Source organism: Roseburia sp. AF20-18LB, from assembly GCF_003461185.1.
Lineage (GTDB): Bacteria > Bacillota > Clostridia > Lachnospirales > Lachnospiraceae > Roseburia_C > Roseburia_C amylophila.
Map to the genome: position 1 here is coordinate 230,686 of NZ_QTWP01000002.1, position 57,671 is coordinate 288,356.

49 protein-coding genes and 1 pseudogene (2 of these 50 only partly in view) are annotated in these 57,671 nt (G+C 37.4%); 7 read left to right on the forward strand and 43 right to left on the reverse strand.

Going from position 1 to position 57,671, the window contains the following annotated elements:
- On the forward strand, positions 1-1,905 hold the 3' portion of the coding sequence (locus tag DWX65_RS05780; RefSeq protein ID WP_118173028.1) for a helicase-related protein. It extends 48 nt beyond the left edge of the window; the window shows 1,905 of its 1,953 coding nt (coding positions 49-1,953); its start codon lies off the left edge, out of view; the stop codon is at positions 1,903-1,905.
- A gap of 18 nt (positions 1,906-1,923) precedes the next feature.
- A complete protein-coding gene (locus tag DWX65_RS05785; protein ID WP_117698457.1) occupies positions 1,924-2,802 on the forward strand; it encodes a YitT family protein in 879 nt (292 codons plus the stop codon).
- Positions 2,803-2,823: 21 nt separating this feature from the next.
- Here the strand turns inward: DWX65_RS05785 and thiM are convergent, their stop codons facing one another.
- From thiM to thiE, 5 genes are all read right to left on the reverse strand, one after another.
- A complete protein-coding gene (gene thiM, locus DWX65_RS05790; RefSeq protein WP_118173029.1) occupies positions 2,824-3,624 on the reverse strand; it encodes a hydroxyethylthiazole kinase in 801 nt (266 codons plus the stop codon).
- Between the two features lie 3 nt (positions 3,625-3,627).
- Entirely contained in the window at positions 3,628-4,143 is a 516-nt protein-coding gene (thiW, locus tag DWX65_RS05795) for an energy coupling factor transporter S component ThiW (RefSeq protein ID WP_022243897.1), read from the reverse strand.
- A gap of 42 nt (positions 4,144-4,185) precedes the next feature.
- Complete coding sequence (gene cytX, locus DWX65_RS05800) at positions 4,186-5,370, reverse strand: putative hydroxymethylpyrimidine transporter CytX (protein ID WP_117698459.1); 1,185 nt, start codon at positions 5,368-5,370, stop codon at positions 4,186-4,188.
- Positions 5,363-6,166, reverse strand: coding sequence for a bifunctional hydroxymethylpyrimidine kinase/phosphomethylpyrimidine kinase (gene thiD, locus DWX65_RS05805; protein ID WP_117841259.1), 804 nt, complete (start codon positions 6,164-6,166; stop codon positions 5,363-5,365). Before thiD ends, cytX begins: the two co-directional genes overlap by 8 nt.
- A gap of 400 nt (positions 6,167-6,566) precedes the next feature.
- Positions 6,567-7,214, reverse strand: a complete 648-nt coding sequence (thiE, locus tag DWX65_RS05815; RefSeq protein ID WP_117841261.1) for a thiamine phosphate synthase — start codon at positions 7,212-7,214, stop codon at positions 6,567-6,569.
- A gap of 290 nt (positions 7,215-7,504) precedes the next feature.
- Here thiE and DWX65_RS05820 point away from each other — a divergent pair, with 290 nt between their 5' ends.
- The gene (locus tag DWX65_RS05820) at positions 7,505-9,619 is read left to right on the forward strand and encodes a methyl-accepting chemotaxis protein (RefSeq protein ID WP_242997820.1); all 2,115 of its coding nucleotides are present in this window, start codon (positions 7,505-7,507) and stop codon (positions 9,617-9,619) included.
- 117 nt (positions 9,620-9,736) lie between these two features.
- Here DWX65_RS05820 and DWX65_RS05825 read toward each other — a convergent pair whose 3' ends face one another.
- From DWX65_RS05825 to DWX65_RS05900, 15 genes are all read right to left on the reverse strand, one after another.
- The gene (locus DWX65_RS05825; protein WP_118088172.1) at positions 9,737-10,273 is read right to left on the reverse strand and encodes a TIGR00730 family Rossman fold protein; all 537 of its coding nucleotides are present in this window, start codon (positions 10,271-10,273) and stop codon (positions 9,737-9,739) included.
- 13 nt (positions 10,274-10,286) lie between these two features.
- Positions 10,287-11,618 (reverse strand): uracil-xanthine permease family protein, encoded by a 1,332-nt coding sequence (locus DWX65_RS05830; protein WP_118173148.1) that lies wholly within the window; start codon positions 11,616-11,618, stop codon positions 10,287-10,289.
- 506 nt (positions 11,619-12,124) lie between these two features.
- Positions 12,125-13,552: a glycoside hydrolase family 1 protein gene (locus tag DWX65_RS05840; RefSeq protein WP_118173031.1), complete on the reverse strand. Its 1,428-nt coding sequence runs from the start codon at positions 13,550-13,552 to the stop codon at positions 12,125-12,127.
- Between the two features lie 70 nt (positions 13,553-13,622).
- Positions 13,623-15,509 (reverse strand): beta-glucoside-specific PTS transporter subunit IIABC, encoded by a 1,887-nt coding sequence (locus DWX65_RS05845; RefSeq protein WP_117841277.1) that lies wholly within the window; start codon positions 15,507-15,509, stop codon positions 13,623-13,625.
- A 123-nt stretch (positions 15,510-15,632) separates the two neighbouring features.
- Positions 15,633-16,484 (reverse strand): BglG family transcription antiterminator LicT, encoded by an 852-nt coding sequence (licT, locus tag DWX65_RS05850; RefSeq protein ID WP_117946301.1) that lies wholly within the window; start codon positions 16,482-16,484, stop codon positions 15,633-15,635.
- Between the two features lie 310 nt (positions 16,485-16,794).
- On the reverse strand, positions 16,795-17,109 hold the full coding sequence (locus tag DWX65_RS05855; protein ID WP_118173032.1) for a hypothetical protein: 315 nt from the start codon (positions 17,107-17,109) through the stop codon (positions 16,795-16,797).
- Positions 17,099-20,809: a hypothetical protein gene (locus DWX65_RS05860; protein ID WP_118173033.1), complete on the reverse strand. Its 3,711-nt coding sequence runs from the start codon at positions 20,807-20,809 to the stop codon at positions 17,099-17,101. Before DWX65_RS05860 ends, DWX65_RS05855 begins: the two co-directional genes overlap by 11 nt.
- 156 nt (positions 20,810-20,965) lie before the next feature.
- On the reverse strand, positions 20,966-22,510 hold the full coding sequence (locus DWX65_RS05865; protein ID WP_118173034.1) for an ATP-binding protein: 1,545 nt from the start codon (positions 22,508-22,510) through the stop codon (positions 20,966-20,968).
- Between the two features lie 35 nt (positions 22,511-22,545).
- Positions 22,546-25,575 (reverse strand): SIR2 family protein, encoded by a 3,030-nt coding sequence (locus DWX65_RS05870; protein WP_118173035.1) that lies wholly within the window; start codon positions 25,573-25,575, stop codon positions 22,546-22,548.
- A gap of 84 nt (positions 25,576-25,659) precedes the next feature.
- Positions 25,660-27,618: an LlaJI family restriction endonuclease gene (locus DWX65_RS05875; RefSeq protein ID WP_118173036.1), complete on the reverse strand. Its 1,959-nt coding sequence runs from the start codon at positions 27,616-27,618 to the stop codon at positions 25,660-25,662.
- Between the two features lie 14 nt (positions 27,619-27,632).
- Complete coding sequence (locus tag DWX65_RS15490) at positions 27,633-29,495, reverse strand: hypothetical protein (RefSeq protein WP_118173037.1); 1,863 nt, start codon at positions 29,493-29,495, stop codon at positions 27,633-27,635.
- 19 nt (positions 29,496-29,514) lie between these two features.
- Positions 29,515-30,366 (reverse strand): DNA adenine methylase, encoded by an 852-nt coding sequence (locus DWX65_RS05885; RefSeq protein ID WP_118173038.1) that lies wholly within the window; start codon positions 30,364-30,366, stop codon positions 29,515-29,517.
- Positions 30,367-30,385: 19 nt separating this feature from the next.
- Positions 30,386-30,571, reverse strand: coding sequence for a helix-turn-helix domain-containing protein (locus tag DWX65_RS05890; RefSeq protein WP_199535036.1), 186 nt, complete (start codon positions 30,569-30,571; stop codon positions 30,386-30,388).
- Between the two features lie 195 nt (positions 30,572-30,766).
- Entirely contained in the window at positions 30,767-31,360 is a 594-nt protein-coding gene (locus tag DWX65_RS05895; protein ID WP_118173039.1) for a hypothetical protein, read from the reverse strand.
- Between the two features lie 44 nt (positions 31,361-31,404).
- Complete coding sequence (locus DWX65_RS05900) at positions 31,405-32,535, reverse strand: relaxase/mobilization nuclease domain-containing protein (RefSeq protein WP_118173040.1); 1,131 nt, start codon at positions 32,533-32,535, stop codon at positions 31,405-31,407.
- Positions 32,536-32,657: 122 nt separating this feature from the next.
- Between DWX65_RS05900 and DWX65_RS05905 the strand changes: the two genes are divergently transcribed.
- From DWX65_RS05905 to DWX65_RS05915, 3 genes are all read left to right on the forward strand, one after another.
- A complete protein-coding gene (locus DWX65_RS05905; RefSeq protein WP_118173041.1) occupies positions 32,658-33,206 on the forward strand; it encodes a helix-turn-helix domain-containing protein in 549 nt (182 codons plus the stop codon).
- Between the two features lie 490 nt (positions 33,207-33,696).
- Positions 33,697-34,095, forward strand: coding sequence for a plasmid mobilization protein (locus tag DWX65_RS05910; RefSeq protein WP_118173042.1), 399 nt, complete (start codon positions 33,697-33,699; stop codon positions 34,093-34,095).
- Complete coding sequence (locus DWX65_RS05915) at positions 34,079-34,330, forward strand: hypothetical protein (protein ID WP_118173043.1); 252 nt, start codon at positions 34,079-34,081, stop codon at positions 34,328-34,330. The genes DWX65_RS05910 and DWX65_RS05915 overlap by 17 nt, the downstream gene beginning before the upstream one ends.
- 56 nt (positions 34,331-34,386) lie before the next feature.
- On the opposite strand, the gene DWX65_RS05920 is transcribed toward DWX65_RS05915, so the two are convergent.
- From DWX65_RS05920 to DWX65_RS06005, 17 genes and pseudogenes are all read right to left on the reverse strand, one after another.
- Complete coding sequence (locus DWX65_RS05920; RefSeq protein ID WP_118173044.1) at positions 34,387-35,112, reverse strand: hypothetical protein; 726 nt, start codon at positions 35,110-35,112, stop codon at positions 34,387-34,389.
- Positions 35,113-35,131: 19 nt separating this feature from the next.
- Complete coding sequence (locus DWX65_RS05925; protein WP_242997823.1) at positions 35,132-36,184, reverse strand: toll/interleukin-1 receptor domain-containing protein; 1,053 nt, start codon at positions 36,182-36,184, stop codon at positions 35,132-35,134.
- A complete protein-coding gene (locus DWX65_RS05930) occupies positions 36,181-36,633 on the reverse strand; it encodes a hypothetical protein (RefSeq protein ID WP_118173046.1) in 453 nt (150 codons plus the stop codon). The genes DWX65_RS05925 and DWX65_RS05930 overlap by 4 nt, the downstream gene beginning before the upstream one ends.
- A gap of 258 nt (positions 36,634-36,891) precedes the next feature.
- Positions 36,892-38,277: an RNA-binding domain-containing protein gene (locus DWX65_RS05935; protein ID WP_118173047.1), complete on the reverse strand. Its 1,386-nt coding sequence runs from the start codon at positions 38,275-38,277 to the stop codon at positions 36,892-36,894.
- 24 nt (positions 38,278-38,301) lie between these two features.
- Positions 38,302-39,225 carry a hypothetical protein gene (locus tag DWX65_RS05940; protein ID WP_118173048.1) on the reverse strand — a complete coding sequence of 308 codons (924 nt, stop codon included), beginning with the start codon at positions 39,223-39,225 and terminating at the stop codon, positions 38,302-38,304.
- Positions 39,213-39,338 (reverse strand): hypothetical protein, encoded by a 126-nt coding sequence (locus DWX65_RS15495; RefSeq protein WP_278336297.1) that lies wholly within the window; start codon positions 39,336-39,338, stop codon positions 39,213-39,215. Before DWX65_RS15495 ends, DWX65_RS05940 begins: the two co-directional genes overlap by 13 nt.
- Before the next feature lie 31 nt (positions 39,339-39,369).
- Entirely contained in the window at positions 39,370-40,077 is a 708-nt protein-coding gene (locus DWX65_RS05945; protein WP_118173151.1) for a helix-turn-helix domain-containing protein, read from the reverse strand.
- Between the two features lie 32 nt (positions 40,078-40,109).
- Entirely contained in the window at positions 40,110-42,839 is a 2,730-nt protein-coding gene (locus DWX65_RS05950) for an AAA domain-containing protein (protein ID WP_158564706.1), read from the reverse strand.
- A 10-nt stretch (positions 42,840-42,849) separates the two neighbouring features.
- Positions 42,850-43,428: a histidine phosphatase family protein gene (locus DWX65_RS05955; protein ID WP_118173049.1), complete on the reverse strand. Its 579-nt coding sequence runs from the start codon at positions 43,426-43,428 to the stop codon at positions 42,850-42,852.
- Between the two features lie 15 nt (positions 43,429-43,443).
- Complete coding sequence (locus DWX65_RS05960; RefSeq protein ID WP_118173050.1) at positions 43,444-43,914, reverse strand: GNAT family N-acetyltransferase; 471 nt, start codon at positions 43,912-43,914, stop codon at positions 43,444-43,446.
- Positions 43,915-45,197: 1,283 nt separating this feature from the next.
- A complete protein-coding gene (locus DWX65_RS14825) occupies positions 45,198-45,494 on the reverse strand; it encodes a hypothetical protein (protein ID WP_199535037.1) in 297 nt (98 codons plus the stop codon).
- Positions 45,495-45,534: 40 nt separating this feature from the next.
- Complete coding sequence (locus DWX65_RS05980; protein ID WP_118173053.1) at positions 45,535-46,326, reverse strand: hypothetical protein; 792 nt, start codon at positions 46,324-46,326, stop codon at positions 45,535-45,537.
- Between the two features lie 314 nt (positions 46,327-46,640).
- Positions 46,641-48,260 (reverse strand): plasmid recombination protein, encoded by a 1,620-nt coding sequence (locus DWX65_RS05985; RefSeq protein ID WP_118173054.1) that lies wholly within the window; start codon positions 48,258-48,260, stop codon positions 46,641-46,643.
- A gap of 871 nt (positions 48,261-49,131) precedes the next feature.
- Positions 49,132-50,100 (reverse strand): AAA family ATPase, encoded by a 969-nt coding sequence (locus DWX65_RS05990; protein ID WP_118173055.1) that lies wholly within the window; start codon positions 50,098-50,100, stop codon positions 49,132-49,134.
- Positions 50,101-50,141: 41 nt separating this feature from the next.
- Entirely contained in the window at positions 50,142-50,585 is a 444-nt protein-coding gene (locus DWX65_RS05995) for a plasmid mobilization protein (RefSeq protein ID WP_242997824.1), read from the reverse strand.
- Positions 50,582-51,643: pseudogene (locus DWX65_RS06000) on the reverse strand (tyrosine-type recombinase/integrase). The gene DWX65_RS05995 and the pseudogene DWX65_RS06000 overlap by 4 nt, the downstream one beginning before the upstream one ends.
- Positions 51,644-51,661: 18 nt before the next feature.
- A complete protein-coding gene (locus tag DWX65_RS06005; protein ID WP_118173056.1) occupies positions 51,662-51,853 on the reverse strand; it encodes an ICEBs1 excisionase in 192 nt (63 codons plus the stop codon).
- A 165-nt stretch (positions 51,854-52,018) separates the two neighbouring features.
- On the opposite strand from DWX65_RS06005, the gene DWX65_RS06010 reads away from it, so the two are divergent.
- A complete protein-coding gene (locus DWX65_RS06010) occupies positions 52,019-52,558 on the forward strand; it encodes a helix-turn-helix domain-containing protein (RefSeq protein ID WP_118173057.1) in 540 nt (179 codons plus the stop codon).
- A gap of 538 nt (positions 52,559-53,096) precedes the next feature.
- On the opposite strand, the gene DWX65_RS06020 is transcribed toward DWX65_RS06010, so the two are convergent.
- From DWX65_RS06020 to DWX65_RS06045, 6 genes are all read right to left on the reverse strand, one after another.
- Complete coding sequence (locus DWX65_RS06020) at positions 53,097-53,579, reverse strand: GNAT family N-acetyltransferase (RefSeq protein ID WP_118173059.1); 483 nt, start codon at positions 53,577-53,579, stop codon at positions 53,097-53,099.
- A 2-nt stretch (positions 53,580-53,581) separates the two neighbouring features.
- Positions 53,582-54,646, reverse strand: a complete 1,065-nt coding sequence (locus tag DWX65_RS06025) for a S66 family peptidase (RefSeq protein WP_118173060.1) — start codon at positions 54,644-54,646, stop codon at positions 53,582-53,584.
- 10 nt (positions 54,647-54,656) lie between these two features.
- Entirely contained in the window at positions 54,657-55,703 is a 1,047-nt protein-coding gene (locus DWX65_RS06030) for an HAD-IA family hydrolase (protein WP_118173061.1), read from the reverse strand.
- Positions 55,704-55,724: 21 nt separating this feature from the next.
- Positions 55,725-56,501, reverse strand: coding sequence for a Cof-type HAD-IIB family hydrolase (locus tag DWX65_RS06035; protein ID WP_117946275.1), 777 nt, complete (start codon positions 56,499-56,501; stop codon positions 55,725-55,727).
- A gap of 306 nt (positions 56,502-56,807) precedes the next feature.
- Complete coding sequence (locus DWX65_RS06040; RefSeq protein ID WP_118173062.1) at positions 56,808-57,413, reverse strand: hypothetical protein; 606 nt, start codon at positions 57,411-57,413, stop codon at positions 56,808-56,810.
- An 80-nt stretch (positions 57,414-57,493) separates the two neighbouring features.
- Positions 57,494-57,671, reverse strand: the final stretch of a protein-coding gene (locus DWX65_RS06045) for a TIR domain-containing protein (protein WP_109216372.1). The gene runs 206 nt beyond the window's last position; the window shows 178 of its 384 coding nt (coding positions 207-384); its start codon lies off the right edge, out of view; it ends in the stop codon at positions 57,494-57,496.

Genomic DNA, 57,671 nt, shown 5'->3' on the forward strand with positions numbered 1-57,671 from the left:
ACCTTTGCGAAAAAGAAGCATAAAAAAACGATACCGGAAACAGGTCCTTATCCGAAGCGGATGCAGCGGCTTTCCAAGGAACTGCTGGCTATCCATTCTCCGAAGATAAAGCAGCCGCAGCTGGAGAATTATCACCGTCAGCTCCGTAATCTTTCCTATTTTGTTTATCGGGATGCCAATCCCATTTATATTATGCAGTTTGAGACTTATCTTGTTGCTGAGCTGGTCCGTCTTGATATCAGTTCCCTGCGGGACGAGGAACCGGAATTAATTACAGAGCGTTTCTTAAACTTTTTATATCAGGAAATGCCCCTTGCAATCTGCCGGCGCACCTTAAAGGATTTGTGCCATCAGTATGGACAATTTGGAATGCGTCATCAGATTGTCGGGATGGTTCCGTTGAAACCGGAAACAGAATTTCCACAGACCAGAGGCATGCAGCGGCATTTTATCCTGCATGTTGGTCCTACCAACTGTGGCAAAACTTATCACGCATTAGAGCGTTTAAAAGAGGCTTCGTGCGGAGTCTATCTTGGTCCTTTGCGTCTTCTGGCGCTGGAAATCTATGAGAAAATGAAAGATGCCGGCATTGCCTGTACGATGCTTACCGGAGAGGAATGCATTCCGGAGGAAAACAGCCGGATTACTTCTTCTACCATTGAAATGTTGGACATGGAACAGCACTATGATATTGCCGTTATTGATGAAGCACAGATGATTGCAGACCGTGACCGTGGGCACTCCTGGACCCGCGCTATTCTGGGGGTAAAAGCAGATGAAATCCATATCTGCATGAGTCCTGCTGCCGAGGAAGTTGTTACCCACCTCATAGCCCTTTGCGATGACACCTTTGAGGTTCGCCACTATGAACGGAAAACTGCACTGGTCTGTGAGCAAGAGGCATTTGTTTTTCCGGATGATGTCACAGAAGGTGATGCACTAATCACTTTTACCAAGCGTGCTGTCTTAGACATTGCCGGACGATTAGAACGTGAGGGAATTCGTGCCAGTGTCATCTACGGCAGTCTTCCACCGGAAATCCGCAGAAGACAGATTCGTCTTTTCTTAAGCCACGAAACAAAAGTAGTGGTTTCCACCGATGCCATCGGTATGGGACTGAATCTTCCGGTACGAAGAATTGTTTTTATCCAGACAGAAAAGTATGACGGCATTTCCACCCGCCCGCTTAATATTCCGGAGATACGGCAGATTGCCGGACGTGCCGGACGGTTTGGCATGTATGACACCGGTTATGTCAATGCCATGGGCGAGGATGCCAGAAATTATATTGCCAAACGTTTTGACCAGCCGGAACCGGTTATTAAGAAGGTAAGCCTTGGTTTCCCACATGTCCTTTTAGATATGGACGAGCCATTAAATGCCATTTTAAAAATATGGAAATCCGTAGAGCCCTCTGCTCCTTTTGAGAAAATCAGCATTGACGAAATTCTCTTTCTATATGATAAGGCATATAAAGCCCGTAAAGAAATCGATGGGTTTGAGGATAAACATACACTCTACCGGATGCTGACCTGCTCCATTGATATCAAAAACCGGGATATCGTTGATTTGTGGCTCTATTACTGTAAAACCTATACTGCTGATGTCTCCCTTCATTTTCCATCACTGATTATGTGTAATGACAAGGGACTGATGCGTTACGAAACTTTTTATAAAATGTTGGACTTGTACCATCAGTTTTCCACCAGAATGGGAAAAATTTCTGATAGCGAGCGATTAAACCGGGAACGGGAAAAGACAGAAGATACAATTATGAAGCTTCTTGCCAAAGATAAGAAGGATTATATCCGCACCTGTAAATACTGCGGCGTAACGCTGCCGGTAGGTTATCCGTTCCGGGTCTGTGAGAAGTGTTATGGACACAGTCCCTATAAAAAAATCTGATAACAGGAGGTAATCATTATGTTTCTTTCCATTGAGTCCAAACATCCAAAATTTTATCAGGTCTTCCGGATTTTCATCGTATTTTTTGCATCGATTCTGTATGCATGGAACCTGCGTTGTTTTGCGAAAACTGCCGGATTATTTCCGGGTGGCTTTTCCGGAGTATCCCTGCTCTTGCAGGAAATCGGACTGACCTTTTTCCATATTGATATTCCATATACCTTTTTCAACGTGGCTTTAAATATTTTCCCAATCTATATCGGTTTCCGGTTCCTTGGGAAAAAATTTACCTGGTACTCGATTCTTACGATTTTCTTATCCAGTATTTTCGTAGACCTGCTGCCGGCTTATGTATTTACACAGGATGTTCTTTTAATCAGTGTGTTCGGTGGTCTTTTAAACGGATTTGCCATCTGCCTGTGCTTAAACGTTGGAACTACTACCGGTGGAACCGATTTTATCAGTATTTATCTTTCTTCCCAGAAGGGAATTGATGCATGGAATTATATTCTCCTTGGCAATGTCATTATCCTTGCCATTGCAGGTGCTCTCTTTGGCTGGTCTATTGCACTTTATTCCATTATTTACCAGTTCTGCAGCACACAGGTAATTCAGATGCTTTATAAGCGTTACAAGAAAGAGACTCTGTTTATTATTTCTGATAAATCCAATGAAATTTATCATGCGATCCGGGAAACCACCAACCACGATGCCACCCTCTTTCAGGGCATTGGCTGTTATGAAGAAAAAGAAAAGACGCTTATCTACTCCGTCATTAATACGGAGGCTAAGCGCCAGTTAATTCCTATGATACGTTCCATCGACCCACACGCATTTATCAATATTGTAAAGACGGAGGAATTGGAAGGCCGGTTTCACAATACTCCAAATGATTAATGCATCATCTGGTATACAAAACTACTTTTCCTGATACCGGTCATAAATTTTCTCCGGTGTCATCAACGAAACTTCATCGATGAAAACATTTCGGAATGTCATGGTACCGCCCTGACATTCCTTTGTTTTTTCTGCGGCTGCCTCGCCGCACAATCCAATAAAACTGCAGCAGGCTGCTGCCGCTTCTATGGTTGCTTCTGTTCCAAGAAATGCACCCAGCATAACCGATGACATACAACCGCTTCCGGTAATATGTGCCATCATTTCATGACCTCTTCTGCATTCAAAGACTTCTACGCCATCCGTAATCACATCCACTGCACCGGATGCAATCAGTATGGTCTTCTGTACTTTCGCATACTGTTTCATGCTTTCCACATCAATAGACTTATCCGATGCATCCACACCGGTTACGGTATTGCAGTCCTTTAACAGTGCACGAATCTCAGAATAATTTCCCCGAATGCAGGTCGGGTGAATTTCTTTTATCAAAGTCTGGCATTGCATCCGCCGGTAAGTAGAACCTGAAATTCCTACCGGGTCTAATACAATGGCATGTCCCATTTCATCCGCTTTCTTTCCGGCTTTTTCCATAGCTTCAAAATCCGCAATAGCTCCAAGATTGCAGACTAAGGCTGCTGCCCCTTCTGTTATCTCTTCCACTTCCAGCGGATGATGTGCCATGGTCGGAGATGCGCCTGCTGCCAGCAGAATATTGGCACAGTCATTGACGGTCACCGCATTGGTTATACAGTGAATGACCGGACGTTTCTTTTTTATCTCATGATGCAGTTCTGCAATTTTTCCGGCTTCTAATTCCATACTCTAGTTCTCCAGACTGTCTTTCATTTTTGCTAACATTCCTGATTTCTTTAAAGGAATGGTAATAATCATTGCAATAATAGTTCCGCCACAGGTACTGATTAAGAATGGTACTACAAAAGTAAATAATGCAGCTGCTGTATTTCCCATTACCAGATAAGCAACCGGATAAGAAAGCATTCCACCGATAATTCCGGTTCCTACTACCTCACCGATATATGCAAATGGGAGTTTCTTTCCATATTTATAAAGGAGTCCGCCAAGAAGTGCTCCACACATACTTCCCGGAAATGCCAGTGGACTTCCCAATGCTAAAAGGTTACGGATTAAGGATGCAATAAATGCCTGGGCAAGTCCCCACCAAGGTCCTACTAGAACAGCACACAGTACGTTTACAAGATGCTGTACCGGGGCACATTTTGAGCCGAATACCGGAAATGAAAACAGGCTTCCTACGACTGCGATTGCTGCAAAAATTGCGGTTACGGTTAATTTCTTTAAGTTTGATTTGTGATTCATTTTGTCCTCTCTTCTGTTCCCATCCGAGAGGACGGGAACCTCTTAGTTTTTCTTTACTGCTTCTGCAACTTTTTCCACAATCACGCAGAGAATGACGGTAACCACCATATCCGGAAGTGTATTTCCAACCGGAGTATCAATGTGCATCAGCACACGGTAAAGCACAAATCCGATAAGCCAGACACCAAGATTACGCCACTGAAATGCCATGTCTTTTGCATTGGCTTTCTTTAAAATAAAGTAATCTGCAATCTGTACGGCAATCATCGGAGCAAAGACAGAACCGATAAGATATAAGAAATTTGTAATGTTATCCATTGGATATACAATTGCTGCAACAGTTCCGATTACCGTTACAATAATTGCTGCCCATTTCTCATTGATTTTCTCAGAAATGGATACACTGGAAACACCTGCAGAATAAGCATCCAAGAAAGTCGTTGTTACTGTTGAGAAAATGATAATCACAAGTCCTACGATACCAAATCCGGTCTTTAACATAATCTGTGCAATATCATATTCACCGGTAATAAGTGCTGCACCCATACCAATGACATACATGAAAATACTGACCAGACTGTATACAACAACGCTGACTGCGGTTGCTGCAAATGGTTTTTCTGCTTCTCTTGTATAATCACTGATTAATGGCAGCCAGGAAAGTGGCATTGCTACCGCAAGCTCTACGGCTGCGCCAAAGGTAAGGCTTCCATCATCCACAATTGCCGGAATGGCTCCATTTCCAATAAAAATCACTTTAAACAATACCAGTGACAGGATAAATAATGCGGTCATTGCAACGGTATTGAGCTTCCCAAGATTCGTAAGTCCAATCAGGATCCAAAGGATAATGAGAACTCCGATAATGGCTGCCCAGAACCAGTTTGCTACCGGAATGACACCGTTGGCTGCCAGTGCGCCATCATAAATCATTATGGCAGTCCAGCCTACCAGCTGCAATACATTCAACGCTGCAAAAAGAAGACTTCCCTTCTCTCCAAAGCTCATTTTTACGGTTTCCATGGCACTTCTTCGTTCTCTTGCACCAATCATTCCTGCTGCAAACATCATCAGTCCACCGATTAAGTGTCCTAATAAGATAGCTGCCATGGCTTTTCCAAATCCAAGTGGTGCAAAATATGTTCCGGTTAAAATTTCAGCAATGGATACACCGGCTCCAAACCAGATTAATCCGTTACTGAATACAGATGTCTTCTTCTCATTCATTGGTATATTCTCCTTCTATTGCAAATGCGTGATTCATCGGGCCGCTTCCCTTTCCCAGATCCAACATGGCTGCCAGTGCGCCGGATATGTAATTCTTTGCGTACTGCACGGATGTTTCCAGGCTGCGTCCCTTGGCAAGATTAGATGCTATGGCAGATGATAAGGTACAACCGGTTCCGTGGGTGTTTGGATTGTCAATTCTCTTTCCGTGGAACCATACCGGCTCTTTGTCCTTCTGCCAGAGCAAATCATTGGCATCATTTAACTGATGTCCGCCTTTTAACAGCACGGCACAACCGAAGGTTTTACAAATGATTTCTGCTGCTTTTTCCATATCTGCTTCTGTCTTTATCTCCATACCGGAAAGCACTTCCGCTTCCGGGATATTTGGGGTTATAACAGTTGCCAGAGGCAATAATTTAGTTTTCAATGTACCGATAGCGTCATCGCTGATGAGCTTTGCTCCGCTGGTCGCTACCATAACAGGATCCACGACTATATTTTTTGCGTGGTACGCTGTCAGTTTGTCCGCAATTGTCTCTATCAGAGCACTTGAAGAGACCATTCCGGTCTTCACTGCATCCGGATATATATCCGTAAAAATACGATCCAGCTCCTCTGCCAAAAATTCTGGAGTTACCTCCATAATGTCTGTTACGCCGGTTGTATTCTGGGCAGTAAGTGCCGTGATCGCACTCATGGCGTATACGCCATTGGCGGTCATCGTCTTAATATCTGCCTGGATGCCGGCGCCTCCACTGGAATCACTTCCAGCGATTGTTAATGCTGTGTTCATACATTTGTCTCCTTTGCATTAATTTTGTATAGCGACCTAAGGTGGTGCCCCCAATCTGCCGCTGTGGTTTGTTATTACATTGCAGGCGATGATATATCTTACTATATTTCCAATGAGCAATCCCGCTGCCCTTGCATACCTTCTTTGTCTTTCAGGGTCACTAGAATTTCCCATAAGTATATCTTTTTTCCGGCAAACGGCGAAAAGTTGCATCCATGCTCCATTCCGCCTCGCCGGCACATCCATGATGCCGGCGTTGCCTGTTGAATAGGGGAAATCCAAGTGTCCCAGGAAAGACAAAGAAATGGTATTCCAAGGACAGCGTGTTTCCTCATTCAAAATAAGACTCATCTTATCATCATCTGCACTTTATATAAGTAAGACTTTTTTATGTCCTATCTTATTCATGATTTTTTACTACCATATTTACTTTTTGCAACAGTTCTTTCGTTCCCTCTTCGATGTCTTCACATGCGAAGATTCCACTTACAACTGCTGCTCCTGCAATTTCGCATCCTTTTAATTTCAGGATGTTATCGTGGTTGATGCCGCCAATTGCGACTACGGGGATGGTGACGCTCTGACAGATTTCCTGCAGCAGGGTTAGTTCCATCGGCTTTGCATCAGTCTTGGTGCTGCTGCCAAATACAGCTCCGCTTCCCAAGTAATCTGCACCGGCTCTTTCTGCTGCCTGTGCCTGTTCTATTGTTTTCGCAGTCACTCCGATGATTTTATCTGTTCCAAGAATTTCTCTTGCACGGGTCAGCTCCATATCGGACTGTCCCACATGCACGCCATCGGCTCCTATCCTTTCTGCCAGTTCCACATTATCATTGATGATCAATGGTACCCTATAACGGTGGCAGAGTTCCAAAAGGCTTCTGCCTTCTGCTTCAAATTCCGGCTCAGATAATTCTTTTTCCCGAAGCTGCACTAAAGTAACTCCGCCCTTCAATGCTTTTTCTACCTGCTCATATAAGGTCTCTCCCTTAAGCCAGCTACGGTCGGTAACGGCATAAAGAAGAAGCTGTTCTCTTGTAATATTCATATGTGATTTCTCCTCACTACCTGCAAAAACAAAAGTGCAGGACCTCTGTAAAAAAGATTCCTGCACACTAAGTAATCGCACCTGCGTTTCGTTATCTCCCTACGTTGGCATTATCCAAATCAGGTTCTGGGTTAAAGCTTCTGCTTACTCTCAGCCCGCCTGTGCGAGCACCCCGTTTTTCAACGATTTTCATTATACACATTCCCCACAAAAAAGCAAGCTATGTTTTCCATAAAATACCTTGAAAACCACAAAAAAATGGCTTAGAATTAGTTTAGCTTATTATATCATTGTACGAAAGAGAAGGATTAAGAATATCTATGAATTATGATGAAAATGTTTTTAAAGCCAAGGCCAATATCAAAGCCCGCAGAATCTGGCTTGTATTTTCCCTGCTGCTGACCGCTAACTATGGTGCCGATATGTCCAACGGTCTCTATCCATCGAAGCAGTATCTCTATTTTGTTCTGCTCTGCTGGATTCCATTTTTTATTGGAGAATTATTTCTAAAAATCAAAGGCAAAACTACTGACATCTATCGCTATATACTGGTGCTTGGTTACGGTATCTTTTATACTTATCTTTTATGTACCACAGCATCCCCAATTGCATTTACCTACATTCTGCCGGTAACCAGTCTTTTAATTATTTTTAAAGACCGGAAATTCATGCTGCAGTGCGGTATTGCAAATACTATCAGCGTAGTAATCAGTATTATTTACCGCTATATGGTATTAAGCTGCACCACTGCTACTGACGTAAAGAATTATCAGCTGCAGATATCCTGCCTGATTCTGTGCTATATCTGTTATATCATGTCCATCCGCCACTTAAATGAAGCTGACGGTGCATTAACAGACAGCATTAAGAATGATTTACACCGTGTGGTAAATACCGTAGAAAAGGTGAAAACTGCCAGCAATAACGTTATGGATGGCATTACCGTTGTCCGGGAACTGGCTAATGAAAATAAACACGGTTCTGACGTTGTCTTAAAAGGAATGAATAATCTGACCAACAACAATCAGGAATTACAGAACCGTACGACTTCTTCCCTTGATATGACAACTGACATCAATTCCCAGGTTGAGCATGTTGTATCCATGATTCACGAAATGGTATCTTTGACGGATGAATCCATTCACCATGCACAGATTAGTTCTACCGACTTAGAGGGTCTGGTTACAACTGCCGGCACTATGTCAAAGCTTTCCAGCGAAGTAGAACAGGTTCTTACGGAATTTACTTCTGAATTTGAAAAAGTAAAATCTGAAACCGGAACCATTGATAATATTTCCGGTCAGACAAACCTTTTGGCATTAAATGCTTCCATCGAAGCTGCAAGAGCCGGAGAAGCAGGAAAAGGATTTGCTGTTGTTGCTGAAGAAATCCGTACCTTGAGCACTGAAACCAAGGCTTCATCCAAACAGATCCAGGATGCGCTGATGCGTTTGGATGAAATCTCCGGCAAGATGACAAAATCCATTGAAGAGACCTTAAAACTTATTCAGCTTACTCTTGAGAAAGTCACACTGACCGGCGAAAACGTAAATAAAATTACCGCTGACTCATCTCAGATGGGTGAGCATATACAGGTCATTGACAATGCAATCAAAGAAGTGGAAACATCAAACCGACAGTTAGTAGAAAACATGAAGTATATTTCTGAAATTGTCGATACCATGACACTCTGCATTCATGATTCCGATGATATCAGTCAGCGTATGGTAAGTAAATATGATGAAAGTGCTAACAATATTAACAGCATAGAAAATGAAATCCAGGCGTTAATGTGCAAGCTTGGAATCGGCGGCTTCATGGGTATTGAAGATATCAATCCTGGTATGAAAGCAACTATCCGCCTGACGAAAAACCCCGACCATGATTTCCATGGTGAAGTTCTGAAACAGTATTCCAACCAGATTATACTTTCCCTGGAAGAAAAGCTTTCTCTTCGTAACAGTGAATCCTGTTCCATCCAGATTACTGTTGGAAATGTACTATACTGCTGGGATAATGCTTCCATCCATGTAGATAAAATAACCTCTGATTTCGTCGTAGAAATCACCGGCAGTCCAAATATTTTAAACAGACGGAAATATCCTCGTGCCGACCTTTCCAATTTCTGTAATATTACAGTTAAGAACACCGGAGAAACCTTCCATGGACGTATGGAAAATATCAGTGCCAACGGATTTGCTTTCCTTTGCGATGCACCGTTCTTTGCAGATAGCAAAGGGACTGATATTCTCTTAAATATCCTTTCCTTTGATTTACCAGATCAGGCTGCTTTGGAAGGTCATATTATCCGAAGTTCCGACGACGAAGGCATGTATATCGTCGGCTGCCAGATGCCGGAAGATAATCTGGCAATCAAAGATTATGTAGAACAGTTGTTAGGATAAAAGAAAACTCATAGCAGATTCCCAGTCGGAATTTACTATGAGTTTTTTTCTATAAGTTTTCTTTTCTGTCTGTATTTTATATTGCTGACCTCTGCCCTGACTTTCCAGAATCTTCTTTCAACGACTCAGAATAAATGTCTCAATTTCCGATAAGTCCTTTGAAATCAGTACCCGGTTAAAATCTTCTTTTGCTGCAAAGCCTGAGGTCTGCATTTCTTCGAAAAATGCTTTCAGTGGCTGATAGAAGCCATCAATATCATAAAGAATGCATGGATTCTCATTGATGTGAAGACGCTGCAGGGATATGATATCCGATAACTCGTCTAAGGTTCCCGGACCACCCGGCAGTGCGATGTAAGCATCTGCTAATTCTATCATTTTCGCTTTCCGCTCTGCCATGTCTTTCGTATCTATGTACTCTGTTAAAAACTGGTGTCTGCGGTTTTGAATGGATTCCACCTGCGGCAGTACACCGATTACTTTCCCACCATTGGATAAGACGGAATTGGCTATGGTTCCCATCAATCCGCCACGAGCTCCACCATATACCAGCGTGTGTCCGTTCTCTGCAATCCACATACCAAGGGCTACTGCACCGATGGTATATGCTTCTTTACTTCCTGCGGATGAACCGCAATATACTGCTATATTCATATGCTCTCCTCTGCTACTTTTCCTGACGTTCTACTTCCATATTTTTAGGCAATACAAGATTTAAAATAATGGCAGTAAGGAATACAACTGCTACACAGTTTTCCGCAAAAATAGAACGGATAATGTCTGGGAAGATTGCAAATAAATCCGGCAGCTGGGTAAAGCCTAATCCGATACTTAAGGACAGTGCCGATATGGTGATATTTCTCTGGGAAAATCCACATTTTCCAATCATCTGCAGTCCACTGATTACGATAGTTCCGAACATCATAATCGTACATCCACCCAGAACGGCACTTGGCAGTGTGGCAAGTACTGCGCCCACTACCGGAAAAATTCCTGCCAGAATCATAATTATAGCTCCTGTTGCAATGACAAAACGGTTTACAACCTTGGTCATGGCAACCAGACCTACGTTCTGGCTGAAGGATGTAATCGGCATACAGCCAAATACCGAAGATAATGCACTGACAAATCCGTCACAGGCAAGCGAGCCCGCAGTTTCTTTTGTAGTAACGTCACGGTTTAAGCCGGATGATGCCAGTGCCGAAGTATCTCCGATTGTCTCGGTTGCCGATACTAAAAATATCAGAACAAATGCGATAATGGCATCTGCATGAAATTCCATTTTAAAAGGCATCAGATGTGGCAGTGCCAGAAGACTTGTATCGGAAAGTGCAGAAAAATCAACTACCCCCATACACAGTGCCACGATATATCCTACAATCAGTCCGAACAGTACGGATAACTGTTTGAAATAGGATTTTGCTACAATATTAAATACGATACAGCATACCAGTGTCACAGTTCCAAGTATCCAGTTGGTTGCAGATCCAAAATCTGCACTGCTGCTGCCACCACCAAAGGAATCTGCACCTACTTCAAGCAGAGAAAATCCAATTGCTGTTACAACGGTTGCTGCAACAATCGGCGTTACCAGCTTCATCCAGTATTTGGACAAAAGTCCAAGGACACCTTCTACGATACCTCCAACAAGAACCGCTCCCATGATTGCTCCATAGCCATACTGTCCGCCAATGACACAGGCAATGGATACAAAGGTAAAGGAAATTCCCATGACAATCGGAAGTCTCGAACCGATTCTCCAGATTGGGAATAACTGAATCAATGTTCCGATTCCAGCAATCATCATTGCACTCTGAATAATCATCGCCGTATTCTTTGCATCCATTCCGCAGGCCCCTGCCACAATCAGAATCGGTGCAATATTGGCTACAAACATAGCTAAAATATGCTGCAAGCCAAATGGAATTGCATTTAAAACCGGCACTTTGCCATCCAGCGCATAAATATTATCTACGCTGGCTTTCTGACCTGCTGCCATACCATCTTTTGTGTTTTTTCTTTCTGAAAAACTCATTTTCTTTTTTCCTCCGTTATCTATTTCCGTAATAGCATACTCGCTATCTTTTTTATCTTATGACGGAATAAAGGGGAGGTCAACTGCTTTTTACAATTTCCAGCCTGCTGCCTGAAGCTGTGTCTTTGCCATATGCCGGTAAACGCCATCCTTTGCTGTAAGTTCTTCCGGTGCACCCTCTAAAAATGCTCTTGCAATAGACGGAATCGTATTAGGCTCTCCAGTCTATTATGCGGGGGCAAGTGGACAGTTACATCATTTCTTGACCGAGCATTTTTGCAGGAAGTGGTAAGTTTGAAGGAAAACTTGGTGTTGCTGTTGTTAGCTGTAGACGTAGTGGTGCATCAGCAACCTTTCCAAAAAATCCCGGAGTACATTGTCATACTCCAGGATTTTGTCATCAACCGGATAAAAGCAACCGCATTCGCCACATAATTCTACACCAGATAACTGCTTCGCAGTTGATTCAGTTAAAGCTCTTCCCCGCAGGATTCAATCACTTTTTTGTACCAGTAAAAAGAATCTTTGCGGATTCTGGAAAAGTCTCCGGTCCCGTCATCATTTTTATTTACATAGATAAGACCATAACGCTTCTTGAATTCTCCGGTGGAGGCACTGACAAGATCTGTACAGCCCCAGCAGGTGTAGCCGATCAGATCTACTCCGTCATGGATTGCTTCCTTCATCTGCTCTATATGGCGGCGCATATATTCAATACGGTAATCATCGTGAATCTTTCCATCCTCTGTCAGCTGATCCACCGCCCCAAGACCATTTTCCACGATCATGATTGGAATCTGATAGCGGTCATAGATCTGGTTCAGAACATAGCGAAGACCAGTTGCATCGATCTGCCAGCCCCAGTCGGAAGCTTTCAGATATGGATTTTTCAGATTGTCACTTCCATTTCCGGCCGTTTTCTCTCCGTCCTTTGTCACGCTGACACAGCTACTGGAATAATAGCTGATGGTGAAAAAGTCCACCGTACCCTTCTTGAGGATCTCTTTATCCTCCTGAAGAACCTCCAGCTGGATTCCGTGCTCCTCAAAGTATCTCGCTGCAAATCCCGGATAATATCCTCTTACATGAACATCACCGGCAATGGAATTGTGGATCTGCCCAAACTGCTGTGCATATAAGATATCATCCGGATGGCAGGTATATGGATAACCATTGTGATAAGCAAGCATACAGCCAAGCATAAACTCCGGATTGATCTCATGAGCCATGGAAACTGCAAGTGCACTTGCTACCAGCTGGTGATGCATTGCCTGATAACGGCTCTGCTCACATACATCCTTCGGGTCCAGCATTCCTGCACAGAATACCGCACCAAAGTCCTGCGTCAGCATATTGATCTCATTAAAAGTCAGCCAATATTTTACCTTACCTTTATATCTCTCAAATAAAACCTTTGCAAATCGAAGATAGAAATCGATCATCTTACGGTTTTTCCATCCGCCATACTCCAGAGAAAGATGAAGGGGATTCTCATAATGAGAGATCGTTATCAGCGGCTCAATGTTATATTTTCTCAACTCATCGATCACATTGTCGTAGAACTTAAGACCTTCCTCATTTGGAGTTTCCTCATCCCCGTTTGGGAACACTCTGGACCAAGAAATAGAAAAACGATATACCTTAAATCCCATCTCTGCAAAAAGAGCAATATCCTCTTTCCAGTGATGATAAAAATCAGTTGCCTGGTGATTGGGATAAAATTCTTCCGGTAACGGTGCCGGCGGTGTAAGACGACGTTCCTTATCCACACTTCCTCCTGTCAGGACATCTGCAATGGACGGGCCTCTGCCATCCTCATCCCAACCGCCTTCATACTGGTTTGCAGCAGTTGCTCCGCCCCAGAGAAATTTTTCCGGCATACGGTTATAATTTTTCATTTTTTAATTTTCTCCTTTTTACAAACATCAGGCGGATCTGTTATCTCCGCCTGATGTTTCGTTGTTATTCTTATACAATAGTCAGAAATTTATCTCCTGCATTTACAGCTGCATCTTCTTTTTCCATGCATACTGCTTTGATATAATCAGAAATATTGGTCACAACAACCGGTGTGATCAGATCATATCCTTCTTTCTTAATGGCATCCATATCGAATTCCACAAGAAGCTTTCCTTTTTTTACCTTATCTCCCTCAGAAACATGGGATTTAAAATATTTACCATTTAAATTTACAGTATCAAGTCCGATGTGAATCAGAATTTCTACTCCACTTTCTGTCACAAACATGATTCCATGTTTGCTCTCCATGATATTTGCCACCGTACCATCTGCCGGTGCATAAACCTTTCCTTCTGATGGAACGATCGCTGCTCCGTCACCTAAAACCTTATCAGCAAAAGTTTTATCCGGAACATCGGAAAGTGCTTTTACAGTTCCTGCTACCGGTGCACAAAGCTCGATCTTATCTACAAGCGGAGCGTTCTGTTGTACTGGCTGTTTTTCTGTATCTGTGTTCTGTACTTCATCCTCTGTCTCAGCCTTTACATCCTCAAATCCGAAGATAAGTGTAAGAACAAAAGCAGCTACAAAAGATACCACGATCATAATGATTCCATAAATCAGATTGCTTAATCCCTTCTCGCCGATAAACGCCGGGATCGCCATGATACAATTCTGTGCAATGTAAAGAGAAACCTGAAGAAGTCCTCCTACGATACCACCGATTCCGGCTGCGATGGAAGCTGCTACAACCGGTCTTTTCAGTTTCAGTGTAACACCATACAGAGCAGGCTCTGTGATACCCATAAGAGCGGAAACACCGGCTGCACTTGCCAGCTGTTTCATGTTGCTGTCCTTGGATCTTACAGCTACTGCAAGAGAAGCTCCGGACTGTGCAAGGTTAGAGCATACCTGAGATACAAAGATCAGTGTATCGCTACCACCGGTTGCAATGGCATTCAGTCCGATCGGTGTCAGCGCATGGTGCATACCGGTCATAACGATGAACGGGAAGGTTGCTGCAAGGATACCTACAATAATGAAACCAAGTTTTACGGACAGGAAGTTGATGGCTACCGCAAGTCCGTTACCAATAATTGTTCCGATCGGTCCAACTACGATCAGGGCGATCGGTGCACTGATCAGAATTACCAGTGTCGGGTTCAGGATCAGTTTTACCATTTTCGGTGTGATCTTATCAACCAGAATCTCAATATAATGTGTGATCCATACCATCAGGATAACCGGAATAACGGAATAAGAATAAGTTGCTTTTGTGATCGGCAGACCAAACAGTGTGATGGCCGCATCACCAGCTACCATAGTTACAAAGGTAGGGCTTAAGTAAACACCGGCAATAAACAGCGCCAGTGACTGGTTCACGCGGAAAACCTTGGCAGCATTTGCTGCGATCAGGAACGGCATGAAGTAGAAAGTAACATCTCCGATAAAACTGATCACCTGGTAGGTACTGCTTGTTTCTGATACCAGATGAAAAGTTGTCAGCAGGGTAAGTACAACTTTGATCATACCGGCTGCAGTCAGGGCAGGGATCATCGGGGTCATACATCCGGTGATGGCATCGATAACTTTTGAAACAACACTCTTTGAGCTGTCAGAGTTCGCTGCCGGTGCATCATCGGTAGGAACGCCTTTGTCTTCCAATGCCTTGTAAACAGCGTTTACTTCGTTTCCTGCGATAACCTGGAACTGATCTTCATGCCAGTTAACGCCGGAGATCTCAGAAAGCTTTAAAATCTCTTTCTCGTTGATCTTCGATCTGTCTTTCACATAGAAACGAAGCCTTGTCATGCAGTGGAACAGACGGGTGATATTATCTTTTCCGCCCAGCGCTGCAATCAGTGTGTCTGCAGTTTTTGCATAGTCCTTTTTCATTTGGGGACCTCCTTTAATAATAAATATTGAAATTTATATTAAAGGTCTTGCCTGAAAAGATACGCACATGGCACGTATTTCAGTAACAATCCATTAACACCTAATTTATAAAACAATCTCTTTTCACAGATTTTTCAGACGTTTATGGTCTTCTGTGATCTTCTGGATATGAATCGTCAGATACAGCATTTCGTCCTCAGTCATAGCGTATTTATATTCCTCTTCCATCATAAGATAGATCATTTTTACACAGCCGTAAGCTTCTCTGTACTGCTCCTTGATGATCTTGAAAAGCTCCTGATTCTCATCATAGTGAAGCTCTTTATGAAGGAATCTCTGGGCAAAATATTTCAGATGCGTGAGAAACCGCTGATAATACAGATTATCCTCCTGAAATTCCATATTGTCATAATACTTCTCCACAATGTCCAGGATCTGATGTACGATAATGGAAATCTGATAGCTGTCTGTCTTGCCGCCGTCTTCCGCATTCACAAAATGCAATGCAAAAAATCCTGCTTCATCTGCAGAAAGATCTACCTCGAACATCTCATTTACCTTTTTCAGTAATTCCAAGCCGATCTCATATTCCTTATGATAAAGCTGCTTGATATCCAGAAGCAGCATATTCTGAAGGCGGATCCCGTTTTCAAGTCTGGAGATTGCACCCATGATATGGTCGCTAAGGGAAAAATAAATACTGTCATTTAATTTCATCCCCTCTTTTTCCTTCACTTCATTTACAAAAGCTCCCACAAAATCCAGATATTTTTCCGGAATAGCAGTCAGATAACCCTGTATCTCCTTGCTGATCTGGGCATTTTCCGCAGTAAAGATTTTCTCGATCCTGGACTCCTCCACTTGCTGTCCTTTCTTTTTCTGAAAGGCAATTCCGCAGCCCTTTACAATAACTTCATGTCCCTGTCCATCCCTGGACAGTATCAGATTATTATTCAAAATCTTATGGATAACCATATTCCTGTTCCCCCGCTGCCAGACAAAAAAAAGACCATTACAGTATATAGAAAACCTATTCCTATACTACTATAAGGTCTTGCCTGACGATAAATAAATATTTCAGTAACAATCCTTCTGATTCGTAACTATTTAATAACTGTATGTAATCGTATCAGAAAAAATATATGTTGTCTATCTGGAATATTTAATAAAATATTTATAATATTTTTGTGAACTTTGACAAAATCCTCTGATGTTCCTGCCATACGGATGATATGTACCCAGAATCCTGGACACATATTTATGAACTAGGCTGAACACATGGATGCTATCCTGTATTGTACAGGCGGCATCCATTTTGTTTGCCGGCAGCCTGGTTGGCAAAACTTCTCTTTTTATTTTGTGCTAAATCTTGACACAGGACCAACTCATTTAAAGCAATTATCTCGTTCTTATATCTCTTATATCTTTTTTCCTTATCTGTGCCTTCATACTCAAAAAATTTAGCCACCATAGGAACCCCCAATCCATTATCAGATAGAAGTTCCACTTCATACACAGCCCCATTGCCTCCCTTTCCAATAGGTCTATTTTTTCTATAAAAGCTATACAATTCACCTACATATTTTTTCCTACCATTCATCTTCTGCACGCTTTCTTTCATATTCAGCTTCGCGTTTATAATTATCACTAATTGCAAAATATATATCTGCAGTATAAGGATAGCGTTCTTGTAATGCTTCCGCATTCTTTTGATATCTTTGATGTAATATCAGCTCAGATTTACCAGCATCAACCGTATGCACTCCACGTTTGTTTTCTTCTGCTACCACATAGGCAGTTTTTAACGAATCTGTGTAATATTCTTCTATAATCATACGCACAGCTTCACACGGACTATAACCATCCTCCCCAATTGGTGAATATGCCAATAAACGTCCAACCAAATTCCCGAATAGTCTTTCCTGCTTCTGGTTAATCAGTAGCTCTTTAAACTTCTTTATCCACTTTTTCAGATTTTCATATATGACTTCCCCATCCTTTTCTGTTGGGCAAAACTTTGCTTTATCAAAACCCGAATAAACCTTATTGGCCAATCTTCTCTTTTCTTCGTCAATATTTTCATTATCATCCGCCTTATATATAATACTAACTAACAACGCATAAAAGGTCGGATCATCCTTCATAATCTTTTGCATACATTTCATATGCTCCCATTCAAGCACATTTCTGCACATCCACTCTAATGTTGCTAATTCTGCACATTTTTCATCATCATCTATAAAAGTTTGTTGTAGAATATCAAATATTTCTTTAAGGTAATAATCAGTCATAGAACTGGCAACATCACTTTTCATAGCAGATATTTCAAGTGTAGCTTTATATAATTCTTGAACAGAAATTTTATCTTTTATATCATACAACAATTCTAAATATGTATGGAATGAACCATATTTTTTACACTCATTTATCGCCCATATAAACACTCTATGCTCTGCTTTATCTGATATCCTTAATCGAACATTTCTGCTCCAATACATCTTCTTGATATCTTCATTTTCCTTCACAATAAGAGCATTTTCATAATCCTCTATAAATTCTAATGAAATCAAGTTTGTTAGAAGATTTTTATTATCAGATATACTTTTAACCTTTTCTATAACCTCGCTTAAATCTATAATTCCTTTTTTATAAAGATACCTTACATAGTCATAAACATATTTTCCTTCTTTATCATTTGCCATTAGAGAACAAAATACTTTCTCATCAAACAACCCATCACAATAAAACTGTGCCAGGACTTCACCTACTACGTCATATTCTTCCCTCACAGCCAATTGAATTAATCTATCTATTGAATATCCTTTCTCCTTAAATTCCTTGATTCTTGCGTTAATCTCTTCCACTCTCAATATATAATTTTTATCATGTATTTCCATGTTTTCTTCTTTAGAATATGGAATAGGATTCAGCAATGGAAAATCATATACATGTGAAAAAATATACAAATAGTCATAAATTTTTTCATCTACAACTATTTTATTCATTACGCATTCATATTCACACAATACTTCTTCTGACATACTCCAATCTGCATCTTCAAAATATCTATGCCTAAATATCTCATATCTGATTTCATTTTTTACCCTAATCTTTTCCTCGTCACTCATTTTTTTACAAATAAGCACTAATTTTTCAAATACTTCTTTTTGAATCTTTATATCATAAGAATTTACATGCTGAAGTATTTTAATCCATCTATCAGCGTCCGTGTGTGCTGTATCAATGCACATTCTCAGATATTCAATATATGTTTTATTTACTTCATGTACGTATAATTCTTCTGGTTCATCTATTCTTCTGTATTTAGGTGTATTCAATGTTAAACATATTGAACTCGTCCCATGTGGCAATTTAGATGCAATAACATCCCAAGCATTTGGATATCGTCCAATTGCATTCCTTGCTAACTCAATTTTCTGTTCAACCGTCAATGCACTCTCATTAATCCAAGCACAAAAGACCACCTCTAACACACCTTTAGGGCTATTACTTATACTAAATTTAATATTATGTGAGTCTATCTCCCATAACCACTCTAAAGCTCTTGCAACATATTTCTTTTGCTGAATTAGTTGTTCTACGGCCCATAAAACATTGGTATAGTAATGCCGACTTGTCATAAAGTCTCCACCTTTTTCTGCAAACAAGTCGATTAAACCTTGGGATACCTCTATTTCAGATTCTAGTTTTCTTAAAACACTTTCCGGTGAAGCTTCGCACAACTCTGGCAAATATTGTGAAATATATCCCCATCTTTCTTTACTGGTAATAGTATCCAAAACTTTTGCTACTATATTATCAATTTGCTTTTGATTTTCTTCATGCCCTCTATAATACGCACGCATAATAAGAGTTCTTATCATCCCCTTTTTTAACGTTGGAGACCACTCTGGTTTCTTTGCGTAAATACTCGCCTCAAAATGCTTTTCAAAAGGGTACTCAAAAATAGGCTCTGATTCTATCAAAACCTCATAAAATAGACTTATAAATTTATCCCACATCTCATCATTTATATAAAGATCTAACTCTTCCCATGCATCTTCTACACTAGCAAGTTGCATATTGCTCCCTCTATAGCTATTATTCGATACTATGTATGGATTTTCTCTATGTAAATACTTTCCCAATTCTTTTTTGCAGTCACTGTATGCTTTTCCAGACAATTCTTCGAAAACCAATACATCTCCGGTTGCTTCAGTCCATTTACCACATAAAAGAGCAGCTATAACCACATCTGAATGGCCTTCTACCCAATCTGGCTTATCATACATCGCACCATCAAAAAGCTTTTTCTTTAATGGCACATATAATCCATGGGTATTATCCACCATCTTATAGGCTTCATTTGCATCTATACCCAGTTCTTCTAATGAATCTATAATATTTCTTTTTGTCCTTTTTCTCAGAATCAATTTATTCTGTGTATAGCAAGGTTCATCTTCACCATATATAAAAATATTGGTATTATTAGGAATTACCACTATCCTCTCTGCATAAAAAAACGGAATCAAAATATTTCCTGACAAATTTGAATGTTGTAATTTATTCCACTCTTTCTCCGACTTAATCACCAATGAGATTCTTTCTGAATTCTTATTTTTTAATTCATTTAAAATTCTATAAGTTGTCTCTTCTCTCGATTTCCCAACAACATATACCCTTGTATCATTTAGAGAATTTTGGAATCTTGTTTCAAATTGTTCATCATCAAGTTTGAAAAAATCAAGTCCCATTCGTTTATATTTTGTTTCTCTCCTAATCTGCGCATCAATATCCGCTATTGAATAGGTAGTTATTTTCTCTTTATTTAACTTTGAGATTTGCTTTAAAACTAATTCCAATTTTGATTCTAATGTAGCAAAATAAGTTCCGATTTCCTTTCTCATATCACCCAAAAACATTTCCAATGCTTTATCCGGATCATTTTCTTCTAAATAATTTATTATAACCTGCATAAAGTGATGAATATACGTTTCTGTCTCCATTATCGGAATTTCATAACTCACCATCAAATCATATAACTCATTATGAAGTAATTGCGAAAAATCATATCCATTCTTATCTTTTAATCTTTTCGCTATCCTAATTAGATTATCCTTTGAAAATACGGAATATAAATCATCTTCGAATTTCACCAAAACATCCGGATTATTCACAAAAAAATCCCCTGTGGAAACAAATAGCTTTTGCCATTTATAATTTTCCTTAACACTATCTAATTTTTCCTTAACACCGTCTAATAATAAATCGACTATAGTATCTTTTATTTTTTCTTTCATGATCTAAAATCCTTTATTTCTTCATTCAATATTTCTATGCACTTTATCTACTTCAAATTTTATATTCTGCTGATTTATCTACTGATTCTGATACTATTCTGATAATTTTACATATTGTTTCTCTCAACTTCGCTCATTTTTATGAGCGAAGTTTCTTTATTTCATCTGCACTTTTCGGTAACTTACATTATTGGTATTACCCACCGCTTCAACCGCACCACACTCAACTAATATCTGCATATATCTCCATGCTGTAGTTCTAGATTTATGCGTCAATTCCATTACTTCCTGAATGTTGATAATATCTTCTTTAGCTAACCATTTAATAATCGGTTCCAGTTTTTTATAATTCTTCTGTTCCAAAACTTGTTCCAAACTCGTTTCAAAACTCGTTTCATTTTTCATTTTACAATCAGATATATTAACAATTTCTAATTCTTCCACAGCCTTTACAAAAGCTTCATGAACAAACAGCCTCGTTATAAAATAACTTCTATCCTCATCCGTCTCAAATTCCGGCTTTGGAGAGCCATTTGCTTCTAAAGCATCCAAAATCTTCTTGAATCCGGTGTTTCTACCTTCTGTTAAATGCAATTCTTTTAAGAAGTCACCAATCCGACGATTTCTATATCGGCGGTTTGATACGCGATAGCTTTTTAACCCTTCAATCGTTACAGAGCGATCAGGTCCCGGAAAGCTAACAATTTCTATTCTGTCATTTTCAACACGTACCTCGATTGGCTCGCGCTCATCATAGGCACGGTGATATACAGCGTTCGATAATGCTTCCTCCACCGCTGCATACGGAAAATTAAAGAAACGATCTGCTTCCGCCCTATCAGGATGTTTTACAACTTTTTCTGTTATAATAACATTTTTGATATACTGCAACGCATCCCGAAGTTGTTGATGAATTGGTCCTTTAAAAGTTTTCTCGATAATATCATCACCACCAAGTCCACTCGGGAACTGAACTACATCAATCTGGGTATACGGAAAGAACTTGTCCGGCTCCATGCTAAAGAACATCAAACCCACATTCTTCGGCTTAATGTATTCTGGCAAGGTGCTAACAATATTCATATCCTGGCACACTTCAACAAAGTCCCCCGTTTTTGATTTCTCATACAAAGAGCTTTTAACCTCTTTCAGGTAATTCTGAATAAGCGTAATATTTAAATCCGACATCTCCGCCTTATGATTTACTCGATCGTCAAACGGAACCCTATTTGCAAGGTTAAACAAATCCTTTTCCTCATCATCGGTTGGTTCCACAGAATTAGAAGACTTACGAATATAGTGAATACGCTCCTTATTATCCTTATCCATTGTTTTTGGAGATGAATATGGGCGTGTTTCACCACCAGGACACCAAATCACTATAAAAGTCTTATTCTGGTAAGTTTCTACACCAATAATCGGCATATATGCAGGTCGAATAAGCTTACATTTTGCAAATATTTCCTTCTGATATTTATCAAGCTTTTCAGCTGGCACACCCTTTAGCGGGTATACCGGGCGGCCATCCTCTTCCTCCACGCCTATGACAATATAGCCACCGCCCCAGTTATCAAGGTCATTGGCAAACGCACAAACAGTTTTCAAGGAAGCTGCCGGATCCCATGTTTCTTTAAATTCAATTCTTGCCCATTCGACGACTTCGCCGGATAGTAATGTTTTTATATTTGTTAGAATTGCCATGATTGTACCTTCCCTTCTGACCAAAAACTAATTAATTACATAAAGTATCTAAAATCATATGGTCTATCATAAACAACTAAATCTTGCTTAGCAACCCTCGATAATGTCTTGGCAAAATCTAGCGTTACAGGCAAAATTTTATATAATCCGTCCCCACTATTCCAGTTCATTTTTGTAAGCATTAAAATCTCATCTACCAATTCTTCTGCCGAAGATTTTCCCATAAATCTTCTTACCAATAATGGAGCTGGTATTCCCCTTCCACCTTTATAATAATTCATATTCTTTCCTGCCAATTCTTCGTGTTGAACACTGCCATGTGTCCAAACAAGAAATGTATCTTTATCGAGAGGAATGACCGTACCCCTTTGAATTGGAAATGGTGCGACATTATCATTTTGAAATCTAATCGCTCTCCATGCAGTAAATTCTTGAATTTGCAACAACTCAATATTATCTACACTTGCAAAACCTTTTGTTATGCCTTCCATTTCTTCCTTAGTAAAATGAGTTGTCTTATGTATTACAATTCGATTCAGTTTATGCAAAGGAATTGATTCATCATAAATTTTTTTCAAATTATTCATCAAACGACAAGCATCTTCACTTCTCATATAAGGATTCTTCTGTATAATCTGTGGATTCTTTAACGGACGCAGGTATAATTTCATGCCATTTCCTTCCGAATCAAATAGCTGACTGCAACCAATTGATATTCTTTCATTATTTTTTACTGATTGTACATAGCTTAATCCAATATATGCTGTATCATATCTTGTTGCTTTAGGCTTCCATAATTTTCCTATAGCTTTTGCATATATAGCAGTAGAAAGCCCCCAAATAATTTTTGCCATATCACTATTAGTATGGACAGACCGTTCTTCTATTATTTGTGTAACAATACCCTTCCCTGCACAATAAATTTTAAGTGAGTCATGTAAATCAAAATAAATTTTATCGTTCTTTAACTCCCGCATTTTACTTAACTGTTTAGGTATATAAATTATCAAAACATCAAATTGATGCCGTTCTCTTTCTAACCTATCAATATATTGACAAATGACATTAAAATATCTTTCAGCATCCACCTCTAATGCTTTACTTAATGAATATCCCATAAATCTTTTTACATCATTTCCATTTGGTATATCCAATCCGCACCTAAATACATTTTGAAAACCTATATATTCAGGCAAAAATGCCCCATCCTGCTTTAACTTTGTGGCATGATACATATTCAGTTTATTTAGGTGATTCCATATATCTTCTGCACATTCTCTCGGAGACAGCACCGCTAACCTGATACTTCTATTAGCATATGCTTCTATTGGACCATAATTAATTAATCCTTTTAATTGATTAACTGCCACACAACCATTATTTTCATAATCAAAAATGAGTTCAGGTTCTTTTGCTTGATAACATTTATCAATACTACCTGTTCCTGTAAATCGCATTCGTGTTGTGCTAAATTCTAAAACAGCATTTCCTAATTCAAAGAGTAACTTTCCATTCTTTGATAGTTTCTGTATCCATATCTCTATTCTTTCATTTATCTGTTTGTTATACAGTGTTGACATTTCACTGTTCACTATATTCTGATACTCGAACCGATTTAGTTCATTTCCATTACTTGTTAACACATGAACTGTCGGCAACAAATTCATAACCACATTGCCATCAACAAATGATATTGTTATTTTGATTGCATCATAAACAAAGCAACCATTCTTAAAACGCTTGCTGTCTTTATCAAAGTACTTAGTTTTCCCAAAAGAAGAAAAGCCTGCACTCAACAAATGATATTCTATAATCTCATAAAACATACCCAAAATATCTGAATGTTCCAATTTCATCATATATGTTGGAATATCCATTTCTTCTATATCACTAATGTTTTTATCTGCAAATGCCTCTAATATTCCACACTTACTTCCCAATGCCCATACTTTTCCTTTATGTAAAATAGCGACGAAAGAAGCATTTATTGTTGCTCTCAATTCTTTCCACGAAGTGATGTTGGAACTAAACACATAACATTTTCTTGGGAATTGCACTGCTGGTAATGCATTAGTTATCGCCGTTGCAGTGTGTCTCCCTATCGCATCGTATAAAATATCTTGTTTTTTATCATTATCCTTCCACAATTTATCTATACTAGCGTTTTCCAAATTCATAGCCACATACAGACTATACATCAAACTATCGAAATCATCAATTTCAACAACAGCTGATTGTTCATTTCTCGTACAGGCTTTATCCATAAAATTGCTTGCTCTTAAACCCAACTCCTTTCCCTTGGGTTTACACCAATATATACCCTTTTTTATCTCTCCTGCTTCAACCAACCCTTCCAATACTGTCATCACTGAGTTGTCATTACCAGCATATCCAACTATTATTAGACCATTTTCTCTTATAGCGGCTTTCCATATTTCCGCAATTTTATCTTCTAACTCCTGTAATTCTATCTCTGTATTTTTTAATTCATCAAACAAATAATCTCCGTGCAATTTTATTATATTAGGAAATCCCTCATACAACGAAAATCCTACACTATTACTAACGGCTGAGGAAATAGTTTTAATTGAGATTCCCGAATCAATAGCATGAATACCCGCCTGTACTAAATCATCAAAATTAGTAGTTGAAACCAAATCAATCTTCCCATTAATTATTAATTCACCCATACACAAATATCCTAGTGCCGGTTTTACATCTCGAACTTTATCTTGAATATAATACTCTCTATCTCGTCTTAAAGGATAACACTTTTCAAAATAGAAAGAATATTCTTGAGTTGACCACAATTCTGGATATCCCTCTTGCCCATCAAAGTATGCCTGAATCTCTTTCTGTACACTTTCTTTTGATAAATCTCCGTACACATTAGTTCTTACATTGTGTGCAGCACAATACAAGTTCCTCTTGAAGTCCCACACCATTTGTCCGCCAGACGGTATATTTGATGATACTGATGCCCCTGCTCCCAGAAGGAAAGACATACTTTTATTAGGCTTAATCTTAAAACTATTCACAAATGTATTGGTGTCCATTGTTCTCATATTTTTCCTCCTGATATTATGTTATTTTAAAGATATCCACATGCGCACATTGTTAAATGCAACTTTGTTCAACTTATTATTCTTCTACAAATACACTTCTCGTATCAATTCCATTACCTTCTCTACAAGCTTATCTAAGCTATTCCCTTTTGCCATCGCTGATATATCTTCCTTATCATCAAAGCAATGCTGTAAAATCACTTTCACTATTGTTTCATCCCTCAGCTCTTGCTCTGACAGTTCTTTTATATGTTTTTCTATTTCTATGGCAACCAATGCAATCTGTTCACATTTTTCATATGAATTACCCATGTCTTCAGCAACCATGTTTCCATACTCTTTTTCATATGGATTGAAACCATAAAATGCTCCCGTAGCAATAGGGCATATGGCGTCATATATTAATTTAGCTCCAAGTTCCCTCTTTATCTGTTTCGGATATATAAGCTTTCCTTTATCCGATTTCATCTCCATTTTAATTTCTGCTGCTTGACTAGCTTTAGTAATTCCTCGCAAGTATGCCATCATACGATTTGCAAAATTTGTACTATAAACTCTTTTAACCGCTACGGCCGGAATATATGTTGTAGGATCCTTTACCTTTTCGTTTTGTAGATATAAATCATACATTTCTTCAGCACATAATTTTACAACGGCAATATTTTCTAAGGTTTTATCCCCGATATTGTGTAGCATCTTCATTTCCACATATCCATAATCTGGCTCAGCCAATTCCTGCGGGCAAAAAAACATATTCTGTACATACTTATATCCCTGTTTTGTAATGAAATCATCATACGCAAGTTGATATAGGTACTGCTTAGTAACATCGCCAACACCCGGTTGCCCGGTCACTTTATATTTCCCATTAACCTCATTAAAATCTATACAATAATACTTTGCATCATATATGCCAAAACAATATTCTGTATCATCGCATGGATATATACATATTAAATCCGGTTTTAAAGTATCTACTTTTCCATCGGTAACATACGGATTATTTTTATGCCACTGCGGTTTATCTATTATACTTATCAACTTCTCATTTTTACTTGCTTCATAGTCTTCAGACAAGCCAAGAGGAAGTTCATATAGTTTTTTATCCAACACACTTCCAAAATTTTCTGCACATACTTTTTCCCATACCAAATTAAAACTATTTGTACCATACAAACTGAAATTCAAATCATCCTGATTTGCCTTATCATTTGCAATATATGTATAAATTGTTTTCAGCAGTGTCTGCTTTCTTGTCACAAACTGTATCCGTAACTCCTGCTCCAGCCGATACTTAATATAATCAACATCACCAAAATCATCTAGCTGCGCACCTGTAAGTTCAACCTCTGCTATATCAAAAAGTTCCAAAATACCAGTTTCTTTCAACTCCAATGCACACTGTGTTAATACGCATTCATGCAATCTTTTGATATAATCCATCTCATCATCTACTGCGTTCTGTGTTTGAAGTTCCACATAATATGGACGATTGTTCTGAATCAAAGCAAATGTTTCGTTTATTGTCTTGTCCCATAAAATTTCGCCCTCTCCATTTGTTTCAATAACATCATGTTGATTCGTATAAAGCCCATATTGAAAATACTCTTCCAATAAATGTAATGAAACTGCTAAACGATTAAATATCTTGTTATCCTCTTCGCCATTATACAAATACACAAGTTGCTCTTTGTCATTATATTTCTTGATGACTTTCAATACCTTCTTCAATTGCTCAGTAAGTTCTATCGTAGAGGATATGTATTTAGGATAACATTTAAATACATACTCCTCTACCATCACAACCCCCACAAAATCAAATACATACTGAATTTCAATATTATTTTCCACAACATCTGTTAGTACAATATCCTGATTAGACAGATCCTCGTATTCAGGTTTTGCTGCCTTAACCGCCTTTACAATTCCATACTTTTTTAGAATTCCCACAAGACGTTTTGTTTCTTCCATTTCAATACCAAGTTCTATCGAAATCTCATTCAGTTTATAATGTTTTAGTTCCCGAAAGAAACCTTTCGCCATGTGTCATCACCTCTTTACTCTTGTCCTTCTTTTTCAATATACTCAATATCACTGATTCCGAACAATCCTTCGCCCTTCTCCTCAAATGTTTTACATATTTCAGAGAAAATCATTTTTCCTTTATGTCCTTTAAATATATTTGCCGGACGCATTTTCATAGCATCTTCAAACAGATACATAATAACTTTACTTTCAAATGCCTTTATGAATCTATCTTCTTTTTCACAAGCACTCTCCAACATACTTTTCGAGATAAAGAAAGGCCCTAATAATTTATCTTCATTAACTTTACAGTCGTCAGATGATAAAATATCATTGATACGTTCACGCAAATCATTCCACTTCACATATCTACGATGCTCCTTATCTCCGATAGGGATGATATATTTTTCAACTTCCTTTGCTTCATCATCAACACCTATATATTCAAACTCCCATCTACGTTTAAATGCTGTATCCATCGGAAATACACCTTGATCAGCACTATTCATAGTTGCCCAGATAAACATATTATTGGGAATTCGCATCTCCTGATACAACCTACTCTCTTCGTCTGAAAATTCATCTATTCTCTTACCTTTCAAGCATTCCAAATTGTTCATTAAAAATACCTTTATATCTTCACTTGTTGCTATTGGATATTCGCTCACTCCACTTTTTCTATCGAGCAACTGGAACACATCTCCAAATACTGCTGCAACATTTGCTCTATTTATTTCTTCAATTAACAATAAATACTTCTCTTCTGGATGATTTATTGCCTGTGTATATATTCTCATGAAAGGTCCCGGAACATATTCATAAGATATTTCTTTACCGCCATTTCCAGGTTGCAAATTCAAATACGGTCTAATAGCTTTTCCATGATTTCTCTCCACGGTATTATCAGTATCTGTCCCATCCACTTTTTTTGTTTTAAATACCTCATCCGTATATATGCCTAACAATATTGGTAATCTTGTCAGACCTTCACCTTTAAACTTATCATATAGCAAATCATATTTTTCCTGTGCTGTCTTAGATTTGTCCTGCAAAATTGCTATAACTTTCTTCTTTTCATCATCAGTTAACCAATCAAGATCGTTCCTTGTCATAGTAGGTTTATAAGTACCAACAAAATTTGCATACGAATAACTAGGATGGAATGTCACTCGCTCTACATTATTTCCAAAACATTTGCTATCCAATTCAAGACGATGACTTTTACCTGTTCCCGGGGCTCCGAAAACTATACGATTATATACATCATCCTCTGTTTTCTGCTCCACAGACACAACATCTGTTATACTGTTCATATAGGGTCTACTATCAAAATATGTAATGTAATTTATAAGAGTATCCGGTTTATCGACACCATTCTCTCTAATCTTAATAAATGCTGCTTGATATATTCCGGACTGATGACATCCATTGGCACATCTAACAAAATTACTTTCTTTTCCTTTCGCAATATAGGAGTCCAAATAATCAAACATACTTCTCAAATCTCTTCTCGATGTTTCATTGTCAATATTTGTTTCTATAGCCAAAATATAATCATGTGGATCATAATTAACAATATTCTTAGCCATTGCGTTTTCTTTTGAAAAAATTGTTAATAAGAAAAATCTTTTCTGATTATCTTTAGCATATTGATAAGCCTCTCTTGTTTTGTCCATAAATACACGAATTTGTGGCTTTGATCTATCAGTTCCGGTTATACCAATATCCACATAGCCTACCACCACTTCTTCTCCCGAGGGCAGCGCAACAATATCTGTATTTTTATTATCTAATTTCCCGATGTATTCACTTTTTGTTTCTAATAACGTTCTATCAAATTCTTTAATATTTGCATCAATGAAATCTCTGATAATCTTTGTAGATGTCATAGCCATATATTTCATCTCCTTTTGGTTAATAATTTGTCACAACAATGTGCATAGCTTCCGCGTTAAATCGATTTCTTATATTTACTGCATATCTCTTAGGATACTGGTGTCGTATTAAGCCTCCGTAAAGTTCCTCAGTTAACGGTGTTCTTCCTATAACCATCATCGCTCTACACTGTAAATTTCTAAAATTATTTGCTAACCTACGATGCTCTTCTTCATCAAATCCATTTTGCATATCTATATTACCATAGTCATTAAATATACAATCATATGGCGGATCTAAGAACATAAAATCTCTGTCTCCAGCCATTTCAAATATATTTTCATAGTCCACATTAAACAACTCCGCCTGTTGTAGTAAACGACTATGATCTTTGGTAACTATCTGCGTATTAAAATTTACATATCTACCGAATGGTACATTATATTCCCCATTTTTGTTATAACGTATCATCCCTGAATATGCTGTCTTATTGATAAAATAGTAAATCGTCCCTTCTAAATACTCTCTATCCATCAATCCGTTAAACATATTTCTTATCCTATAGTATAACTCTTCATTTCTGTTTTCGACCCTAACATCTGGTGACAATAACTTTTCTCTTCTATATGCCGCTTGATTTTCATCATATATCAGCTGAAGTGCCCCTAGCTCCGCAGCAAGTTCATCATAATTATTTCTTACTTCAGCATAAAAATTCATGAGTTTTGCATTAATGTCATTTACAATTGCATGTTCTGGCTCTAGGTCAAAAAACACTGCACCGCCGCCCAAAAATGGTTCAATATATCTTTCATATTCATTAGGAATATACTGCCTGAACTCTGGAAGTTCTCGACTTTTTCCACCTCTATATTTAACTAACGTTCTCATATTTTATCTACCTTTCACTCTACAGCGCACTCTTTCCGCTTTTAACCCATTCATCAACTTCGGAAAATTTAAATTTCCAAAGTCTACCTACTTTATGAGCTGGAATATCTGTCTTCTTTATCCAACTTCTTATCGTATCTTTAGTTACGCCTAAGTATTCTGCTGTCTCTTCTAAGCTCGACCATTTTTCATTCATTTCTGACATTACTTTTCCTCCGCTTTCTAGAAATGAGCATAATTACCCCAATATATTCTATTGTAATACATATGCTCACATTTCTCAACTGGAATTTTAGGTTTTAAGTATGATTTAGTGGTATTTATTAGTTGTTACAAACAAATTAATAAACTATATTATTGCCTTGTATTTCTGCATATATAAACAAGAGGGAGGTACTTATCACCTCCCTCTCACCCACTTCTTATCACCATACCTACGTTCATCATCCGCATTCTGCTTCTCCGCTTTCTTCATCGTTTCCTCATAGATACTTTGATAGTCTTCATATACTTCTGCACCATACAGATTAAGCCCCAACTCTTTCAACACCAATCCATGCAACTGCAGATTATAACGGTTATCATCAATCCTAAACTTAAATATTCTCGCTTTATCCATAATTGACAGACAATCATATGACGTATAAGATTTCCGAATCACTTCGGCAATCTCATCAGCACGTTGTTCTATAGTTTGTTCAGCCGTCTCATTTACATACACATTCAAATCCTCTAAATCAACAGACTCATTAATAACAGTTTCCGGCACAGTCGTAACCGCTTCAAGCGTATCATATTCTTCAACATCAAATTCTCTTTTATCCGTTTCATCAGAAACCGCATAAGTTCCGTATTCCGGCCCCCGAATATCATATGCTTCATCCTCCAACATAGGTTCTGCAACATCTACAGGTTGTTCTTCCACAACCCTATCCGTATTCTCTACAATTCCAAACTCCTCCGTAATATCTCTCTTCTGATAATTGTACATCATAGGAACGACTTCCTCAGCGCCATAGTCAAGTTCCTCCGCTTCATCTACATAGCCATATGCATATCACTCTTCGCCCTTTTCTTTTCAGCTTTAAGATTATCAAGTTCATTAGCACTTTCCGAATTCCAGATTTGATATTCCTTGAAGTCTTCCACAGTCTTGCATTTCCTTTTACGGACATAACGTTCTTTGTAAATCTCCTTCTGCTGACTGTCTACTTCTGCTAAAGTCTGCTTTGCTTCGTCATGCAATCGCATAAGGTCGGTAACACTCGATATATCATTCTTACAAATAAAAAGGTATTGCTCCTGTAAAAACTGCATTCGCCTAATTTCCTTTGCCATATCTGCCGAACGATATTGATAACACTTCTTTTCTATCAGCCCCAAACGATACATTTTCGCATAATACTTCTTCTGTAAGGGCGTCAAATTCGCACGTTTCACATACAGAACACTTTTCGTATTGTACCTTCTGTAATACTGACCATAACCATATTTCAGAATTGCGGGCAATTCTTCCTTTGAAAAGATAGTATCTAACTTATCCAATCGATGATAAAGTTTCATCCCTGGAATTCTTACGCTCAAATAATCTCTCCCCTTAAACTCATACCCCATCCTTTTCATCAGAAAAATAAAATGCTCTAAACTGCCTGCATAGGAAAGGCAAAGTCTTGCATTATCTAAAATATAATCTTTGAAACTCTGCTCATACTCCCACTTTTCCTTGGACATATTTACAGGTTCCTTAGCATATTCTGCCGGCATAATTTCCAGTCCAAACATCTCACAATACTTGTTTGTAGCTGGCTGCAAATGATGCTTCCAGTTGCCTTTCGGTGAATTATATTTCTGTCCTGTAACCAAATTCACACTATTCCAAATAATATGCACATGAGTGTGTTCTTTATCCGTATGAATACCATAAACTGTTTCATATTCACCGTTTAGAATGTCTCCTATAAAACCTTCCGCAACAATTTTTGCCTGTTCCGGTGTTACCGATTCTTCCGGCGGAAATGATATAATTACATGATATCCCTGTCGTTTCCCCGATTTACCATATAAGCTCTTTGTATCCAGCATCTGCTCATATGCAGTATCCGGCAGGCAGTTGACACTGCCCACCAGATGACATTGTTCCGTCTTATCCGGATTCTGAATATACCCTATGGTATTGAATTGTCAAGAACTTTTTCTAATGTCTTCGTATAGAAAAACTTCCCTTTTCATTTTTTCGTGTTATACTGTGTTCAACAGTCCATATAGGATCACAAAATGGAGGTAACTACACTATGACAATAGGTGAAAGAATAAAGAAAATACGGGTGTTCCGTAAAATGACAATGGATGATCTAGGCGGTGCTCTTGGCTTTGAAGGAAAAAATATGTCAGTCCGTATATCACAATACGAAACTGGTGCACGTATTCCCGGCGAAGATATGATTTTGAAGCTCGCCGATGCACTGCACTGCAATTACAAAGCTATTTCTGATTACAGCCTTGGTGCTGCAGAGGATATCATTGAAATACTTTTCTGGCTTGAAGAAAGTGCAGCTTCACTTCCAGCAAGAGGAAAAGGTACAAGATTTCCTGAGTACACTGCTCCCGGCAATCTGATTCACTTAACTGCAATGACTCCGGCAAAGCCATCTGAAACAGCCAGACCAACTTATAACGAAGATGATTATGACTGTGCAGGTGCACCTGTTGCATTAACTTTTGAATATGGATTGGTAAATGATTTCCTTTCGGAATGGTGTGAAATGAAAACGAAATTAAATAACGGAGAGATTTCTCCAAATGAATATTTTGAGTGGAAAATAACTTGGCCTCATGCATAGAACATAATGCCATCCGCTGTGCACCATCTCGATTCCGCTTCGCTACATCTCGATGGAGGGCGTTCGCCCTATAGGAATAGAAAACTGCTGTCTGTGGAATGCAAGCATTCCAAGCCATCATTTTTCTATTCCTGCACAGCTCACTTTAGTACCAAAATAGTACCGCAAGGCAAAAAACAAGCTCGCAAACGCCCATTTTACTAGGCTTTGCGAGCTTTTGAAAATTATTCAAACTCTTCCCGAGTTTTTTATCGGCAATTCATAAATGCTGATATTTCCTACATTTCAGGCATATCTATTTCGCTAAATATCGCTCTTTTCGCATCGTTTTCAAAACTTTTAGTAGCAAATTAGTTGCAGTATCTGCGCCGATAATTTTTCATCGGCTTGATATAATCTACTTTTTAATTACTCAAAATGAATAAATTCCTGTGGCTGTCAGGTTATCTATTACGCCTGCTACCACAGCCAAAACGAAAGGAGCATTACCATGAGCAATCAACATAAAAATCCAACCATCAGCTTCAGAATAAATGACGCAGAACGGAAACAAATCGAAGCCCGAATTCTTGCCAGCGGAATGATGAAGAAAGATTACTTTGTCCGTTCTTGTATCTACAATCGCATCTGTGTTGTTGGTAAGAAAGAAACCATATATCCTTTGGTACAGACTGTGAATGCGTTGTATCTGCGATTACTTGAAATGCAGAAGGCGTTTACCGGAGCTGATGCAGACATTGCAGTTAATGCTACGCCTGATACACTTCCTTCTTCGGAAGCTATTAAAGAATTACAAACCGAATATACCAATATGCTTACAGCTATTATCGACCTCTTGGATGGTGCAAAATATCTGTGGGAGAGAGACTGTCATGAACAACAAACTTAATTTCCGGTTCGGTATGTATGAACCCGCCACAGACTCCATTATCGTCAATACCGGAGAGAACTCCATTCTAGTTATCCGTTGCAAGGAATGTAATTCCTCTGTCGTCTTTGATGCCCCGAATGATATTGTCTATCTGTATCGGCTGGCAGAAGAAGCACCTCTGCTGTATGCCAAACTGGCATTGAGAGAAAACGGATTGCAGGATTATGTGGATGCGATGAATGAATTTAATTAAATTCTCTCATGTAGCTGCACAAATAATTAAATTGTGCAGCTACAACACACATTTATTTACCATGCCCAAAGAATCTTTTTATCATCTATACCGAGCATATCATCATGTTCAAATCTATATATCTCCCTATCTTCATTAATATACGCTACTTTTAAAAATCTTTCACAATCCTGTTCTTCAATTCTACTATAAGAAAATCCTATTCTACAAAAACCATGTTCTGTTCCTTTTGATAGATTGACCTTTATATCTACACTGTAGTCTTTATTCCAACTTATCCATTCCTCGCCATTCTTAGGATAATAAACCCTTATTATATCTTTAGCAAGCGTATCATTATACAACAAAAAATATTCCCGGTATAGCCTTTCTCTATCATTTACAATATTTACGATTTTATCGCCTACTATTTGATTTCTTATATCTTGATAATCCATTCCGTTCAATTCAAACCAATTATCTAAGATTGCCATTCCGAACGATACTGCTAGTCTTTTTTCAGTATTAAACGCACATAGTTCAACAGCTATGGTAAGAATAAAGCTACGATATAAATCGTCTAATGATTTACCGCTTATAAGCCATACAAAATGTCTTTGTATAGCAAGAGATTTTATAATATAATCGGCAAACGAATCATCTATTCCTTCCGTTGCTTCGCAAGCTTTCTTAACAGCTCTTTTCCATAAATCATTCTTCTTTAAGTCCTTAACTGACTTTAATATGTACTCAGTTATCAAGCTTATGGCTTTTTCGCTTATTTTATCAACTATTTTTCTCATATCCATCACCTCTTCATTATCACAATTGCATAAATGAAATCATATCTGCAAAACCTCTTTCAATATGCACTGATAGTGGAACCCCCTTATTATCCCTTATATATTCCAAAAATTCTGGCATATCTATCAATATCTTTTGTACAATTTGTTTCTCTTTAATCTGCAAAATTGCATGCATCGGATTTCCTATTTCTTCTATTTCATTTTCCAACTCTCTATCAACAGAACTCCAATATTTACTATATTTAGCCTGTCCAATCGCAGAATAGACATCTGCTCCAATGTTTCCATTCGGAACATTTTTATAATATTTAATATCATCATTTTCCAATACAATGAACAGTAACTTTTTTGAAAAATTACTGTCTTTTACAACTTCCAGCATTTCAAACATACAATTTCTAGATTTTAAGTAGTTGTCGCTTATTATTGTTATTACATAATCATGTTTTTCAATGGACTGCATAAAGCGTTTAAAGCTTTCATGATACTCTACATCTCTAATATCCCTTGAAATCTTTGCCTTATCATGAATGTAAGGTGCCATACTCTCTTCTAAACAATCCGCAATGTCTGCATCCTTTTGACAATATGACAAAAAAATTGTTACTATTTTCTTTTCTATATCTCCTGTTACATCTTCACATTCTATAAATCCAAGCTCTATATAAGTTCTAATTGCTACAACAAACGGCTCTATTGATTTTCTCACAAATGCCTCAATATTATCTGCAAACTTATTACTCCCCGTGTATCCCATACATAAACCAATAAGATTTTTAGGGCCATCAAGTATATATTGCAATAGTTGATATCCATAACTAATCAAATCTTCTTGTTTTGATGGGAGCACAAGCACATCCCTCCATCCTTTATCAGCGAAAATTTGTTCAAAATCATACTCTTGCTTGTTACATTCATTTATGTATCTCATAATAAATTCCGTTCCAGTAATAAAATCAAAGTATTGTTGAATACAATACATTTCTTCTTGCGAGTTCATTTTAAGCATTTGCGAAGACAAAGTTCTATATTGTAAAGAGATTTTCTGTATTTCTTTTCTATTCATCATTCCATCCTCCCGCATATAGGACAATATGTTCCTGTTTCTTTATCTATATCCATAACTTTTATATCAATGTTGCAGCATGCCTTTGCACACTTTATATAGTCGACAGATGGCGTATACAATTCCTTTTCAACTTCTTTTTTCGGGCTTTTCATAGACATTTTGATAAAACCACTTTTATTAATCTGTTTAATACTCTTACCCAATGTTCGTTCTAATTCTTCAAGCATATAATTCATTGCCATCTGTTGTGCTTTTTCCAAAACCTCTGGCACAAAAAAAGTATTAATCTTATTAGGCAATCCACATATAGGACAAAAGAAATTAATATTATCTTCACTCTCATACACATCTTGATGTAGCATGAACCTATTTTTGCAAAAATCACATTCCATCTCAATAAAACAGTCTTTATCTAGCGGAACTGATATTTTCATCAACATGTTTCCCATATTTGCCTCCCTTTCTATAAATCAAATTTTTTACACTATCTTACGAGAATTATCACTTTTCTAATATTCTTATCAGTCTCAAATCTCATCTCCAAAATGAGACTATGTGAGACTAACTTGAGACTGATTTTCTCTTACTTTTTGAAAAAATGCCGATTTTATCACATTTCTGCCACTTTGTTCAGTCTCATCTGGTATCAAATCTCATGAGACTATGTTGAGACTAACTTGAGACTGCATGAGACTAAGTCAAGCTTATCAATCCAAAGTCCATGTCGATGTCTTTTTATCATACATTGCACCTGTTACTTTTTTGATTTTGGCGTAATCTCGGAATACCGTTGCTCTTGATATATCAAGTTCTGCCATTACCTGTTCAACCGATAAGTGCAGGTTTTCACAAATCATATTGTAAATTTTTTGTTCTCTTTCAGATAAAGTTTTCTGTTCTCTTCCCTCGTCGGCAGCCACCTTGTCCAAAGGAATGGTTATTCTAAACACATCATCTTCAATCAATTCCGGCTTACCACCATCAGAATATATTGGTGTATATTTATATAGATTTCGAACGCCAGAACCAATTGTATCTGTTCTACCAATATTTGCAAAAAATTGCTGAATCAACGGATTCTTAGGATATGGTGTAAATTCATCACTCATAATATTTCCATGACGTCTTGGTATACACCAGTTTTCCGTTTTTAGCCAATCCTTTTCGATAATTACCTTTGCCGGAAATGCACTGGAATAATCTCTATGCACAAGAATATTTGCAATTACCTCTCTGGAAATAATACCTCTAATACTTGTATTCACATTGTCAATTAGGCAAAACTTATCAGAAGTGTGCTTTGCCACAAAATCCATCAGAAACTCATATGCCTCTATCAGATTTGTTGTCACCTGCAATCTATCATCATATCTATCCAAATTTTCAACCCTATAAATTGCATCTGTAATATATCCCGGACAACAGGAACGTATCACTTCATCCTTACCAAACAAAAGTACTCCGGCAAGATTATATCCTTGGATTCCTGATGAAAAATCTTTTTCCCACAAGCCTGCACTCTTCAATATTTCCACATCAGACATTTTCAGCCAAGGATGATCAGGATTTTTGCTCTTTGCAAGATTTCTTACTTTATCCATCAAATCCATGCGTAGGTCTTTCGTTGTAACATATGGGAATATCTTATGCTCCGCATATGTATTACTCTTTCTGTTATACATATTTTGCAACTGAATCGGCGAATCTGTAATATCCATGTCACCATCTTCATTCCTGTCATAAATCCTATTCACGCATTTTTCCACTGTAGATGTTGGCGGCACATATACCCACAGAAGCAACACTCCTTCATATTCCAATTCCTCTAATGAAAGATATAGTGTTGGGGACATCTTATCCGGATTATTGAGTTGATTCACAAAGTTTTTCTTCATATCCTTGACCATATTCCGGTTAATACCTATTGGTGTCCCGTCGTCTTCCGCACCCATGATGATATACCCACCATATCTGTTAGAAAAAGAGCATACTGTTTCATACACATCTTCCTGAACACCATGCTGACAGTTTTTGTATTCTACTGTTATTTTTTCATCTTTTGAAAGCAAGTTTCTCATAAATTCAATTGTCATTCTATCGCCTCCAATTTTCATCAATTAACTATTATAATACTCTGCTAAGAACTGCATTCCATGTCCTTCATTTTCCTGAATATATCGCAATAGTTCTTTATCAAATCTGTCATTCATATATTCTACTATTACTGGACACACCCAATATTGACTGCCTTCCAATGGTTCCATGTCCATTTCTAATGCATCCACATAATCAGATGAATGAAATTTAATACTATCAATTATTGCTAACAGGCTCAAGAAAATATCCGAAATATTCTGCAAAGTTTCTATCAATTCTTTATCTTTCTTTTCCTTTTCGTATTGATAAACGTAATTGTCCGTTAGATACTTTATACCATTGGTATGAACATAATTATTTAACTTTCTATCTTCTCGTTTCCATTTATCTACAAGAAAATTTTCAAAAACATATTTAACCTTTTCATTATTACTTACAAGATATGCTCTATACTTTGATGTATCAAAAAATTCTTTTCTATCCTTTGCATTTTCTGAATTTTCCAATATATTGTAAATCCATTTCTCCATAGCACGTTCTGCCTCTGTTTTTCTTTCTTCTGAAATCAATATCGAAATATCTAATGCTATCATTTTCATCATCGATTCTGGATCTAACTGAAATTCTTTACATTCTTCATCCGTTAAACCATGTTTATTCTTAATAACATTTAACACAAATAAATACTGCATCAAGTCGTCTCTGATTTTCCGGATTAAAGTATATGCATCTGAATAAGCATTCCTATGACAACAAAAATCAATAGTTTCAAGCGTTTTACAAATTGACATCATAGTTTCACCTGATAACATATATGGACCTTTTCTTCCATATGATAATTCTATTGATGAAAATGTCGTATCAGATAAGCAAAAAAAGATATACCAAATATTCTCAATATCATGATTATGAAATTTATAATTTATCTCTGCTATGTCATCCATATGCTCTCCTTCATGTTTGCTATATCTATAACCGGTGGTAAATTCTCATACCAATATCCTGATATTAATAAATTGATATTTCTTTGCTGAATATCATCATTTTTATCTATCATCTGCTTCCTCCTGAGTAAATATTACATTTTCTTAAACATCCACTTCCGTAAAGAAATATTCCAATGTATCTACAAACATATTTGCGTCAAATAATTCTTTTATTTGCTCCCTGTTCATCCAAGCAACCTGTGCCACTTCATCTGTTGTGGCATTGCCCAAATCAACCTCTCCATCATATTCAAACAGCCAAACGTCCATAATACCATTAAAAATTTTTCCCTCAATGATTTTTCGTGTCTTTGTAAAAAGAACCTGTCCATTTTCCGGCATTAAATCAACTCCAACCTCTTCCTTTGCCTCTCTAATTGCTCCTAATAAACTATCCTCACCCTTTACAACCGAACCACCTATACATTCCCACATCAATGGATATGTCGGTCTGTTTGCGGAACGTTGCGAGATAAGGTACTGTCCCTTAGAATTACGAATCCACACATGCACCACCAGATGGTATCCGTCTATCGGTAACTGTTCTCCTCTGACATGATCTTTTCCCAGAAGCTCTCGGTTTTCATTATACAAATCCCATATTTCTGCATCCGGCACATACTCCACAATATCACCAAAGTCTGCATGTAATGTTTTGCAGATTTTGCTAAGAATCGTAAGGCTCACCTCTTCATCACGGCGAAGTTTTGTCATTGTGTTTGGAGCAATTTCTGCCTTCTTACGCAAATCTGATTTACTCATTTCTTTATCCACTAATAATTTCCATAATCGTTTATATGATACAGCCATAATAGCATCTCCCATTTTATTTCCTATTTCGGTTATCCAACCAACTTATCCAACATCTCGATAATCTTTTCTTTCTCGCCACTACCATTAGTCATAAATCTCAGTAATGGAACTTCATACAGCTCCATTATATGATTTTTCAGCAAATCTCTTGAAGCCTGAACGGTATCCTCTTTATGGTATTCATATCCGTCAACCTCAATCGCCAACACAGGCTTTTTACCAATTCTGTTATAAATCAGAAAATCTAAATGTGTTGCTGGATTCATTGCATACTGACATTCCTGCTCATTTAATAGTTCTGGATTCTTAATCAACATATTCAACGGAAAATGACAAACAACATCCAAGCTTGAATACTTGTTAGCGGAGATAATGTCCTCTATCAATGAATACATCAGATTTTCCGAATCATATTCTGATACTTTTTTGTGCTTCTGCAAATATACCCTTCTTTCCTCAGTATACTGCTTGTAAAGGTAATCAAAAATCGAATAAATCTTGCTTTCAGTAACCTCAAAATTATTATACTGAATATAATCAATCAAATCTGTTATATTGCGCTCTTTTGATTGCTCATTTCCAGTTACAACCAGCATCAATTTCTTTTTAGCTCTTGATACAGCAACATTGATTAAATATGGATCATCAGCAAAATCAGATATTTCATCATCCACGGTAGATATAATAATATTCTCTTTCTCCTTTCCCTGAAACTTATGCACTGTGGAAGCATCAATATCTGTTATCTCCTTGCTTAATGCTTCTACCTGATTTTTGTATGGTGCAATAATTCCCGTTTCTTCCGGATTTGAAACATATTTGGGTATAATCTCATTTTTAATAACATCTATCTGGCGCTGGCTATAATGATTACGCTCATGATTTCCCGCTACCGTTTTTACTACCGATAAAACATCCTCTTCACCCTTATCCGTTGTCATAACAATCAATTCACCACGATAGAATTTCTGGTTACAGAAATTTATTATTTTAGGGTGACACCTATAATGTTCCCGCAACAATGTTTGTGTTACGTTTGGCATAACATCCAAAATGGATTGCAGAAAGCTATTTGTATACTGATATCCCTCACTAATATGAAAGCTGTCAAATATAACTTTTGCTTTAACCTTTGTATCATCTTTAACAACATTAGGAAGCTGCTTGGTATCACCCACAATAACAACATTCCTTGCACAGGACAATGCCAATGCACCAGTTGCAATATCTACCTGTGATGCCTCATCCATGATAAGGTAATCATACACCACATCTGAATTCAGACTGTTCCTTGACGAAAATGTTGTACTTAATATAACCGGATACTCAATCAGTACACCGTATGGCTCCTTCCACAGATTATCTTCACTAAACATTTTTCTCTTGCTGTTACCTTCATACTTTCTTGCCAGTTTGTCTTTTAGGACAACCATTGACTGATTGCATAAATCCTCAAGCAAATTTTTATTAACACTATTTAAATACTTTTCAATATCTGCAATTTCTGCAGACAACTCCGCTTGCTTTGCACGATAATACGTTGCCTGAAAGGTTGTAATTATCTTTGAAATATCCTGCTTATAAATACCCCAATCGGTTACTCCATATTTAAATAAGGCTTTTATCTTAAACCAAAATCCTATTGCCGTTTTTTCTTCTGAAATCAACTGGCAATCCTGCCACAATACCATCCATTGCTTTGAAGATAGCTTTTTCTTGAACTTAATACTATCTGTATGAACATCTGATTCTTTAACATATTGATTGAAATATTCCTGTTCAGTAACCAACTGTGAAAGTTCCTGCCTTAAACACGCCCGTTTTTCCTGCTTATCAAAGACACTTTTTAACTGACTGGATTGCTCTGCTATTCTCTTCTGCAAAACACTTGGATCTTCTCCCATTTTCCACGACGAAAAATCGGGATAAGTGGCATCCTGATTCTCAACAAATAATTTCTTATTTTTAGAACTTCCTAATGTCGCAGCGACAAAACCCAAATTGTACTTGGGTGATGATAATTTTTCATATACGTTTTCCGTTGCCGAATTATTATTGGATACTATCTGTACCGTTTTCCCTTGCATTAATATATTGGCAATAATATTCAATATCGTTTGTGTCTTTCCCGTTCCTGGAGGTCCCTGTATAACACTAATCTGATTCTCCATGGCATTTTTTACAGCCTTATACTGACTGTTATTGCATCCAAATGGGAAAATCGGAATGTATTCGCGTCCTGTTCTTTTTCCTTGCAATGATGATGGATTCAAATACTTTGCTAAAGCTACATCACTACCCACAAAAGAAATCTTATCAAACCTCTTAGACAATAATTTTTCACCAGTCTCTTCATTCTTAAGATTACTCAAACCTGCAATTTGCTTTATATATTCAAATACATTTGATGACTGACTCTGAGTAAGACATGACTCTATAATATGCAAGTCGTTCCGACGATAATCTCTTTCACTACCATCGCCAAAACAAATGTGCCAATAAGACTCACTTCCGCTTCTAAATACATATATTGCATTAACATCAAAGAACTCTCGTCCTTCTCTGCTAATCCTATACATGTTAGGATTCAAAACCTCCGGATCAATCAACTTTTCCACATTCAAATATGCATACGAGTATGTTTTTCCATTATTGAATTTTACATCCCATTTTTTGGTATTTCTATTGTAACCACATGACATTATTTCGGATGTCTTTATTTCACCCTTGATAATGACCATATAATATCGTGTATTCATCTATTCCTCACTACTTCTTATCCGCACGCTGATTGCCCTTGAATTCCTTCTCCACATAGCAATGTTCATGCTTACCAACCAACTTATCACCTTTAAAATCCAGTTCAATAATATATGGCATCCAGTCGATAATTCTTAGAAAATCTTCACATCCAAAACTGTTATCATAAAAATTCAATATAGTACTAAGGGCAGTACCATGGGTTCCTAAAACAATATCTTTATCCGTATTATCTGATAAAATCTCGTTTAGCGCCTCTATGTTACGATTTTGAACCATAGCAATGGATTCTCCACCCTCTTCATGATAATCATGGTCAGCCCAACGTTTCTGGAACATTCCGTGGTTGTTGCCATCAGGACCTTTTTCACGCTCCCTTAATCTCTCATCTGTTATAATTTCTTTTCCAAAAAAAGCTGCCGCATCTGCAATGGTATCCATGCTGCGTTTGTATGGACTACAATAAAACGCATCTATTTTCTTGTCCTTCAAAAATTCTAGTACAATTGCAGAATCTTTCTTGCCTTCTTCCGTCAAAGGTCTTGTTCTGTCTTCTTTCCAATCATGTTCCGGCTGTGCGTGACGCACGAAAACACACTCTTGTCATTTGATCAGCTCCATTTCATCTTCAATTTTTACAAATCCATACTTTTCATATAACGGTCGTCCCATCTCTGTCGTCTCTAAAGCAATCTGTGATACGCCCTGTTTCCTTACATCCTTTACCAGCAAATCCAATGTGTGAATTGCAATTCCCTGTCTTCGATATTCCGGTGCCGTATACATATTCATAATATACGCTTTTTTACCAGTCGGATTATGATATGTCGACATCACCTGATAAAAACTGACACCACCTGCACCGACAAATGCCCCGTTATCATACACCAAATATGCAATATGCTCACCGGTTTCTAATGCACGCTTATAATACTCATAGGATTCTTTTTCCACCAATGACATATCCACATCATTCGATAGTTTGTTGGCTGCTCGAAGGACGATAATTCTTGTTTTTACAAGTTCATCTATGTCTGCTATGGTTGCTTTTTTATATTTATAGTTTTTTGCCATCACATACTCACCCTCTAAATCTGTTAATCTTTTCGAATCAATTTTACCACCTATCCTTAACTCTTTCTGCTGTTGCTCCATTTCTTACAAGACTACAATTCATTACCAATACTTTCATTTTGACCTCCGTTTTCATGTACCATATTTTATATGATATCACAGAATCACTATATCATCAATAACAATCGCAACTTCTTGCGATTGTTTCCCGGTTTGCAATATATAATTCAGGTGCGTAAAGTGAATCGGGGATACGCAGAAGAATCATTATTTCATAGTGCGTAAATGCATGGTTTGGAATCCTTCTTAAGAAGTTATATGAACTGCACAGTTATTCGCCAGTCTGCTAAAAAAGTGCAAAAATTAGAGCCAGCCTTTCAACTGACTCTGCTCTACCCCAAAGCATATTATAATTTACTCTCGTATTAGCTTTTTATTTCTACTCATCAAATAAAAATTAGTTCCCATAAGATATACACCAATCCTCTTCTTTTGATTATATGATATCCTATAGGAACTATAATTGCATTGGACTGTTAGTCCAAAAGTTTATCCCACTCTGCTTCTTTAAAACCTATACTCTGTATTCACTCTTTAATCTCCCAATGACCACTGTAGCCGCTTCCTTTCATATAAACTATAACCAATTATACTATAAGCAAGGTTGACCGGCTACCGCAAAATAAAACCGAACCTGAAAAATTGGCTCTATTCAAAACTATATCCCCACTCTCAAATCCGTATGTTTCAAAGGTTTCTTAACACTATGAGTCAAAATTTAGAGTCAAATTTTACTAAATCGGAGTGAAACATCCCCATTTCATCCCCAATCTAAAATAAAAAGCCCCACAAAGCCCATAAATACAGGCTTTGTGAGGATATGTTCTCTATTCAAACTCTTGGGCGGAGAGATTTATCTGGTTGTTTTTCGGTACACATTAGAGTGTTTTATTATTCATATTCATCATAATTTGAGTTTTTCTCTGCCTCGTCCAAAATTATTAGAGCCAAAATGGAGCCAAATATAATTATTCTTCTTTAACTCTACCTAGTGCTGACATAGGATTCTTTCAATATGCACAAATTCATTTTATCATATTGTTTTCAAACTCCCGAAGTTTAGCTCTTTGGGAATATGTATATCCACTTGGCATTAATGCATTAACTGGCATAGAAACACATTTGGCACTTTTAGATTTACATGCCTTTTTCTCTGTCCCGTAACTCGAATGTTTTTTTGTACTTGAATTTACTTTTTTTACGACCGTTCTAGACATTTTTCCTCACCTTTTCTTCCCATGATATGTTTTTTTACATATTAATTCCAAAAAATTTTGTTCGAATTCAAAATTATCCTGCATTCTATCAATCCAATTTGAATCAAGTGTTTCTAAAAATGTCGCATACAATTGTGCCATTGAAAAAAGCAGCTGTGCAACTTCCTTATCAAAAACCTCTTTGCTTAAATCCGTATTCAATGTATCACAACATAAATATCCTAAATATTTCATTGAACCATCGGCTTGTTTAACTCTTAATGCAACAACCACTGCACAATTGTAATACAAGTCAAAATCCACATGTTCATTAGCATAACTTTGACTATTTTTATTTGCATTATTAATTATAAAATGATCTTTGGTAAGACATTGTACAAAATCTGCATTTCCTAAAATGGTATATGGCTCTTCTCCTATCTCTCTCATGTTGATCATATGTACACTTATCTCGAAATGCAGTATACACCAAAATATCATCCTTATTATCTATCGAATACAATGGCTTATCAAAAAGCTTAATTGTTACAGATACTTTATTTGACAACTCGTTCATCTTAAGATATGCTTCTACACTAGCAACTATGCAATTCAATAAATTACTAGTATATCTTTTAAACAAATCAAACAATCCTATAGAAAAATCCTCATAAGACTTTTGTAATTCACTCCTTATTGTATCCACATCAATTGTATCATTATTTTGCAATGTTTCCAACAAATGATAAGCTTTTTCATTAATTTCCGGAATTCTATTACATAATTCATTATTCAACTTGCTAGCATTTTTTATATTTGAAATAATTGTAGCAAAGAATTTATTATTCAATTTCTCTTTATCTAAGTATTTTGTTTTTTCTTTTTCTATTTCTGAATTCAAATAATCAATTTGATCATTTGCCTCTTCTATCTTATTTTGTAACTCTTTTTCATTTTCTTGATACGAATATTTTATCTTTAAATTCCATCCCCAAATAATAGCTAATAAACTTTCCGTAGCAAGCACAACAAAATAAACATACCACATTCCAGTATCAGTACCTGCAAATGCTGAAATCACAGTTGCAACTATACCGATAATACCTATTATAAAACTGAGAATTTCAAAAAAATGATCCATAATTCTTTTAATCATTATTAACCTCTCCAATTTCCATCTTTGTAATCTAATATATAATTTTAACATATATCGACAACTATTTCCATATTTTTATATATTGATAACAAAAGAGCATGACCACACCGCCATACTCTTTATTACCATAACAATCTCTTTATCATATCCCTTGGACAATTTGATTCACTCTGCCTTTTATACAACGTATTTCTTTCTTATTCTCAAAACTTTTTCATTTGCTCCAACTGTTTATATTTCGTTGCCATGTTATAGACACATTCTACAATGTTGTCCAATCTATTCTCATCCATCATATCAATCCATCCTTTCGTTTATCTTGCCCCATAAGCTCTGTTATACTGTCTTGCCTGTTGCTCCATGCGTTCCTGCTCCTTTACCTTACTGATAATAGTGTTGATTTGCTCCGCACCGGCATATCGTTTCACACGTTCCAGATCATCGGCTTTTTCCTGCAATAATTCTGTTTTAACAGACATATCTCTAATCTTGCCTTTATAAAATTCCACATCACTTGTGAGATGCTTAACTTTATCTCGCAGTTGAAGCACTTCCTCTTTTAATCTAACACATTGGATTGTCAGGCTTTTTACCAGTTCCTTCAATTTGTTTACAAGAGGCAACGCTACTTTATCCCGAAATGACTTTGCACTTGCAAATGCTCCCGGCTCTGAAAGTTGCCATTCAGGTTCTTCATCATACTTTCGGACGTCATGCTGCAACAACTTTTCTGACTGCACCATCTGGTTAATGCTACTTTTCAATTTCTCCTGTTGTATTTCAAGCTGGGCATTATCTTTCTGTAGCCTATCCTGCATTTGTTTTAATGCCTGATTATCCGATTGTAGCGCAGTTTGCTTTTGCTCCAGTTTTTCATTATCCTCTTGTAATTTATTCTGTTCTTGTTCCAATCGCTGGTTCTCGGACTGTAAAACACTCTGTTTCATCTCCAACTCGCTATTATCTGTCCGCAATTGCCATTGTTGCTGTTCCAAGTGGCGATTATCCGTCCGTAGTTCCACCTTTTTCATTTCAAGGCTTGTATTTTCCACTCGCAATTGCTGATTGCTTGCACTTAATGTTTCATTATCCCTCTGAACAGCAATACCTTCCTCTATTGCTTTTTCAACAGCCTCCTCAGCTCTTACTTGCTTCATTGTAGTGGTCATTAGTTCCTGCTTCATAGAGAATACTGCCTGATTCAATTTATCAACCTCTGAGTTCTTTTCCTGCTTTTGACTGTCTAATTCCGCTACTTCTTTAGCTCTCTCCTGTTTTTCAAAGTCCAGTACCGACAAATGCTTCTCATGTGTTCCCTTTTGAAGCCATTTAACACCATATCGCCCCATTACCATAGCCATTGCCTGCTTCTCCACTGCAATCCATTGATTCCACTCTGTAGCACCTCTTGTACCACCTGTAAAACCCTCTGCAGCCAATGCTGATTTTAACGATACTCTTGTATCCAATCCCCGCTTGCTGCCTGTAATGTATGGCACAAAATCAATGTGTAAATGTGGTGTTTCCTCATCCATATGCAAGTGGGCAGAAAACACATACAAGTTAGGATTTCGTGCTTGAAACTCGTCCATAAACTCTGTTAATATCTTTTTAGCAAGAAGTCCTTCTTCACTTTTGGCATTCATATCGTCTTTATTTCCAATCTGAAAAATCACTTCATGAAAAAGTTTTTCCTGCTTGCCTTGTCTGATTTTTTCATAATAATCATCAATCACTCGATCCTTACGTTTCTGCTTTGCATTATATCGTTCAAGTGCTTCATCAAACAATTTATGATAAACCTGTTTTATATCTTCATTACAAAAATGAACATTAGCACCACTTCTATCACTATCCACATTTTTAGCTGTAAAAGCTCGGGTGTTGTGATTAACGGAACCTTTTCCTACCATCCCACTAATCGTTCTTTCCATAGGCAATTCTCTCCTTCCTTTTATCTGTTATATTAGTGCCGGATACGGCACAGGCTTTGTTACTTTCGTCGAAAGTAACGCAAAGGCACTTTTGGCAGCGAAGCCACCAAAAATGCAACCTGAAAGTCTGGCAAGCCATCCTTTTCAGGCTTTGTGCCCTGCCGGGAGCCAGACATCCGATGGATGTCTGCTCCGCTCCGGTCGGAGCGGAGACTTCCACTGCCGCATACGGTCAGGAAAAACGCCAATGCTTCGCACAGGCATTTTCCCGCCGTCTGCTTGTAAATCGTACTACCTCTTTAAAAATCTCTCATCCCTCTCTACCCCCTGATATTCACGGTCTTTCGCCACTTTATCCATTACCGATAAGAGAGAGAGCGACCGTGCTTTCCTCCCAGCCGGCAAGCCATATCAATACCTTGATTTCGTCCCTTGACAGGTCCACGCCGTGCAGCAATCCCAGTATCTTTTCCAATTGCCGGCTTTGATACTCTGACAGTCCGCTCAATCCGACCACCTCACTTTTGTCCATATGATATAATGAGCCTTGACCGGCTCATATTAGAAGCTGCGTTGCAGCTTCGTTATGTGCAAAAACCGTGCACTCATGCACTAATGATAGTGTAAAATGATAGCTTTTTTCCGAATTGATATAGTAAAGTGATAGCAATTTTCCGTTTTGCTATAGTAAAGTGATAGCATTGTCTTTTTCTCATTTTCTAAAATATATAGTTTTTGCTATCAATTTCTGAAAATGATATAGTTTTCTATAGCAATTTGCGGAAATGATATAGAAATTGCTATCATCTCAACGTCTTTTCAACATGGCAAGATGACCTGTTCCTACCATTAAGACATCTTGCCATCTTCCCTATAGATACCAATACCAGCTATTCCCTATCTTTTGCGAAGATATATCCAATGCTTTCTTGGCATTTCTCAAAGTCTTAGTTTTTATCCCCTGCATTTGAGCAGCTTCTTCGATATCATTTTGAGCAGCCTTACCCTCTTTCAGCATTTCCGTCAGAAATTCTTTCGCCTCTCTAATCTTCTGACCTTTGATCTCTCCACCGGACAATAACTCATCTACGGTAATATTGACCTTTCCCTCCCAATAAAAGCCTGTATCTTTATCTAAGCGAAACGCAATAGAGCTTCCTTCCGGAGCAAGACTGCTTTTGTCATGAGCCATTACACGAAGTGTGGGATCTTCTTTAACACGTCCAACCACCAGGACACTTCTAGCAGTTGCCTGAAAATCTATAGAACCCAGCCCGCGATATGTAGATTTTGAACCACTGGATTTATTCATATGACCAATAAGAAGAATCGCACAGCCATACTTTTCTGCAATATCACCCAGCAGTTTCATGACAGGGCGGATTTCATTTGCCCGGTGCATATCTACATCCGCTCCCAGATATGCCCGAATTGGATCTAAGATTAAAAGTTTTGCCTTTGTATCCTTCAATGCCCGTTCAATCCTTTCATCTTTCATGGATAGTCCCTGCTTACTTTCATCAATCACAAGAATTCTGCTACAGTCTGCTCCTGCAGCAAGTAATCTTGGTTTGACGGTATCTGCCAAGCCATCCTCCGCTGTTTGGTAGATCACTGATACTGCCGGTTGCTCTTTATCATTCCCTGGTAGTTTTCCGCCATTTGATAAAATAGCTGCCAACTGCAACACCATCGTCGTTTTCCCTTCTCCTGGATCTCCTTGAATGATTGTTATTTTCCCATATGGAATATACGGATACCACAACCACTCCACTTCTCTCTCTTCAACATCCTCCATCCGAATGATGTTATAATTATCCTGCTGATTCGTTTTATCCATACATCTATGCCTCCTTCATTTATGTCACAGAAAAATCTCTGCTATTCTTTAGTTGCATTTACATCGATACTAAAGGTTTTCCTATTATCATTAATCTTGACATTTGCTACTATCGGGGTTTTTTCCTTATCTTCCTTTGTTCCTTGCCAGAGATACTTTGCACCATCCAGCATTGCAATAATCGCCTGTAACATATCCATACAGTCATTTCGCATATCTTCCAACCCCTCAGCAGTAAGTGTTACCTCCTGCTGTCCCAGTTGTTTTACCAGTTCGAAAAGATTTGTCTGCATATTCTGCAATTCCTCTACAAGCTGGTAAATGACCTCTTTCTTTCCTACAACACATATTCTGTTATAAATGCAGGAACGGACAAAATAATCTTTTTTCTGCATACCGCTTGCAAGTATCTTGGCTTCAATCATTTCCCGCTCTCTGTCCGATACACGAAAGCTGATTGTCGGATGTTTGTGTACTCCGCTCATAAATTGTCCTCCTCATTCTCCAGTTCTAGCCTATTTGCCAGTTCTGCCTGTTTATTCGGATATAAATGTGAATAAGTATTTAATGTTGTTTCTATCTTTTCATGCCCCAGCCGCTCCGCTATTGCCAAGGGCTGAAATCCAAGTTCCACCAGAAGTGATGCGTGGCTGTGACGCAAATCATGAATACGGATTCTCTTAACTCCTGTTTCCTTTATGCCTCGTACAATCTCATGCTCCATATAAGATTTTGTAAACCGGAACATTCTTTCATTTGGCATAATTCCATATAAATGACTGCAATATTCCTTTAGTTCCTCTACCAGAAATGGTGGAATCGTAATCTTACGATTGCTCTTTGGTGTTTTAGGCGGTGTAATCACATCCTTTCCATCTAATCTCTGATATGATTTTGAAATGCTTATAATTCGTTTTTCCAAATCAATATCTTCATAGGTAAGTGCCAGCAATTCTCCTATACGCATCCCTGTCCAATACAGAAGCATAAATGCCATTCTCGCCTCCGGTTTCTTGTCCATAGACGGAAGAAACTGCTTAAACTCCTGTTTTGTCCAGAACTCCATATCATCAGCCTTGCTTTTCCCGATACTTCCTGCTTTCCTGCAGGGATTATCTTTCAGGTCATAATATCTGACCGCATAATTGAAAAGTGCTGCCAACTGGTTATTAATACTTTTAAGATAAGTCGGTGCGTACCCCTGCTTAATCAATTCATTCTACCAAGCCCGGATATCTGAAGTCTTAATCTCACACATCTTTTTCTTTTTGAAATAAGGTGTAACCTTTAAATCAAACACATATCTTTTATTCTTGATTGTGCTTTCTCTAAGCCGGTTCTCCACATCAGAGAAATAGATTTCAACAAAATTCTCAAAGTTAATATCCAAATCTTTTCTCTGCTGTTGACGGAAGTTCCGCTCCCACTCCTCTGCTTCTGCTTTTGTCTTAAAGCCTCTTTTGTTCTTTTTATGGCGTACACCCTGCCAGTCCTCATAATAGAACTGGCTGCGCCATGTTTTACCATCTCTTGTAGCTGGCATATCATCATCTCCTCTCCATTAACCAACTGCCATACCATAAAACTTTTCTTTAAAATACTTTGTAGGTACCTTGCCTGAAATCACTCGATAGCCTTTTTCTTTCAATTCATTATTAAGACCACGAATGATTTTATAAGCATATCCTCTTGATACTCCAAGAATCTGTGCAGCTTCATCTGCTGTTACATACATCTTCATCGTATTCTCCATATTGTGTTCTCCTTCCTGTTTTCATTTTAGTACACTTTTGTGACCTTATTTGCTCGTATTATATAGTACACATTTGTGTCTGTCAAGCAATTTAATCAAATTTTTATACACAAATGTGTCCCATTGTGATAGAATAGGGGTAACAAATCATAAAGGAGCATTTTTATGACTACTGGAGAAAAGATTAAATACTTTCGCAATATGCGTGGAATATCGCAGGAAACGCTTGGTCAGTTATCCGGCATAAACTCCGCAACAATAAAGAAATATGAATATGGAATCCGTAATCCAAAGCCTGACCAGCTTTTAAAGATTGCCAATGCACTAGGCATCAGCATTAACATTTTCATGGATTTTGATATAGAAACAGTTTCTGATGTCTTATCATTACTGTTTAAACTGGATGATCAGATTGATATGAAATTTGAGGCAGATAAGGACGATGAGGGCAATTTCAAACCTGCTACTGTTAAACTGTCCTTTAAGAACAACCTCATCAATAAAAAACTCTGTACCTATATGAAAGCTCTGGAAATTCGTGAAAATATGCTAAAAGCTAAAGATGATTATTCAGAAGAAGAGTATGCTGACAGTTTGCAGCATATCAATGAAAATATCGAAGAAATCAAGCAGCATCTGCTTGATGACAATATGGTTGTCAAAAAAGGCATTGACCGCCTTACTGTAAAAAATTATCCAAATTAGTGAAACCTCTTGAATTATCAGACATAAGATGATCATATCTAATTAAACAGAAAGCACCCACTCCAAAGGTGGATGCTCCGAGTTTAGGTTAATGAATGTCCTTAAGGACACCGCCTATCCTGTGGATCAGACAGGATAGGCATTTTTATTTTTGCCTGCTATTCCTCGAAGAGCTTTTCTCTTTATCGAGAAAGGCAAGCAACGCTACAATCAAGCTACCAAATGACATCAGCAATGCTAATATCCCAATGAAAATCGAAATGCTATCATAAGCTGTCATCGGCGCCACGTCTACACTCCGTTTCGGTCGGTGCCAAACAGGTGCCAGTGGCACCTAGCACCCCTTCCTATGTATTCCGGTTGCCCGGTATCATAAAACTCGGGAGGCTACCTCTACGCTCCGCTCCGGTCGGCGCTAAACAAGCGTCCCCCGGACGCTTAACGCCCTGTCATGGGTACTTTCCTTAGATAGTATCCTAACATATATATCTATATCATGTGCACTGCAAGAACAATTACAAATTAAATCTTACTTACTTTATAGGTTTATTTCCAGTTCAAGGCAATTCCATTCTTCTCCCATTACAGTATACTTTTCTATTTCATCTTGAGATACATCCTCAAAACCTATCGCCTTATAGCAGTAATAAGCTGATTCATTATTCTCAAAAACGCCTAATGAAACTTTATTAACGCCGAATATTTCTTTAGCATATTTTAAGCCTAATTTCAGCATATTTTTTCCATATCCCCGCCCACGTTTTCTCGAATCAACGATTACAAAGCCAAACCGCAACTCCTCAAAGAATTCATTCGGTCGTCTCATAGTAAAAAATCCTATTATCTCATTATCATCAATAGCAGTAAATGCCATAAGATTACTTACCGCATTGAACTGTTCCACAGAAATTGGATATTCCCCCAAAATTCCTGCTGTCCATTTATAAAAAGCTTTCTCGTCCTTTATCCATGACAAAATCGTTTCTGCATCATCTTTTTTGTACGGTCTTAATCTTAACATACCTACGTTACCTCACATTTTATTTTCTTCTGTTTCATATCCACTCTAGCCATAGCACCATACTGCAAAACGCATCTTGGAGTTGCATGTCCAAAATTCACATTGTAAACAATCGGTAAATCCGGATCATTTACTACCTTCACAAGAATATCCTTATATTCTTCGTAATATTCCTCATCCTGTGGCTTTCCAACCAGAACTCCGCTGACAACATCAAATACCCCCTTCTTTTTAATCATAGCAACTTCTTTTTCAAACTGCTCTGGCACTGGTTTTTCTTCACAGGTTTCAATAAAAAGAATCTTCTCTTTCCATTCCGCTATATCAGGAAACAGTCCATATTTTTCACATACTGCTTTTTCGTTTTCATATCTCGTTGTTGTCAAAATATCATATAAACTCTCTAAACACCCACCTAACAATCTACCCTCAAAGTAGTCTTTTCCTTGTAAAAGCTCAAATCCATGCTCTTCTTTATGTGAGATTCTCTCTGTCCCAACTGCCTCTTTTGAAAAATCAGTTCTTTCCTGATACCATATTTCACTTGATGTAATCTCACGATATTCATTTCCTTCTATATAGCTTTCAAATGCCTTCTTACTATATGGCAGCATTTCATCAGAGATTTCTGCTAAGTCGCATATAAAATTAGGTCCATAATATGTAGATAGTCCCAGCTTATAAAACATCAAATGATTAATCGTAGTATCTGAAAAACCCGTGAACAATTTTGGACTCTTGTGAACTGCATCAATAAATTCCTCATCCTCTAGCAAATATGGCAAAAGTCTGTAAGTATCATCGCCGCCTATTGCACATATAATGCCAGCAATTGAATCATCCATAAAAGCATCTTTTAAATCTTTTGCCCTTGCTTTGGGATTAGCCTTCAAATATTCAATTCCTTTTAGCGAATTTGGCATAAACGATGGTTCTAAACCATATTCCCTTAATCTCTTAACACCGATTTCAATATTATGACTACAAAATGCTTCACCTAGCATTCCACTCGATAAACTCACTATTGCAACTTTATCACCTTTTCTTAATTTCTTTGCATATTTCATAACTGGTCTCCTATAAAAAATTCAAAATATCAGATAGATTATTAACTTCAATATCAGCTTTTTCACTCTCATCTGTTATATTCCACAAACTTCCAAATCCCTGTTTTACCCATATAGTTTTCATCCCCAACTGTTTTGCTGGTACAATATCATTATCAATACGGTCACCAATCATGACTGCATTCTCTGGCTTACAACTGCTTCTTTCCAATGCAATTTCAAATATACGCCTATCTGGTTTTGAAACGCCTTCTTCTGCTGATGCGATGATCAAATCCAGATATTTTCGTACTCCAAGATTTTCTAATCTCTCAGAAGTTCCTAATGATTGGTTTGCAATTACACCAATTTTATAAATTTTACTTAACTTTTTCAAACAATCTTTGGTATATGTATACAGTCTCTCGTATTGCGATTCCCATTTAGGTAATTTCACACCCAATTGCCTTGCTACCTCTAAATCTCCTTTTTTGTTTCCTTTATAAAACGACATGGCATATTTATAAATTTGCTCGTAAGTTAAACCTGATATTTCCGCTATCCTTTTCATCCTGTCTTCATAAACTTTGCTTTCATCAACCAATGTCGAACCAACATCAAAAAATAACCATTTTATTTCGTCTTTCTTAGGCAAAAATCCTCTTTTCCTTGCTTCTTCTAACAGTTTGGGTTGAATTTCTGGATATGTCCAATTAATCGGTAATTCATCCATAATTGCTATTTTTTCAATTTCACTGTGAAGCTCTTTTTCAAATGTATATATATCTGAGAAGAATAATTTTCCAAAAGTCTCCATTCCATCGAAATTATCTGGTGCAGTCACAGAATATATACAAATTGGAGTAATATCAAAAGTTATTGCTCCTGTTTCTTCATATAGTTCTCGTTTGGCTGTTTCAAGAATATCCTCACCATCTTCTCTATGCCCTCCCGGCACTTCATATGTATCTCTTTCTTTATGCTTGCAAAATACCCACTTGCCGTTACTCTGTGAGATAATCACTGCAAATTTCAATAGTTCATCATTAACCGTATCATAAAATTTTACTTCCACCATATTTCCTCTCCATGTACATATCTATAATATTTCATTTTCAATAAAACCCGCAATACCATCTTCATCATTTGAACCAATTACAATATCAGCTCTCTCTTTTACCTCATCAATCGCATTCCCCATTGCAACACCTGTTCCACATAATTCAAGCATTCCGATATCTGCATAATCATCTCCAAATGCAATAATTGAATCTGTACTAAATCCACATACTTCCGTAATCTTCATAATTGCGTTTTCTTTCGTCACATTCTTTTTTGTAAACTTGTACCAAAATCCATCAGAGAAACGAATACAATCACAATCAGAGAGACTTCGAGTCAGCTTATCTGCCTTATCTTGATTAAATATCTCAACACACATTTTTAATGAACATTCGTTAAAATCTGAAAAATCTGTATAAATACTATCTCCCCAACTCTTATCTAACTTCTTAGGATCTATTTTATAATTCCAATAATGTGCATCTATTGTGTCTATCGTAATTTCGCAATCATTTCCACAAATATTTCTTGCCATGTCAATCATCACATTCGTTTCTTCTTCGGAAAATTCTGCCCTATAAATATATTCTGTTTTGTATTTTACTAATGCACCTCCACTCGATATTAAAATATCGGGCATCAATTCATTTAAAAATACCAAAGAGTTTTGCTCACTTCTGGAGGTGGAAACACCTATCAATATATCATTTCCCCTGCATTTTTTTAAAGCTGATAATGTTCTGGTTGATATTGTTTTGTCACTCTGTAATAAAGTTCCGTCTAAATCAAATAAAAGAAGTTTGCATTTCTTCATACCATTTTTTCCTTTTCATTCTTCTGAATAATTATATTTGCATCAATTACTCTCCCCACAAATAGAGCCAAACTAGAGCCATTCGATAAAACAAATGCCGGAAACCCGTATAAATACAGGCTTTCGGCATTTTAGTCCGTTATTCAAACTCCCCGCAGAGAAACTTATCATCCCTGTGAAGGCTTGATTTCTGGAACTTTTAATGGCGATTATTACACCTTTTATCACAATTATTTTATATTTTCAAAAATTTAGGTATCATATAGGTATCACATATTAATTCAAAAATAAATAGATTTATATGCTTTATGCCTTCATTTGCTTATTTATATTATCACATAAGGTTGTAATATCATTAAGCTTTTTTTCTGCCATATTTTTAAATTCATCTATTTCTGATAAATATACTAAAAAAGATTTATATTCTTTAAAATCTATTTCTGTATAATCACTATACTCTTTCCTTTTTCCAATTTTTGAATAAGTATATGTTACCTCTAATTTTGTATTTTCAAACTTAATAACATCAAATACATTTTTATCTAAAGAGAGTACCCAATATCTATTCGGAAATATTGTGACATTCATTTTATTTTTATTCTTTAATATTTCTGCCTTCTCAGGGGTTAACTGTTGTATAAAACAATCATTAAAAGTCATAGACTTTAACTCTGCTGGAACCCTACCTACATTTCTTATTACTAAGCATGCCATTGTGCTCCGCACAAGTTCAAATGACACTTCAACATATGGTCGTTTAGTTTCCCCACGCTCTATAAACAATACAACTATTGGTATAATAACCCCTATCCAAGGAATTATATTAATTAATATTTCCCATATTGGTATCCCATTCTGTTGCTCCAGTGCATTTGCTATTCGTTCTAATACATCTAGATAACTATTTCCCATATTATCTCCTCTTAATATACGAAAGCTTTATATTATTGTTTTTAATATTATCTGCAATGCTGATCATACTTAACAGAATATTATACATTTTGACTTATCCAATTTTCTAATGAGTCTTTCCTATTTGAAATAACAGGAACATTCAAACTTATCAAATCCGAGGCTGTGCTATTTGTTATCTTTACCGCAACAACTGGTTTTCCTATCTCAATAGCAAATTTAATTTCCTCAATTGACATACCATTACTATTTGCAGGT

Bases quoted from the DNA above. Each gene is read 5' to 3' on its own strand.
- DWX65_RS05980 (WP_118173053.1), bottom strand. From the start codon at position 46,326: ATGATTAAAAGAATTATGGATCATTTTTTTGAAATTCTCAGTTTTATA.
- DWX65_RS05905 (WP_118173041.1), top strand. From the start codon at position 32,658: ATGACAATAGGTGAAAGAATAAAGAAAATACGGGTGTTCCGTAAAATG.
- DWX65_RS05985 (WP_118173054.1), bottom strand. From the start codon at position 48,260: ATGGAAAGAACGATTAGTGGGATGGTAGGAAAAGGTTCCGTTAATCAC.
- DWX65_RS05935 (WP_118173047.1), bottom strand. From the start codon at position 38,277: ATGACAATTGAATTTATGAGAAACTTGCTTTCAAAAGATGAAAAAATA.
- DWX65_RS05945 (WP_118173151.1), bottom strand. From the start codon at position 40,077: ATGGCTGTATCATATAAACGATTATGGAAATTATTAGTGGATAAAGAA.
- DWX65_RS05870 (WP_118173035.1), bottom strand. From the start codon at position 25,575: ATGAGAACAATGGACACCAATACATTTGTGAATAGTTTTAAGATTAAG.
- DWX65_RS05915 (WP_118173043.1), top strand. From the start codon at position 34,079: ATGAACAACAAACTTAATTTCCGGTTCGGTATGTATGAACCCGCCACA.
- DWX65_RS05845 (WP_117841277.1), bottom strand. From the start codon at position 15,509: ATGAAAAAGGACTATGCAAAAACTGCAGACACACTGATTGCAGCGCTG.
- thiD (WP_117841259.1), bottom strand. From the start codon at position 6,166: ATGAACACAGCATTAACAATCGCTGGAAGTGATTCCAGTGGAGGCGCC.
- cytX (WP_117698459.1), bottom strand. From the start codon at position 5,370: ATGAATGAGAAGAAGACATCTGTATTCAGTAACGGATTAATCTGGTTT.
- DWX65_RS05830 (WP_118173148.1), bottom strand. From the start codon at position 11,618: ATGGCAGCAGGTCAGAAAGCCAGCGTAGATAATATTTATGCGCTGGAT.
- DWX65_RS05995 (WP_242997824.1), bottom strand. From the start codon at position 50,585: ATGAGCGGAGTACACAAACATCCGACAATCAGCTTTCGTGTATCGGAC.
- DWX65_RS05865 (WP_118173034.1), bottom strand. From the start codon at position 22,510: ATGGCAATTCTAACAAATATAAAAACATTACTATCCGGCGAAGTCGTC.
- DWX65_RS05950 (WP_158564706.1), bottom strand. From the start codon at position 42,839: ATGAATACACGATATTATATGGTCATTATCAAGGGTGAAATAAAGACA.
- licT (WP_117946301.1), bottom strand. From the start codon at position 16,484: ATGGTTATCCATAAGATTTTGAATAATAATCTGATACTGTCCAGGGAT.
- DWX65_RS06005 (WP_118173056.1), bottom strand. From the start codon at position 51,853: ATGGAGAATACGATGAAGATGTATGTAACAGCAGATGAAGCTGCACAG.
- DWX65_RS05960 (WP_118173050.1), bottom strand. From the start codon at position 43,914: ATGGCAAAAAACTATAAATATAAAAAAGCAACCATAGCAGACATAGAT.
- DWX65_RS06030 (WP_118173061.1), bottom strand. From the start codon at position 55,703: ATGGTGGAAGTAAAATTTTATGATACGGTTAATGATGAACTATTGAAA.
- DWX65_RS05920 (WP_118173044.1), bottom strand. From the start codon at position 35,112: ATGAGAAAAATAGTTGATAAAATAAGCGAAAAAGCCATAAGCTTGATA.
- DWX65_RS06040 (WP_118173062.1), bottom strand. From the start codon at position 57,413: ATGGGAAATAGTTATCTAGATGTATTAGAACGAATAGCAAATGCACTG.
- DWX65_RS05860 (WP_118173033.1), bottom strand. From the start codon at position 20,809: ATGAAAGAAAAAATAAAAGATACTATAGTCGATTTATTATTAGACGGT.
- DWX65_RS05885 (WP_118173038.1), bottom strand. From the start codon at position 30,366: ATGAGAACGTTAGTTAAATATAGAGGTGGAAAAAGTCGAGAACTTCCA.
- DWX65_RS15490 (WP_118173037.1), bottom strand. From the start codon at position 29,495: ATGGCTATGACATCTACAAAGATTATCAGAGATTTCATTGATGCAAAT.
- thiM (WP_118173029.1), bottom strand. From the start codon at position 3,624: ATGGAATTAGAAGCCGGAAAAATTGCAGAACTGCATCATGAGATAAAA.
- DWX65_RS05910 (WP_118173042.1), top strand. From the start codon at position 33,697: ATGAGCAATCAACATAAAAATCCAACCATCAGCTTCAGAATAAATGAC.
- DWX65_RS05895 (WP_118173039.1), bottom strand. From the start codon at position 31,360: ATGATGTACAATTATCAGAAGAGAGATATTACGGAGGAGTTTGGAATT.
- DWX65_RS15495 (WP_278336297.1), bottom strand. From the start codon at position 39,338: ATGATAGATAAAAATGATGATATTCAGCAAAGAAATATCAATTTATTA.
- DWX65_RS05940 (WP_118173048.1), bottom strand. From the start codon at position 39,225: ATGGATGACATAGCAGAGATAAATTATAAATTTCATAATCATGATATT.
- DWX65_RS05875 (WP_118173036.1), bottom strand. From the start codon at position 27,618: ATGGCGAAAGGTTTCTTTCGGGAACTAAAACATTATAAACTGAATGAG.
- DWX65_RS05855 (WP_118173032.1), bottom strand. From the start codon at position 17,109: ATGAATGGTAGGAAAAAATATGTAGGTGAATTGTATAGCTTTTATAGA.
- DWX65_RS05840 (WP_118173031.1), bottom strand. From the start codon at position 13,552: ATGAAAAATTATAACCGTATGCCGGAAAAATTTCTCTGGGGCGGAGCA.
- DWX65_RS05825 (WP_118088172.1), bottom strand. From the start codon at position 10,273: ATGAATATAGCAGTATATTGCGGTTCATCCGCAGGAAGTAAAGAAGCA.
- DWX65_RS06035 (WP_117946275.1), bottom strand. From the start codon at position 56,501: ATGAAGAAATGCAAACTTCTTTTATTTGATTTAGACGGAACTTTATTA.
- DWX65_RS06025 (WP_118173060.1), bottom strand. From the start codon at position 54,646: ATGAAATATGCAAAGAAATTAAGAAAAGGTGATAAAGTTGCAATAGTG.
- DWX65_RS05890 (WP_199535036.1), bottom strand. From the start codon at position 30,571: ATGTCAGAAATGAATGAAAAATGGTCGAGCTTAGAAGAGACAGCAGAA.
- thiE (WP_117841261.1), bottom strand. From the start codon at position 7,214: ATGAATATTACAAGAGAACAGCTTCTTCTTTATGCCGTTACCGACCGT.
- DWX65_RS05930 (WP_118173046.1), bottom strand. From the start codon at position 36,633: ATGGGAAACATGTTGATGAAAATATCAGTTCCGCTAGATAAAGACTGT.
- DWX65_RS06020 (WP_118173059.1), bottom strand. From the start codon at position 53,579: ATGTTAAGATTAAGACCGTACAAAAAAGATGATGCAGAAACGATTTTG.
- DWX65_RS06010 (WP_118173057.1), top strand. From the start codon at position 52,019: ATGACTACTGGAGAAAAGATTAAATACTTTCGCAATATGCGTGGAATA.
- DWX65_RS05785 (WP_117698457.1), top strand. From the start codon at position 1,924: ATGTTTCTTTCCATTGAGTCCAAACATCCAAAATTTTATCAGGTCTTC.
- DWX65_RS05925 (WP_242997823.1), bottom strand. From the start codon at position 36,184: ATGATGAATAGAAAAGAAATACAGAAAATCTCTTTACAATATAGAACT.
- DWX65_RS05990 (WP_118173055.1), bottom strand. From the start codon at position 50,100: ATGGATAAAACGAATCAGCAGGATAATTATAACATCATTCGGATGGAG.
- thiW (WP_022243897.1), bottom strand. From the start codon at position 4,143: ATGAATCACAAATCAAACTTAAAGAAATTAACCGTAACCGCAATTTTT.